The sequence below is a fragment of the Methylobacterium sp. GC_Met_2 genome, from assembly GCF_026540795.1.
Lineage (GTDB): Bacteria > Pseudomonadota > Alphaproteobacteria > Rhizobiales > Beijerinckiaceae > Methylobacterium.
The window spans coordinates 1-53755 of sequence record NZ_JALNUM010000032.1 but is presented as its reverse complement, the minus strand read 5'-3'; the positions used below and the strand labels follow the sequence as shown (position 1 = coordinate 53755).

Here is a 53755-nt window from a genome sequence, read left to right as displayed (position 1 = left end):
GTTCAGGCCCTGCGCACTGCTGGTGCGATCTTTCCATCGGCCGGACTGGACGACAGCGAGATGCAGTCGTGACTGACTTGTCCCGATTGAGAAGTGTGTCATTCTCGACGACATGACGCGACGCTACGTGCCCAGATACAGCGTCTCAATCCAGCGCTGCTCGCTTAGGCCACAACGCTTTCGGTGGCTGCTGATCTCGTTGGACAACGCTCATAAGATCCACGCGCCGATCTCCTACGACACCGAAGCCGAGGCCCAAGAATGCGGGATGGCTGAGGTGCTGGAGCTCACCGGGGGGAAGCGCACCTCGCCCTGATCGTGGCACAGATGCGGCGGGGGCGATGTTGCGACAGCTTGATCCCAATTCGAAATCCGCTCTCGAACCGATGTTGAGGCGCAGCTAACCACCTTCGACCATCCTGCATCTCGGGCTGCGTCGCGTACTTGGCCCCCGCGCCGTGAGGAACGGCACCGAGCCCGCCAGCCCGTGATCAGAGTGGGCGGCGGGGCAGTAGCGGATCTCAGGCAATCGCCTGCGGATGCGGGGAGGGCGTACCGGAGTACGTTCTGGGCATCAGCGAACAACCGGTATGCGACTTCCGGTGTGACATGGTCCGACGGACGGTGGGCGAGCCGTAGGCGCCAAGGATCATCACCTGACCGTGGCAGGCCGGGCAGCGCTTCGTCGCCATGACATGACGTGTTGCGGCCTCGTCTAGGCTCACGGCGCGCCAGACGTCTCCAATCTTCACTTCGCAGGTCTGCGGCTTGAGCTTCGTCATGACCGCGAGGTGCCATACCGGTGAGATCGACGCCAGCGTGCCAGGAGCGCTAGCGGATGGGCATGAACGGCGGCGCGAGAACTGCGTAGATCGACGCCGTCCGCCGTTCCTGAGATGCACCTCATGCCTCGTTTCTTCATCGACCTGCATGATGGGACTGAGGTTGCCCATGACAAAGATGGGTACGAATTGCCCGACCTGGATGCAGCGCGTGCGCAGGCGGTAAGGATCATGATCCGGATCGCGCAAGGCCTGAGCGATAGCCCCGGTCGACAGGACTACGTCGCAGCCGTTCGCGACGCCGAAGGCGCCGTGCGATGGCGCTTCAGGATGTCTCTCGATACCGACCCCGTTGAGTGGACGCGAAGCTAAATCTACTCATCCCTGGACGGCAAAGCCCATGATGACGTCGTTCATCACCATGGTCCGGCGCAGGCCCGGCGTAGTGGCCATCTAGCTTGACCGCTTAGCCCTCCAACTGCCGCTGCACTCGACCAAGCCACCCGATGTGCGCCATGTGCCGCTGCCGCTGCCCTTGGCGTCGAGGCTGCCGGAGATCGGCACCTTGTTCGAGCCTTGGGTGATTGTGGCCTGCACGGAGCCACTCGCCGCAACTCCGCCGTCAATGTCCACCTCTCCAGGGATCGAAGCATCGCTGTCTTTGATCTGCACCTGGTAGCTGGTGCTGGCCGCACACGGGCCCTCCGCCGTAGTGGCAATGATGGTCCAGGAACCGTCGAACTGGTTCGGCACCCGCACCTTCTTCGTCGTGGCATCCGCTGGGAGAAAAGCACTTGCCGTCAGGCAAGCCGCGAGGATCAGGGTGGGGGTACGTGCCACAGATAGCTCCGACGATCGCGCCGCCGGAGTTGACCACGCCCCCGAAGAACGGAGGCATCGGCTCAATAGTTTCAGAAGCCGCCCGGCTCGCGATCTCGCCGAAAGATGGCTTGTAAATAGGATCTGGAACGATACCAGGCATCCTGAGCAGCCGCACATAGAAGCTGAGTGCTGGGATTGGCCGACGACGATGCACTGCGGCGACTGCTCGCCGATGTCGGCCGCGGAGACGCCGCAGCCCTCGCCCGACTTTACGACCTGACCAGTCCGAAACTCTTCGGCCTCATCCTGCGTATCCAGAGGGATCGAGGCTTGGCCGAAGACGTCCTGCAGGACGCATACATGCGGGTCTGGCAGGCGGCAGGAAGCTACGACTCGACGACTGGGCGCCCGCTCCCGTGGCTGTGTGCCATCGCGCGCAACAGAGCGATTGACGGGCTGCGCCGGAGAGGCACGACCGAGATGCAGGGGCCTTCAGAGGGCGAAGGCGAGGATTGGGTGGCGCGGCTGATGAACCCGCACGACGGTGCGACGGCGTTCATGGATCGAGATGCGCTAAACACCTGTCTGGGTCGGCTGGAGCCGATGCATCGGGACTGCGTGGTGCTGGCCTACCGCGAGGGCTACTCGCGAGAGGAGCTGGCTCAGCGCTATGACCGCCCGGTCAACACCATCAAAACTTGGCTGCACCGGGCGCTCTCGGCGCTGAAGTCCTGCCTGGAGACGGCGTCGTGAGCAGCGGCAGCGGCGAGTCTCTTTCGGATCCCGACCTGCGCGCAGCAGAATACGTGCTCGGGACCCTCGACGCGCACGAACGCGCCGAGCTGGAGCGCGAGATCGCCTTCGATCCTGGCGCGACAAGCCGCTTAAGAGACTGGGAGAAGAGGCTGGCACCGTTGCTGGATGCAGTGCCCGCTGTGCCGCCACCGCCATGGGTCCGTGCCGCACTGCTCCGGGCTCTACCCGGCCCGCCCCTTCAGAGGCCGGACCAACTTGCCTCGTTGCGTCGGCAGGTACGGTGTTGGCAGGTCGCAGCTGCAGGGGGCGGGCTGCTGGCGACTGGGCTCGCGCTGTTCGTAGCGGTGCAGCCGCGACCGGAGCCGGAAGGTGGCCGCTACCTCGCGGTGGTTCAGGGTGGCGGAGCGCTGCCAGCACTGATCGTGCGCATTGATACCCGCACTGGCACGGCGCAGGTCAGACCAGTCGGTGCTGAAGCTCCTGCAGGTCGGAACCTGGAGCTGTGGTACGTCGGAGCCGAAGGAGCGAAGCCGCTTGGCCTCGTGGGCACAACCTCCAGCCGAGTGAAAGTTCCGAGCGGGGCTTCTTCTAATGGGGCCATCGCGGTCTCGGTCGAGCCACCCGGCGGTTCTCCAACCGGGCAGCCGACCGGACCAGTGATCTACACGGGCAAACTTATCCCCGAGTAGGGTCGAACGGCGCAGCGAAGGTCGGAACTGATACTCGCTGCGTCACCGTCCTCAGGGCATCAGCACGCCGTTGACGACGTGGATGACGCCGTTCGACTGCATGACGTTCGGGATGGTCACCGCCACGGTGTCGCCCTTCACGTCGGTGATGTAGACCTTCTTGCCCTGCGCGGAGACGCCGAGCGGCTCGCCCTCTACGGTGGTGAGCTGGTTCTGCCCGCTGCCCTTCTTGGCCAGCGCCATCAGTTCCTTGGCGGTGTAGACGCCCGGGACCACATGGTAGGTCAGGATCTTCGTCAGCGTCGCCTTGTTCTGCGGCTGCACGAGGTTCTCAACCGTGCCCGGCGGCAGCTTGGCGAAGGCAGCGTTGGTGGGCGCGAACACCGTGAACGGGCCCGGGCCGCTCAGGGTGTCGACCAAGCCGGCCGCCTTCACGGCGGCCACGAGGGTGGTGTGATCCTTCGAGTTGACCGCGTTCTCGACGATGGTCTTGCTGGCGTACATCGGTGCGCCGCCGACCATCGGGTTCTTAGCCTGCGCCGCCCCGGCAGCCGTGAGGACGAACGAGAGAGCGATGACCCGAGCAGCGCGGCCACGGGTAAATGCCTTAAACATGCAGCGTTTCCTTCCCATCGGCCCTTCGGAGCAGAGCCTCGTCGCCATCTACGAGGCGACCCCGCGGGAAGTTTCGCTCAAGTGACCTGCTCGGACTGCGCTCGGCCGAGATCGAAGCTAACTTGCGCTTCTTGCCAGTCGATTTCGCCCCGAAACTTCGATCAGGTTTGTCCCGTAAGGGCCAGTGACGCCCTCACGCGGGCGCAGCGCGAAATACATGTTTCGCGGCGAATAAGCTTGACCTTAAGTATAATCTAAGCATAAAATATCTATTCCTGGGAACTTGAAGAGAAATTATTCGCTTTAAAGACAGTTCGGACATCAAGTTCGCACTACTCGGGAGACATTATATGACAAAGACGAAACTCACCCTTATCGCCACGGTCCTGCTTGGCGGCTTCGCCTTCGTTGGTCCTGTCTCGGCTGCCCCGATGAGCCCGAGCGGGATACAGACCGATCACTCAGGCATCACCCAGGTCCGCATGATGCATAAGCGGATGATGCGTCGTCACATGATGAAGAAGCGCATGATGCACCGCATGTGAGGCAATCACTTCCAGCGTCGAGGGGGGCTCCTTGCGGAGCCCTCTCTCATCTACCGCTCAGCGTGATCAATGAGGCCGATGCCTTGTCTCGCACCTACAGGCTCGCAGTGGTGCCCTGCCCCTCGTACAGCGGATGTTTCCGTTGGGTCGTGTCGTCCGCGGACGGCCTCGTCTCTGAGCAATCGGCCTATCCCTACGCGACCAGGGCGGCGGCTTTGATTGTGGGCCGCATCCGGTTGGTCGACCTCAATGCCGGTCGACCAAGATCAGCAAGCACGGATCGCTGAAAACATACCCGAGGCGGTCTGGTGAGCGGGGCCCCGGGATTTCAGCTTAGAGACCGGCCAGGATCTAAGCCTGTGCGCCGCCGCATACGTGCCGGACACTCTCGATGCCTGAAAGTGAGCGGCGCTGGAGCATTAGCCGCCGCGCTTTGGTCTCATCAGCAAACCGTGATGCATCATACAGATGGTCGGCGAGTTTGAGTCGAGCGACAGGAGTTTCATCCCATGCCCTACAGCCGACCGACCGCACGCCTTTTCCTCTCTGCGACCCTGTCGTTGGCTGGGCTCGTGGCGGCGCAAGCCGCGACCGTCTCCGATGAGGACAAGGCTTTCGTCGCCAAGGTCTCACAGGGCGGGATGTACGAGGTTGAGTTAGGTAAGCTCGCTGAGGACAAGGGCGCGCGTCAGGACATTAAGGACCAAGGCAACACCGAAGCGCATGACCACGGTCTCGTTGGCGACAAGCTGAAGTCGATTGCTACCAGCGCTGGGCTCTCTTTCCCCGACACACTCAACGCCGAGTTTCAGGGGCGGCTCGACCGGATGAAAAGTCTATCTGGCGCCGCCTTCGACTCTGCCTACGTCAAGGACATGAAGGCGATCCACGACGCCGACGGTGCTGCCTTCGCCAAGGAGGTCAAGTCCGGCACCAATCCGGATCTGAAAGCCTTCGCCGCCGAGACTTACCGGATCGTGCAACGCCATCTCGGCGAACTCGGTGCAAAGACGAATTAAGATTGCCTTGGCCACGTCGATCCAGTGGCCGGACTTGAAAGCGAACGGCTTGGCGTTCTTGTCCTTAAGGTAGGCGTCCAACGCGGCCACGATCTGGTCGTCCGTGACCTCAGACTTGCGGCGCAGTTCGCCGACGCCGGGGATCTCTTTAGCCATAGCGCGGGGCTATCTTGGGCCGTCTCGCGAGTCGAGTGCTATGGCACCTCAGGCTGCGGCGGTAGCGAAGACCCCCGGCGCTGGCTGACCCCTCCCCGGTGAAGGGAGGGGCCCGGAGGCCCCCGCTTCAGATCGCCCGGGCCTTGTAGCGGACGATCCCGCAGGAGTTCAGGAGGTCGACCCGCTTGTGGGCTTCGTGCTCGCTGCACCGGAGGATCGCCTTGCCGGTCTTGGTGTCGATGATCTGAAAGGACTTCGTCATCTGCGTGGTTCCTCGCTGACGATAACTATGTAATACTTGCGGATACTTTCAACGTCAATAAGCGCTCGCAAGAAAAAAGGCGGAACAGACGAGGTTTTGCGCAAGCCGATGAAGATCAGACCAATGTATTTCCTTATGTTGTTAGAAAGCCAACACGGCGCGAAGTTGGAGTGGCGTCCCTGACGAACGATCCGCAGCCGCCAGCGGTAGCGCCGCTTGTGCAACTGCAAATCACCAAGGTTGAGAGAATCTCAGCATCCGATGCAGCAGAGTTAACGAGCCCAGGAATGGAAAATGGATCTCCGGAAGGACAGTTAAGAAAATGCCTGAATAAAGCTGGCCTTCGATCACACGCCACGCTCCAATCTCTTGACTTTCTGAGCGGTTCGGATCGTTCGTGTTGAGGGGCATGAAAGGATCATGAAATGTCCGAGAACACACCCACATCGCAGAATAACCACCTCGAACTGAGCGCGGATATCGTGTCGGCATACGTGTCGAACAATAGCGTTCCGGTGGCTGAACTGCCGGCCCTGCTTTCCGGGGTCTACTCGGCTCTCTCCGGGCTCGGTCAGGGTAGCGCGCCGGAGGCGTCCGCGGTCGAGAAGCCTACGCCTGCTCAGATCCGCAAGTCCGTCAGGGACGACGCGCTGGTGAGCTTCATCGACGGCAAGCCGTACAAGACGCTGAAGCGTCACCTCAGCAAGAGCGGTATGACGATCGAGCAGTATCGTGAGCGCTTCGGCTTGCCGAGGGATTACCCCTCCACGGCTGCGAGCTACTCGGCGCAGCGCTCCGCGCTCGCCAAGAGCCTCGGGCTGGGTCAACAGCGCAAGGCAGCCGCGAAGACCGCCCATACTGACGCGACCGTCGCCGAGACGCCGAAGAAGGCTGTCCGATCGAAGAAGGCTGCGGAGCCGGCGGCGAAGCCCACCAGGGGCCAAAAGAAGGCTTCAGCGGCTACCGCAGCTTAGTGATGGAGCCCGAAGCCTCGGCTTATCAATCTAGGTTGTCGGCAGATGCCGGACGTGGGCGGCAAGCGAGCGCTGCCCACGCTCCGATCCAGTTAGGAATCAGGGATCGTTCACGGCGGATATCAGTCGACCGATCGTCGAAAGGCGACCTTCAGCTCGCGGTGTTCGGCGTTGCCAGCTGTCCCCAATGGTCATTCCCCCCGGCCGCTTCTCTGAATGACCGATGCCAGTCCCAGAGAGGAGTCGTGTCCGCGAGCCGTACCCGCGTCGTGAGAAGGCCCACGTCACGCCTTCAGCGCTCCGCCGGGGCTTGCACAGGCGGTCGCCGGCTCATCCCGTAATCGGGGCGGGCCTCGGCGCGCGAGACGGCCGGCCCATGGGCATCGAGTTGGGTAAGCCCGCCGATCAGTGCCAGCATCTCGAGCCCAGTAGCGACAACGACCAGGATCACGGTGGTCTGGCCCGCGTATTGACCCGCCCAGGTGATCGAGATGCCGCCCAGCGTGAACACGCCGGCGATGCTCGCCGCAGTAGCGAGGGCAGGAAGCATCGGACACCTCTTGCGCAGCCCCGGCCGCCGTGTCGGGCAGCGACCAGGGCTAACACGCGCCGTCGTCGGCCAGCGCGCCTCGTCAGACGTCCGCTGCGGGCGGCTCGCCTGTTCCGTGTATCCGTCCGACACCGCGGCTCGGATAATCCGCAGCTGACCGCACCCGGTCCGCCCAGGGCATGCTGGCTGATTGACGCCCTTGTGGCAGCGCTCCGAAGTCTTCCGGCCGAAGCCGGCGGTGCGATGGCGCTGGATGGGCCGCCAGGGTGTGCGGAATGGCAGCAGCCTGCAGAGCCGCGACACCCTCGACGACGGCCTTGCCGAGGTCCGCCAGCGCCATCAGTGCCTTGGCGGCGGGCTCATGATCCCGCAGCGCTGCGAGGAAGTCATTGCGGGCGCTCCGGCAGGCGGCCTGATAGGCGAGCCGGCAGATCAGCCGCTCGTCATCGTCGAGGCGCTGTCCCTTCTGCGCGGTGGCGTTGCGCCAGTCAGCATCCGCGCTGGCCACTGCGATGGCCCGATCGATCTCGGCCGCCGTGAGACCCCAAACGCCGGCATACATCTTCGGCACGAAGGTTTCGACGGCCGCCTCGATCGACCTCTGCACGAAGATGTCCAGCTCCGGTCGACCAGCCAACAGTTGGCGGAAGATGGCGTGCTCTGCCGCGTTGGCGAAGGCCAGGAGCACCTTTCGCTCAGCGAGCATGGGCTGGCACCTTCCTGGCCTGAGCCTTCGCAGCGCGGCGCTCCTGCCGGGACATGCCGGCGGCCGGCCGACCGTGTGTCGTCTCGAGCGCGGCCAGCTTCGCGTGGTCGACCTCGAACGTGTCGACGTTGATCGCCCCCGCCGCCACCGCGGCCATGAACTTCACGTAGGACCAGGCAATTCCGCACGGCACGGCCTTGGGCCACCGGCTGTCATCGAACGGGGCCGGCTGGATCGGCTCGCCGGCGATGTCGGGCCACTCGTGGATGGGCCCGAGGCGCGCGCCGTCGCGATCGATCACGGTCAGCCACAGCTCGCCGCCGATGACGTGCCGGCCGCCGAAGCCCGTCCAGGCCGCCGCACCCTTCCGGCGCTGTTCCTCGGCGAGGGGGATCCCATGCCGGAGGGGATCGAAGGTCTCGGGCGTCCAGTCCTCGTCCGGCTCTGCGCCTTGCCTGTGCAGGCGGCACAGCGCCATAAGATCGAAGTCGTCGTGCCACGCCCCCTCGATCTCGACCCAGGTGTAGGGCGGCGCATGATCGCCAGGCGCGCCGGGTGAGCGCAGCACGAAAGCGCGGGCCCGATCCTCCCGCTCCGACCAGCCGGCGACGTGCACCTCAATCAGGGTCTGGCCGGAGAGGTGACCGGCCGCGAGCGCTCCCAGGTGTTCCCGCTCGAACTCCGGACCGCTCTGCGCCACGAACTCGTCGAAGCTGCCGTAGCGCTCGGCCAGCTCGCGGCCTGCGCACATCCCCCAGGCGTTACCCCGGAAGGTGAGCGCGCCGTTCCAGGAGGCGACTCCAACGGTCTTCTGATCGAAGCCGATGATCCGACCTGTCGCATTATACAGGGACGTGTCGGTGAGGACGACGACCCTACGCGAGGTCGCGAAGACGTTGACGAGCGACATGTCGCCGATCCTTCTTGCTGGAGGGGATGCTGCCGATTGCGCCCGCGCCTGCACCCGCGATGGCGAGTACTGGGTTGCCGGTGGCGAGGCCGGCGAGACCGCCGCTCAGGGCGCCCATGATGGGACTCTGCGACGAGTAGCCGACCGACGCGCCAGCCCCGACCGCGGCGAGACCCTGGCCCAACGGTGAAGAGATGATGCCGCCACCGGCCTTCGACTCCTTGAGCCAACTGGTGACCGCCTTGCCGAGACCAGACTCGGCTCCCAGGCCCAACGAGTCCGCGATCTTGTCGGTGTCGAAAATCGAGCCGAGACCGCTCGCCTCCATCGTTGGCCCCTGCGCGCCAGCGAGCGGGGCACGGGCGGCCAAGTCGGTGCCGAGCACGCCATTCAGGCTGAGCTTGCCGCCAAGCAAACCGCCGATGTCGCCGCTCTCCTCGCCGGCGGTGCCAAACAGCGCCGCCAACCCACCCTTTCCGGTAAGCAGCGCCTTGAGGCTGCTGCTGGCAAACGTCTTCGAGAGGTCCGCGAATGCCTCACCAATTTTCTTGCCCCCGAGGACCACGTCGTCCGCGAAGGTCGAGAAGTCGTCGGACAGCTCCCGCTGCGCCTCCTTCGTCAGTTCGAGCCCACGCTTGGCTTTCGCGAGTGCATCCGTGCTGGCGGCGACCGATGTGCCGAGCCCGTCCCACTTCTGCCGCATGGCATCGGTCACATCGATGCCAGACTTTTCAGCGGCTCGCTGCAGATCATGAGCGAGCTTCATCTTAATTACGGCGTCCGTATTCATCCCAACACTGCGCGTTTCGAGATCCATCTCCTCGATGTGATCCTTCGTCCGCTGGATCAGGCTGTCATAGGACGATGTCGCGTCCTGCGCGGCCTGCTTCGCCTGCCGGGCCGGCGCTGGATCCGGCTTACGGTTATCTACCACCGTGGAAACGTAACCCAGATCGCGGCCGGTAATCGTAGGCAGGAATGGACCGTTCAGCTTGGAGGGATCCACGGCTTCCGTGATCTCCTGCTCCGACTGCTTGCTGATGATGCCGAGCTGCGAGAGAAGGCCGGAGACCTGCCCAGCGACCGCACTGAATGCGCCGCCGATCGCTGAGGTCACTGTCGCCCCGAACGCCACCACGCCATCGATCGCGCCGTTGATCGCCTGCACGATCGATAGAACGGTCTGCAGGATCCTCAGCCATATCCCATCGAGGAGCGTAGCTGCCGCGCTGAAATCCAGGTTCACCGCCCAGGCGTCGGAAATGGCCTGCTTCGTGTCGGCGATGTTCTTGTTGAGCTGCAGCGCGCGGTCCACCTGCTCCTGCTTGAGCACTTCCTTCTCGGCAGCTGCCTGCAACGCGGCGGACAACTGCTCCGCGCTTGTGCCGGTGACGCGCATCCGCTCGACGGTCTCAGGGCCAAGCACCTTCGTCCCGACATCAATGCTGGCGAGATGCAGACCGAGAGCGTCGAGCTCTTTCATCGCCGCGAGGCCGGCCTTCAGGCGCTCCTCGAAGGTCGTTGCGGTGTCTGCCAGGGCCGTCGACTGCAGGCCGTTGGCACCCGCTACGCCCGTGGCGGTGATGCTGTTCAGCAGCTTCGACAGGTTGTTATTGTCCTGCCCCCAGGTGTCTTTCAGGAAGCTCGCTGCATGCTGGAGCGCCTGATCCATCTGTTCACTGGTCGCCCCGATCGCCTTCCCGGCCGCCTCAAAGCTCTTCAAAAACGGTGCACCGACATCGAGGCTCTGCGCTCGCTGGCCGAGATCGATCAGCTTCTGCAGATCGTCATAGGCCTTGCCGATGACCGCGGAGGCCACCTGAAAGGCGGCGAAGGCGGCGGCGATCGGTAGGATAGAGGCTGGGATGAGCCGGAGCGCACCGAACAGAAGCCCCGTAACCGAACTCGCTCCCTCGACCTTGGCGGCATAGGTGAGCAGATAGCCCGCCACAGCGCCCAACGCCTCACCAGCCAATGCGAGGCCGCGGGCCGCAACCGTACCACCCGACGCCACCGCGCCGCCCATCGCGGTGCTGCCCTCCGCGAAAGTAGCCACAGAGGCTGATGCGGAGCCCAGGTAACCGGCGGCTGAGGTAGCGAGACCCGCAAGCGCACGCGCCGCGGCAACGCTGGCCGCCAGCACCAGAACGGGGTGGGCGGCGGCCGCCTTTCCCACCTCCGCATAGACGCTGGTCTGCTTGCCGATGGCTGCGGAATTGTCGTTGGCCGCCTTCTGCGCTGCTGCGTAGGAGGTAACCGCCTTCTCCTGTGCAGCCGTGAGTCCGTTGGTCGATGCAGCGGCGGCATCCTGTGCCTGCTGCACCTGCGCGAGAGCTCGTGCCTCCTGATCAAGTTGCCGCTGCGCTTTCGCTGCCACCGCCTCCCGCATGGCTGCAGCTCGGGTCGCGCGATCGCTCGCGGTGCTACCCTTGTCGTTGCTCGCTGCGGACTTGTCCTGCGAGGTCGTCAGCTTGTCGAGGGACGCACCCAGAGCGTCGACCTTCGCCTTCGTCTGATCCACGCCCTCCGTCGTGTAACGGAAGACGTATTCATCGACGCGCTGTTCAACGGCAGCCATCACCAGCCTCCGATCAGGATCATCGAGTTGCGATCGAAAGCCGGGCCCGGAGCTAATTCACCGCCAATTTTTTTTCGCGGCGTTTCTCGGAAAATGCTTTCCCATGCGGTTGCCGCTCCCTCAATCTGATTCCTTAATCGAGGCCCCCTACCCCTTCCGGCATTCGGGCGATTGGCGATGGCTTCACGCAGCATGGGCGTGCTCCGATGCGCCGATGGACCTATGACGATGGGTGGGGGGCACCATCACGGCGAGCGCCGCGTAGACCTCGCGGATGCGGGCCTCATGCCGATCCAGCTCAGTGGCCAGACCGACGAGGCGGGAGCGATGCTCTGACGGGAGCGCATGCCAGTGGCGATCCACGCTTGCACGCGAGAAACCGAACCGCTCGGCGACGCGACGCAGGCTGATGCCGCGAGCGCAGGCGAATTCGATCTCGACGCAAGCTGGGTGCGTGGCGATGCTCGACTTGCGACCGGGCCGCTGTTTGATTGAGGTCTCAGGCGACATGCAAGCGGGCTCCACCGGTTGAACCGGATCGAGGGGCCCGCGGCCAACCCTGTTGCGGGTGGCCCTATGGCATGTCGCGGCGTCGGCTTATGCCGAAGGTGACACGAGAACGTATCGTGAAACCGTGTCTCGGATCAAGCGGAGTCTTTCAAGCTCAAAGGCCACGAATCCAGCAGGTCTGAACCGGCTCGCAGTTCGACACGGTGGGCGTGGGCATCGTCGCGCGTCCGGCACAGATCGATTGCCGAAGCGAAACGGGTACGCGCGGCGATGTCGGTCTCCACATCCTCCGCCAGGACTTGCTGGCCGTCACGGTAGGTAAACACGCAGAACGGTGGGTTCTTCATATCGCTGACTTCCATGATCGGTCTCATGCTGCCTTGAAACATTGGCAACGCCGCTCAGGAGGATCCAGGGCCGCCCAGGCTGAAAGGACGCGGCCGCGCGGGCCGCAGGCCTGTCGTACTGTGTCTGGAGCCGCTCGTTCCCGATCGCGTATTCAGCTGGCCCACTGCATAGTGCTGCCGCCGGCGATCGAGACCGACATGGCATCGTAGCAGCTGGCATCTGACAGGAAGCTCGATGACCTCATCTGCTGACGCTGTCTCGACACCAGCTGTCGCTGAGCATCCCGTTCGTCCCGCATTGCTGCTGGGGGCGCTCGGCGTGGTGTTCGGTGACATCGGCACGAGCCCGATCTACGCCTTCCGGGAATCGCTCAAGGTCGCTGGGGAGACCACCACCGAGGCGACCGTGTTCGGTGTCCTCTCGATGGTGTTCTGGGCTGTTATCCTCATCGTGGCCCTCAAGTACGTCGTCTTCGTCATGAGGGCCGACAATCAGGGCGAGGGAGGCACCATGGCGCTCCTGTCACTGGCTCTACCAGTTGCTGGGAAGCTGCGGCCTGTCCTCGCCGTCATTGGACTGGCTGGCGCATCGCTGTTCTTCGGTGACGCGATGATCACCCCGGCGATCTCGGTTCTAAGCGCGATCGAGGGTCTTCAACTCGTGACCCCGGTCGTTACGCCCTACGTCGTGCCCATCGCCGCGCTCGTCCTGATTGGTCTGTTCGCAATTCAGAGCCGCGGCAGCGGCAGCGTCGGCTTTCTGTTCGGCCCGGTGATGGCCGCCTGGTTTCTCACCCTGGCACTGTTCGGGCTGTACCACCTGCTGCAGCAGCCTCGTGTGCTACTTGCCTTCGATCCCCGATACGCTCTGGCCTACGTCGGCCATGCGGGTGCGGGAGTAATGTTCGCGGTTCTAGGATCAGTCTTCCTAGCGCTCACCGGCGGTGAGGCGCTCTATGCCGACATGGGCCATTTCGGCCGCGGCGCCATTCGGATCAACTGGTTCGCATTCGTGCTGCCCGCGCTCCTACTCAACTACCTCGGACAGGGTGCCCTCGTGCTCACTGATCCCGCGGCTGCAGCCAATCCATTCTTCCTGCTGTTTCCAAGCTGGTTGCTGGCTCCCTTCGTCGGGCTCACGACGCTGGCTACCGTGATTGCCAGCCAAGCGGTGCTGTCTGGTGCCTTCGCCCTCGTGCAGCAGGCCATTCAACTTGGCGCCATCCCTCGTCTTGAGATCCGGCAGACGTCGGAGGAGTCGATTGGCCAGGTGTACGTGCCGCAGTTGAATTGGCTACTCGCTGCGGTGGTGCTTGGTCTCGTATTCGGCTTCCGGTCATCGGACGCGCTCGCCAACGCCTACGGCATCGCGGTCGCTGGCGACATGATGGTGACCACCCTCCTCGTCACCACCGTTGCCTACGGTCTATGGCGCTGGCCGCCCTACTTGGTCTTCCCGGTCGCCGGTCTGTTCCTGGCGCTCGATCTCACCTTCGTTGGAGCCAACATTCATAAGATTCCGGCAGGGGGCTGGTTTCCGCTATTGGTCGGAAGCGTTGCGCTGACGCTGATGCTCACGTGGCGAAAGGGCCGGGCTGTCGCCTTCGACCGCCGGGACAAGAATGCCGCCACGATGACGGATTTCATTGCTGGCCTTGATCGGCCGGGCGCGCCGATCCGAATGCGTGGCACCGCAATTTATCTCACCAAGCAGACCGACATCGTTCCCGCGGCGCTCGCGCTGAACGTTCGGCACAATGGGGTGGTGCACGAGCGTGTGGTGATGCTCAAGGTGACGACGGAACGAGCTCCCCGGGTCCATGAGTCAGAGCGCGTCAAGATCGAGCCGCTGCCGGCCGGCTTCAGCTTAGTCTGGCTGACCTTCGGGTTCGCCGAGAAACCCGATGTCATGGCGGCGCTGCGGCTGCATCGGAATGAGGTTGGGGTCGATCCGGACACCGCGTCGTTCTTCATCGGGCGTGAGAAGCCCGTCCCGTCGCTGCGCCCGGAGCTGAGCTCATGGGAGGAGCCGCTCTACGCCTTCATGGCCCGCAATGCTGTGCGTTCGCCGGACTACTACCGGATTCCGCCGCCTCGGGTCGTCGAACTCGGGACCCAGGTTGAGATGTAGGCGCTCATGATACCGGGCCCGCCTCTCCCGGGTGGCGACCAGATCTGAACCTAAATGCGACGGTGGGCTTATTGATCGATCGAGCCTGCCAATCGCTGAACTTCCTGCAGTGCCTCGATCACATCAGCGAGTCGAGCCAGCGGTATCCTGATACCCTTTGGCGTCTCGCGCATTGGCCCGTGGCCAGTGGTGACTGCCACGCGCAGATCGCAACCGAGAGTGCCTCCCTTTTCGCGCAGGCTCACCCTGATACTCTCGCGAGCGCTTTTTGGAATTTCGCCGACGATCCGGTCGGGCATGGCTGGGCTCCTCCGGTTACGGCCGTGTCACCGCGGCGTAGCTGGCCAGGATGTGCCGTCGATCTTTCGCAGCCAGGGTGTCGATCTCGACAAGCACCTCGCAAAACCGCCCCATCGTGCGATGGCGCTCGGCCGCTCGGATGGCATCTTGGAGAGCGAGTCCGCGGGGGCCGAGCAGCAGGTGCGAGACAGCTCGCAGGATGCGCAGACGTGCCACGCGCTCGTTGGGATCAAGATCCGGTGCGAATGGCCCCCACGCATCAGCCGGCCGAATGAATGGACGCCCTGACCCTATCCCTGACGGAAGAGGGGGTGGCGAGCGCGGTGTAGGGATCGGCGTCATGGGTCACCCCGATGCGCGACCTGCGCGACCGCCACTTCGGCCAGGGCCCGGCACATGGCAGGATCAGACAAGGCGGCGGCGAGTGCGCTCCGTTGCTCTGGCGACAGTTCGGCTTCCTCGATCCCGCCGATGCACGTGTCGAGGTAGGCATCGCCCGCGGCTTCACTCCGCCCGATCGATCGGACGAAGGCGGGGCCCTTGTTCTTGAACACCTGCTTTACGCCGGCGATCGTGAAGCCCTGCCGATGCAGCATGTGGCGGATGCCAGCGACGAGCTCGACGTCGTCCTGGCGATAGTACCGAGTCCGGCCACGCCGTATCGGTCTCAGGTGGCTGAACTGAGTTTCCCAATACCGGAGGACATACTGCTGGAGGTCGAGCTCCTCCGACACGCTGGCGATGCCGCGAAGGATCATGCCGCCACCTGCATGCGCCGGAGCAGGGCAGAAGTTGCGGCATCCATGTCGCCGAATGTGCCGATGGCGTTTCCGTCCGGGCTCCATGCGAAAACGCAATGGGGTCCACCACGCTCCACTGAGCCAATCAGGGTCCCACCGCTGAATAGGTCGAGCCGCATCGCCGCCTCCCCATTGATGCATGGTATCTATCATAGATTGCTGATTGATACATATAGCGCATCAATTGCGACACGAGGGTTCGGATCGGCGCGCCCGAGAACACCTCTCCCCTTGCGAGGGGAGGTCGACGATATTTGCTTGGAACGGCCCCCGGGATGACTCCGGCTGGGCGGATCAAGGCTGGCTAAACCCCCTGGTTTTTCCGGGCAGTTTGTCTCCAGCGAACTCTTTCCAAAACGGAATGAGTTGCTCCGCACAGATGAAGACGCGGCCAAAGTTCAAAATCCTGGCCGCCGGCGGACGTCAGCCTAAAGCCGCTGCCAAACCACAGCCCGAGCCGCGGCGCCGCTCCACGGGTCGGATATCGCAGGGATTGGGCCTTTGGCCGATCAAGGCACTGGTGATGACCCGCGCGCGTCGGACCACTCGCGATCCCACTGGGCCTGCGCCTTGCGGATCGACCCGACCGTGCTTGGTGAAAGGCCTAGCCGCCTGGCCACCTCGCGATCGGTGTGGCCCTCGGCGAGGAGGACACGGATCGCCGGCATTGGTGGTGCTGTCATGCAGCCGGCGAACCTTGGCGAAGAGGTCGAGATCGAGGGCGGTCGTCATGCTCGGCCTCGACGCGGTGAGCTGACCGGCAGAGGGATATCGTCTGAAGCCGAATCCAGTTCGGCTGTCTCGATGGCCGCACGAATGGCCGCCATCATCGCATCGGCGCCAGCTACTGTGAGTTCAATCCGATCAGTGGCCTTCGATGCTTCACCTGCGCCTGCTCGCAGGCGGAGGCGGACCTGAGGCCTGCCATTCACCAGCATACAGGTGACCGTCGCTCGGTGATCACGCTCACCTGCAATTCCAACCTTCCGGGCGATGCGAACGCCGCTCATCTATCCAACCTCCATGATGCGATATGGCGGCCGCCCACACCGAACCGGCATGGGCGATTTGATTCAGGATTCGCGAACAGCGCAGATCGCCCGGCTCAGCCGGCATTCCGCGCGCTCCAGATGGACGATCGCCGCATCCCTATCGCCACGAGCCTCCGCATGATCGGCAGCGCGCCGGTCCCACCGAGCGAGCGCCTCCATCCACCAGGGCCATAGGCGACGCCGGGCCCACAGCATGGGCAGCGAGACGATGAGCAGGATCGAGAGGCGCCACATCACAGGCCTCCATTCAGCAAGGTGATTTGCACCGGCCGAATTGGAGACCGAGCCTGATGATCGCGGATTACGTCCACCCGGGGAGGAGCGAGCAGCCGTCGTATTGAGGCACCACCGCCTGTCCCATCACCTTCCGAAAGCAGCAGCGGATCGGCCTCCGTGGCCCTAGCGATTTCCGTCCTGCCCCCGTGCGAATGCACGTCAGCACCAGCGTTTCGATTGGCACCGCCGCATCTCGCTGGACCCGGTTCGATTTGGTTTTTTGAGGGAGCCACATCCTGTCGCAAGTGTGTCCCATCACCCTGTGAGAAGAGAACGCGGGTGGACACACTTGCGTCACGTGCTCGGCGACGCTCCCAGGTACGTCGGCTGATGCCCTCGGCCACCCAGGGCTTCTGGCTCGAGAGGGACCGACTCTCGTAGACTGGCCGGGGAAGCCGACCACGCTGAACGCGCTTCCGCTCTCGATCGCGCTGCTGCTTTGCCTCCTTCTGCCGTGCGATCCGGTCGGTCCGCGGTTCGTCGACACCCTCGATCTGTCTGATCCCGAACTCCTCACGCTCGGCCGACGTCATCGCTAGAAGTTCGCCAGTCGCGGTCGCGCTCATGAGTTTCGGACCATGAGCAGCGTTATGCCGCTTCACACTCTCGATGATGGTCTGGAGCTCGGAGCTGGAGAATGCTCCAAGCTCTGCTCGATGGATCGAGGTGCTGAGAGCTTCCATGTCCAAGCCGAACCAGCGAAGGAAACGCTGTCGGCGTGGGATTCCGTACGGGCCGGCCGGGACCGACCCAAGGGTTGATGCCAGGGCGAATACGAAGTTGCCTGGATCGACCGATAGACCGCGATCACGTCGCTTCGTAGCCAACTTGATAATGTCGGCCAATCGGAAGGCGGCGCGGGCCCTCCGCGTTTTCCAATCGAGCGGGAAGGCTTCGACGATGCCTATTGGCTGTATCGAGCCGGCGCTGTATGTAGAAGGGGCTTTCCCAAGCAGTCCTGAACCGGATTTCGAAAGGCGGTCGTTCCCAGCGGCCGCTTTTCTCCGTTCAGGATGCCTTTCGCCCCGAAGCGGGGCGCAATTCATGATGTAGGCACTCCTCCCGCTTCGCTGCCGGCCGATAGAGCGCTGATCGCATTCATGGCTACTTTTCGGGACGGATAGCTGCCGAGGACAGAGCCATCGGCCCGGAATGCGGTCACGCCGCCAGCAGAGCTGCGCGTGTGGCCGATCAGGCGAGTCCCGCTGTAGATCGCCTGATCGCCTGAGAGGGTGCCTGGCCGCCTCATGCCGCCACCCGCGAGCCAGCTGTACCGATCGGCTGTAGCGAGGCTTCCCAGGCGTCGAGGTCGGATGCGCGCCAAGCGACAAGCTGCGCGCTGATCCTCACAGGAGCGGGAAAGGTCCCCTCGTTGACCCGTCGCCATACCGTGGTGCGGCTCAAGCCAATTCGCTCGCGCACCTGCGGCCAGCGAACCAATCCTTTTCTCTGTTCCATCGTGTCGCTCCATTCTTCGGGCGACACGAACAATGTGCAGGAGATTTCAGCCTGTCATAGGATTTCTGGGAGCCCCCCAGGTGTCCAACTATGGATTTCTGGGGGGCCCCTTCATGTCCAACCTGGCAGACTCAGAACTCGAGGCGCTCTTACCACAATGCTCTCGGAAGCAGCGTTCAAGATATGCAACTGCGCCATCAAAAGATGCGCTATCGATACAATGGGAACATGCCACTGCCGCACACGACAATCTAAGACTTTTTCCAAGGGATAAATGCTTAGATATTAAGTTTGCAAGCTGTCTCTCATTATATCGACTTAATTTTCTGCTTGGTCGGCGCACCCAGCCACCACTCTCTTCAATCAAACCTGAGTTTTTTATAACCTTAATCACCTCTTCGAAAATCTGATTTCCTGTAAGCTCTTGCAGCAAATCAAGTTCCTTAAACAGAGATTTGGCTCCAATCCCGTGTTTGAAAGCTATGGGACTCCTTCTTGCAGCTCTCCTAGCGCTGTCTTTTACCCAAGATGTTTCGTAACGTGAAAAAGTGCTCATTCAGGAATGCCGAGCTATAGAAACGACGTTGGACGGCAATGATTGACCAGCAATTATCTTGATCAATTCACTGTCTAGGGCTTCAAGCGCAATTTTCTTCTCCGGAACATAATCGTATTGATCATATACCGAACCTGTCACCGAGCTCTTCGTCGTGCTCACGTGATTGAGCACATACCCTTGGGTCAAGCGCCCGACGCTGAGCTTTCCAAGCAACGTTGCGGCTGTGCGCCTCAAGTCGTGCGGCGTCACATTCGTCTCGAACACGCCTTCCCGTAGGCCCTCGAAAGCCTTGGCGAGGTTCTGTGGGGTGATGAACTTGCCGCGAGGACTGACAATCAGCGCTCCGGCCGACCGGTCCGCACAGAGCCGGCACACGATCTCCAATGCCTTACCGACCAAAGGGACCTTGTGCTGGCGACCGTTTTTCGTCCGCGAGGGTGGTAGCGTCCAAACTCCGGTAGCGAGGTCGATCTCCTCTGCTCGGATGCCCGCACACTCGCCAGGCCTCTGCCCAGTAAGCAGGATCAGCCGGAATGCATCTCGATATGCTGGCGCCGCCGCTTCGGTCGCCTTCCAGAACGCCACGATCTCCGCGTCCGAGAGGTAGCGATCCTTCGGGGTTTCCTCATGCCGGCGCTTCAAACCGGTAACCGGATTCAGCGGAACGAGCCCCTCTGAGACGCCCCAAGAATAGGCCGCACTGAGGGTGTTCAGAACACGATTGCCCACGACCGGCGCACGGGCCGCGATCTTGTCGAGGAGGTTCGCCACCTCGGCACGGGTCAGCTCTTCAGCGCGGCGCTGGCCAAGCGCTGGAATGACGTCGCGTTTGAGCAGCCCCTCGTAGTCGCGCCAGGAGCGCAGCTTCTTCTTGGCGTAGCGCTCGATGTATCGCTCAAGGAAGCCAGCGACCGTGAGTGCGGCGACGCGCTCCTGAGCGGCAGCCACGGGATCCCCGCCCTCCTGGACGCTCCGGCGGAGGGCGAATGTCTTCTCGCGGGCCTGAGCCAGGCTCCAGCTAGGATAGTCGCCGATCGTGAACCGCCGCTGCTTGGCGCTGCCCTTTGGCCGGTAGATGAAACTCCACGACTTCGAAGAGGCCGAGACACGGAGGCACAGGCCTTGGGCCTTGGCGTCGTAGATCATCAGCCGAGACGCCCCTTCGGCTTTCAGCGATCGCACCTGCGCATCGGTCAACATCTGAGCCGGCAACTGCGCCTCACGAGCCCTTCCCCGGGTCACGTCCGGGTCACAGATCTACGGTACAGGACGGATGGCGGTGAAACAAGCTGAGACGTAAAGCAATGACAAAACAATTGTTTGGGCGTTTCAGCTGATGCCCTCGTTTTTCACGGAAATTGTACCAAGATCAAGTAAGCCGACGGGCACCAGCCCCGGTCGTTACGAAGCCGCTCCGGAGACGGGGCGGCTTTTTTCGTCGGCCCTGTCGTAACGATGCCCACGACGCGTCCAGCGATCAGGCGGATGACGCGTCCGATACCCCCGGATCAAGCGTGCGGGCGAGCGACCGGGCGATGGCAACAAGGGCGGTGACCATCGGGGTGGACGGCTCGCGGCGCGGGGCGACGAGGCCGATCGTGTGCACCAGATCCGGTGCGGTAATCGGGATGGCCCGTACGCCCTCGATAGGTCCGAGAGCATCCACCAGGATCTCCGGCATGATCGAGGCCCAGCGCAGCGTGCGCACATGGGTCAGCAAGACGATCATCGAGTTCGACTCCAGGGTCGCGGCCGGATCGGCCCCCGATTCCCGGATCTGCTGGTCGATGATCCGCCGGTTTTGCATGTTGGGGGTGAGCAAGCAGAGCGGCAGGCTGCCGGTCTCGGCCCAGGTGACGCTCGCCCGCTGGTCGAAGGGACCGCCGATCGCCGTCACGAGACGGTAGCGCTCCCGGTAGAGCGGGACGGAGATCACCCGCCCGAGGGGTTCGTTGTCGAGATAGGTCAGGCCGGCATCCGCCTCCAGATTCTCGATCAGCGAGAAGATGTCGGTCGAGGTCGCCGACTCGACCGTGAGCCGCACGTCCGGGTGCCGCTCCCGGTAGGGTGTGGTGAGATGCGCGATCATCGGCAGGGCTGTGGGGATCGACGCGATGCGCAGATGCCCGGTCAGGCCCCGGCGCAGGCCGGTGACCTCCTCGTGCATCGCGCGGGCATCGGCCACGATCCGCCGCGCCCATTCCAGCACCCGCTCCCCTTCGGGGGTGAAGCCCTGGAAGCGCGAGCCGCGCAGCACGAGTTGCACGCCGAAGCGGTTCTCCAGCTGTTTCACGCCGGCCGAGAGGGTCTGCTGGGTCACCCCGCAGGCCTCGGCGGCGTGTCCGAAATGCTGCTCGCGGGCGAGCGCGAGCAGGAAGTCCAGCTTGTCGATCACCACGCAGGGATCCCGGCACCGCAAGTCGCCGGGAGCCTAGCGACCCAGCACGACACCCACAACCACGTGCGGCGGTCGCTCACCGGAACAGGATGAAGGCCTTCGACAGGGTGATGCCGATGCCCCAGACAATCGGGATGCCGACAATCGCCCAGGCCACGGCCGCACCGGGGCTGAACCCGCCGCGGCCGATGCCGAAGGAGCCCGACGGTCCGGTGGCCGTGGCACCGGCCTTGACGTCAAGGGTGGCCCGCTCCGAATCGGACATGAACCAGCGTTGGGCCAGCGGCCGGACAAGCAGGTTGCACAGGAACCCGACCGCCAGGAAGCTCGCCAGCACGTACATGGTCCGGCCATAGAGATCGGCCCCCTGGACGCCGGCAGCCACCTGAGCTTCGCGGATCTTGGTGATGACGAATGGCCCGACGATGCCCGCCATCGACCACGCCGTGAGCAGGCGCCCATGAATGGCGCCCACGAACTGCGTGCCGAACACGTCGGCAAGGTAGGCCGGCACCGTCGCGAAGCCGCCGCCATACATGGACAGGATCACGCAGAAGATGGCGACAAACAGGGCCTGCGAGCCGATGCCGGCCGCCCAGGGCGCCGCCGCGTAGAGGACGCCGCCCAGCGCGAAGAAGATCGCGTAGGTGACCTTGCGGCCGATGCGGTCCGACATCGAGGCCCAGAAGAACCGGCCCAGGATGTTGAACAGCGAGAGCAAGCCGACGAAGCCGGCCGCGATCGCAGCGACCTGCGCCTTCTGGCCGGCGTCGAGAGCCGAGAAGCCGGTGCCCGGCTGCCCGATCAAGGCGCCGCCGAAGATTTCCTGCAGCATTGGCGAAGCCAGCGCCAACACGCCGATACCGGCCGACACGTTGAGGAAGAGGACGAGCCAGATCATCCAGAACTGGAAGGTCTTGTGGGCGTCCCGGAGATGGACATGGCCGGAGGCGATCATGGCGTTCTTGGATGCCGGCGCGGTCCACCCGTCCGGGCGCCAGCCGGCGGGCGGGACCCGGTAGCCGAAGGCGCCGCCCAGCATGAACAGGATGTAGCCGACCCCCATCACCGCCAGCGTCTGCCAGACGCCGGCCGAATCCACGGTCCGGAAGCTCTTGATCAGGGTGTCGGCCAGGGGCGACCCGATCATCGCACCGCCGCCGAAGCCCATGATCGCCATGCCGGTGGCCATGCCGCGCCGGTCGGGGAACCACTTGATGAGCGTCGAGACCGGCGAGATGTAGCCGAGGCCGAGCCCAATGCCGCCGATCAGGCCCATGCCGAGCCAGACCAGCCAGAGCTGGTGGATGTAGACGCCGAAGGCGCCGATCAAAAAGCCGCCGCCCCAGCATAAGGCCGCCACGATGCCGGCCTTGCGCGGGCCCGCGCGTTCCAGCCAGCCGCCGAACAGGGCGGCCGAGAGACCGAGCATCACGATGCCGATCGAGAAGACCGTGACGAGGTCGCTGATGCGCCAGTCGCAGGTGGTGGTGAACAGAGCCGTCATCACGCCCATATCGGCGCAGGCGGCGGGGCCCGGCTTGCCGACCGAGAGCGCACGGGTCAGCGGCAGCCAGAACACCGACAGGCCGTAGGCCATGCCGATACACAGGTGAATCGCCAGGGCCGCCGGCGGGACCAGCCACCGATTGAACCCTGCCTTGGCCACGATCCGCTCGCGGGACAACAGATTTGGCATACCGCCGGGCGCGACCGCGCCCGCCACTCCAGCACCCATGACCGACTCCTCCACGGCGGTCATTTTGGTGGACCGCTCGGTGCCGCAGGATGCGCGATCTGTGTACAGGGCGCTAGCGTAATGCTTGCTGAGTAGACAGATTTAACCCGTATCTGCGCAATCTGTAAGCGAACACTCGTCGGTGATGGTCATCGGGATCGCAGTCCTAGTGCCGCCCTTCGCGTTGAAGGCAACTGCAATCCGGCACTCTGACCCTGTGCGGGTATGAGCCCGGTGCGCCCGGCATGCATCAGGACATCAGAACGAGTCAGGGCCCGGAAGATCCGGGCCCTGACGATGCTGCGAATGAGAGAAGCGTATCGAGCGCGTTCGAACGGGTCAGCCGGCGTCGCTGGCACCCTCGCCGAGCTTCTGCGGATCGCGGGTCGCTGCGCGGATCGGACTCTCGGCCTGGGGCTCGGCGCCGCGCAGGGCCCGCTGCACCAGGGTGTCGGCCCGATCGCCCATCTCCGGCAGGGCCGCTTCGAGTTTCGAGACCATCTTGGGCGTCCAGAACGCCACGATGTGCTTGTGGATGCCAGCCACCGCCTCCTCTTCCGGGTAGGACCGGAAGAAGGTGGCGATCTGGTTGGCCATGCGGAGGAGCTTGTCTTCCTGGCGGACTGCGCTCATCGCCTCACTCCGCCGCGTCGAGAGCAGTGTCTTGAGAATTGGCGATGCGCGTCAACGAGAAATCCTCCTCGTAGAACTTAGCCTGCCAGTCGGAGGGCCGGTTGGTCCGCCGGACCTGCACTGCCGTCACCTTGTACTCGGGGCAGTTGGTCGCCCAATCCGAGTAATCGGTGGTGATGACGTTGGCGCCGGTCTTGGCGTGGTGGAACGTGGTGTAGACCACACCCGGCTGCATCCGCTCCGAGACCTTGGCCTTGAGAGCGATGTCGCCCGAGCGGCTCTCCAGAGAGACCAGATCGCCCTCCACGATGCCGCGCAGCTCCGCGTCGAACGGGTGGATCTCCAGCACGTCCTCCTCGTGCCAGCGCGAGTTCTCGGTGCGCCGGGTCTGCGCGCCGACATTGTACTGGGACAGGATCCGGCCCGTGGTCAGGATCAGCGGGAACTTCGCCCCCGTCCGCTCCTCGGTGGCCACGAACTCGGTGATCATGAACCGGCCCATGCCGCGGACGAACCGGTCCACGTGCATCATCGGCGTGCCGAGCGGTGCCTTCTCGTTGCAGGGCCACTGCACCGAGCCCAGCTCGTCGAGCTTGGCGTAGGACACGCCGGTGAAGCTCGGTGTCAGGCCGGCGATCTCGTCCATGATCTCGGACGGGTGGTTGTACTCCATCTTGTAGCCGAGCGCGTTGGAGAGCAGCACCGTGCCCTCCCAGTCGCCGTAGCCGCCCATCGGGGCCATGACCTTGCGCACGCGGGAGATGCGGCGCTCGGCATTGGTGAAGGTGCCGTCCTTCTCCAGGAACGAGGCGCCCGGCAGGAAGACGTGGGCGTATTTGGCGGTCTCGTTCAGGAACAGGTCCTGGATGACGATGCACTCCATCGCCATCAGGCCCGCTGTCACGTGGTGCGTGTCGGGATCGGACTGCGCGATGTCCTCGCCCTGGATGTACATCCCCTTGAACGCGCCATCGACGGCTTCGTCCAGCATGTTGGTGATGCGCAGGCCCGGCGCGCTGTCGAGTTTGGCGCCCCAGAGCGCCTCGAAGCTCTCGCGGGTGGCATCGTCCGAGACGTGACGGTAGCCGGTCAGCTCGTGCGGGAACGAGCCCATGTCGCAGGAGCCCTGCACGTTGTTCTGGCCGCGCAGCGGGTTCACGCCGGCGCCGAGCTTGCCGATGTTGCCGGTGGCCATGGCGATGTTGGCCATGCCCATCACCATGGTCGAGCCCTGGCTGTGCTCGGTGACGCCCAGCCCATAGTAGATGCCGGCCGCGCCGCCCTTGGCGTAGAGCCGGGCCGCGCCGCGGACTTCCGCCGGGTCGAGACCGGTGAACTGCTGCTGCGCCTCCGGGGAGTGCCGCTCCTCGGCGATGAACCGCGCCCAGGACTCGAACTCGGGCAGGTCGCAGCGCTCGCGGACATAGGCCTCGTCGATCAGCCCCTCGGTGACGATCACGTGCGCCAGCGAGTTGATGAAGGCGACGTTGGAGCCGGGCTTCAGCGGCAGGTGATAGTCGGCCTTGATGTGGGGCGACTTCACGAGGTCGATCTTGCGCGGATCGGCGACGATCAGTTTGGCGCCCTGGCGCAGGCGCTTCTTCATCCGCGAGCCGAACACCGGATGGCCGTCGGTCGGGTTGGCGCCGATCACCAGGATCACGTCGGAATTCTCGACCGACTTGAAGTCCTGCGTACCGGCCGAGGTGCCGAGCGTCGACATCAGGCCGTAGCCGGTCGGCGAGTGGCAGACGCGAGCGCAGGTATCGACGTTGTTGTTGCCGAAGGCGGCGCGCACCAGCTTCTGGACGAGGTAGGCCTCCTCGTTGGTACAGCGCGACGAGGTGATGCCGCCGACCGAGTCTTTTCCGTACTTGGCCTGGATCCGCTTGAACTCGCTCGCGGCCCGGTCGATGGCTTCTTCCCAGGAGACCTCGCGCCACGGATCCGTGATCTTCTCGCGGATCATCGGCTTGGTGATGCGGTCCTTATGGGTGGCGTACCCGTAGGCGAAGCGGCCCTTGACGCAGCTATGGCCCTCGTTGGCTTTGCCGCCCTTGAAGGGGACCATGCGGACGACGCGCTCGCCCTGCATCTCGGCCTTGAACGAGCAGCCGACGCCGCAATAGGCGCAGGTCGTCACCTCGGCGTGCTCGGGCTGGCCGAACGCGTGGATCGTCTTTTCCTGCAGGGTCGCGGTCGGGCAGGCCTGCACGCAGGCTCCGCAGGATACGCACTCGGATTCGAAAAAGTTGGTCGGGCCGGCCGCCACGCGGCTGTCGAAGCCGCGGCCCGCGATGGTCAGCGCGAAGGTGCCCTGCACCTCCTCGCAGGCCCGGACGCAGCGGTTGCAGACGATGCACTTCGACGGGTCGTAGGTGAAGTACGGGTTCGACTCGTCCTTCGGTAGGTACTTCTCGGCGGTCGGCGCGACGTGGTTGTCGCCCTCGTAGCCGTAGCGCACGTCGCGCAGGCCGACGACGCCGGCCATGTCCTGCAATTCGCAATCGCCGTTGGCCGCACAGGTCAGGCAGGTCAGCGGGTGATCGGAGATGTAGAGCTCCATCACGCCCTTGCGGAGCTTGGCGAGCTTCTCGTTCTGCGTATGCACCACCATGCCGTTCTCGGCCGGTGTCGTGCAGGAGGCGGGCGTGCCGCGCCGCCCCTCGATCTCCACGAGGCACAGGCGACAGGAGCCGAACGGCTCCAGCGAGTCGGTGGCGCACAGCTTCGGGATCTGCGTGCCGGCATGCATCGCCGCCGCCATCACCGAGGTGCCGGCCGGTACGGTCACCGACATGCCGTCGATGGTCAGCGTCACCGTCTGCGCACTGACGCGGATCGGCGTGCCGTAGTCGATCTCTTTGATGAGGGCCATGGAAGCCTCCTCACTCAGCCGCGACGGGCAGCGAGCCCGCACGGGTGAAATCCTCGGGGAAATGGGTGATCGCGCTCATGACGGGCATCGGCGTGAGCCCGCCCATGGCGCAGAGCGACCCATCGGTCATGACTTCGCAGAGATCCGCGATCAGGGTGAGGTTTGCCTCCGGCCGGATGCCGGCGATCACCTTGTCCATGGTCTCGACGCCGCGGGTCGCGCCGACGCGGCAGGGGGTGCACTTGCCGCAGGATTCGGTGGCGCAGAACTCGAAGGCGAAACGGGCCTGGGCGGCCATGTCGACGGTGTCGTCGAACACCACGATGCCGCCATGGCCGACGAGGCCCTTCTGGGCCGCCATCGCCTCGTAATCCAGCGGCGTGTCGAGGAGATGATCGGGGAAGTAGGCCCCGAGCGGCCCGCCGACCTGGACGGCCCGGACCGGCCGCCCCGAGCGGGTACCGCCGCCGAAATCCTCGATGACCTGCCGCAGGGTGATGCCGAAGGCCATCTCGATCAGGCCGCCATGCTTGATGTTGCCGGCGAGCTGGATCGGCAAGGTGCCGAGCGAGCGGCCCATGCCGTAATCAGCGTAGGCCTTGGCGCCGTTGTCCAGGATCCACGGCACCGCCGTGAAGGTCATGACGTTGTTGACCAGCGTCGGCTTGCCGAGGAAGCCCTTCAGCGCCGGGATCGGCGGCTTGGCCCGCACGATGCCGCGTTTGCCCTCCAGGCTCTCCAGCAGCGAGGTTTCCTCGCCGCAGATATAGGCGCCGGCCCCGAGCCGGACTTCCAAGTGGAAGCTCTTGCCCGAGCCGAGGACGTCGTCGCCGAGCACCCCGGCCTGGATGCCGTTGGCGATCGCCTCCTTGAGGGTGGCGAAGGCCTGCGGATACTCCGAGCGCAGGTAGATGTAGCCGCGGGTGGCCCCCGTCGCGACGCCCGCGATCGTCATGCCCTCGATGAGGTTGAAGGGATCGCCCTCCATCATCATCCTGTCGGCAAACGTGCCGGAATCACCCTCGTCGGCGTTGCAGACCACATACTTCTGGTCCGCCTGGGCGAGCATCACGGTGTTCCACTTGATGCCGGCCGGGAAGCCGGCACCGCCCCGGCCGCGCAGGCCGGAGTCGCGCACCGCCGCCACGACGCCCTCGGCATCGAGCTTCAGGGCCGCCTCGAGGCCGCGATAGCCGCCATGGGCCCGGTAATCGTCGACGGAAACCGGATCGATCACGCCGCAGCGGTGGAAGGTCAGGCGCTGCTGCCGGGCGAGGAACGGGATCTTTTCGGGGTCGCCGAGGCGCAGGGCATGGTCGCCGCCCGTGGTCAGGCCGGCATCCAACAGCGCCTCGACATCGGCGAGCTTGACCGGGCCGTAAGCGATACGCCCCTCGGACGTGCCGACTTCCACCATCGGCTCCAGCCATGCCAGACCGCGGGATCCGGTGCGGACGATGGTCACGTCGAGGCCCCGGCGCTCGGCGCCGGCAAACAGCGCGCGGGCAACCTTGTTGGCGCCGAGGCCCAGTGCAACGGCGTCGCGGGGAACGTAGAGCGTAACGCTCACTGGCGCACCTCCGTCAAAGCGGCTTCAAGGGCGTCGGCGGTCAGATGGGCGAGCGGCTCACCGTCGATGAGGGCGGCTGGGCCGTTGGCGCAGAGGCCGAGGCAATAGACCGGCTCGACCGTGGCGTTGCCGTCGGCGGTGGTCTCGTGCCAGCCGCAGCCGAGGCGGCCGAGGATCTCCCGATGGAGCGTGTCGGAGCCCATGGCCTGGCAGGCCTCGGCCCGGCACAGCTTCACCTCATGACGGCCGGCCGGATGAGCACGGAAGTCGTGATAGAAGGTGATGCAGCCATGCACCTCGGCACGCGACAGGTTCAGCGCGTCCGCGATCAGCGGCACGGCGCCGGTATCCACGTAGCCGAAAGTCTCCTGCAACGCGTGCAGGATCGGCAGCGTGGCCCCTTCGAGATAGGTGTGCTCAGCGATGATCCCGGTGGCGCGCTCGGCGCTCCAGGGCTCGTGACGCGCCATGGTTTCCAGCCCAGTCTGTTCCTGTTCTAATGCGAAGAGGAACAGAAATGCCGGTTCGCATCAATCGCGCAGTCCGGTCGCGCAACAAAGGATGTCTGTCGCGCTGTCACCCGCTTCGCGCGGAAAACGGGGTGACATGTTAAACAGCTGTCAAAAAACAGCTTTCTAAAACCGGCAGAGAGCAAATCGATCGCGTGTGTGCCGCACCATGAATTGGTGCTATGCAAAAAATTGCAACTCTGGCGTGGCGTAAGCGCGCGTGCAAGCGACCCTTGCGTCCTTGTGCGCGCGGTCAAGCAGCTCCGTGGCGGACCGTCGTCAATTGTGCCGCCGCGGAATCGCCACATGGCAACCCGGCCGGAACCGCCCCTTTCGCCGCCCCGGCGGATCAGAACTCCATTTCAAGTTCTTCGATCTCGTCCGGCTCGTCGGCGGCGGCCTCGGCCCATTCCGCCATCAGCGGCCAGTGCAGGATCGTATCGCGATACAGGGCGGCGCGGGGCGGTAGAGCGACATCGTAGGTTCGGAAGCGGGTGCAGATGGGCGCGTACAGGGCGTCGGCGAGGCAGGGCTTGGCCCCGAACAGGAAGGGCCCGTCATAGCGGTCCAAGCAATCGTCGAAAATCGTGACGATGCGCTCGATATCGGCCTTCGCGCCGTTGAACACGCGGAAGGCGGGGTGGAAGGCGCGGAGGTTCATCGGCAGCGCCGAGCGCAGATTCACGAAACCGGAATGCATCTCGCCGGCGATCGAGCGGCAATGGGCGCGCTCCGCGATGTTGCCCGGCAGGAAGCCGGCCTCCGGGAACGTCTCGGCGAGATATTCCGCGATGGCGAGCGTGTCCCAGACCACAACGTCGCCGTGGCGCAGACGCGGTACGAGGAACGAGGGCGACAGGTGGAGCAGTTCGGCCCGGCTGCCGGCATCGGCGCCGGACAGGACCTCCGTCTCGAAATCGAGACCCGACATCCGGCAGATCAGCCAGCCCCGCAGGGACCACGAGGAATAGTTGCGGCTTGAGATGGTGAGCGTAGCGGCCGTCATCGTCCTGCCCCCGGGCACGCCGCCGAACACGCGGCCCGCGATGCTCGATCCAAGACTCGTGCCGAGTCGGACGAGCGAATCGCGACAGTCCGGATCTTACTCCCGTCTCAGGAGCGCGGCGACCTCCGCCTCCTCGGCGGCGGACAAGCTTCGAGCGGTCGCCGGCACGCGGCGGCGCGCGAGGCGCCAGATGCCGAACCCGCCAAGCAGCACGGCAAGGACAGGCGTCAGCCACAACAGCAGGGTGTGCAGGGCGAAGACCGGGCGCAGCAGCACGAACTCGCCGTAGCGTGCCACGACGTAGTCGAGCACCGACTTGTCGCTGTCGCCCTTCTGCAGGCGCTCGCGCACGATCAGACGCAAATCCTTGGCGAGCGGCGCATCGGAATCGTCGATCGACTGGTTCTGGCAGACGAGGCAGCGCAGCTCGGCCGAGATCTCGCGCGCACGATGCTCCAGCACCGGATCTTTCAGGACTTCGTCAGGCTGGACCGCCAGTGCGGGGGCGGTGAGCATGGCGAGGAGCATGAGCGCGGCGCCGACACGGACGCGCGCTCCCCCTCCTACCTCTGCACGACGAAGTTCGCGCATCTCCTTTCGACGCTGGGGTCGATGAGGGAACGCGACGGGTTTCCTCTCCCGCGCGGGAGAGGGCTGGGGTGGGGGACGAGAACTCTCAGGATCGAGCACGGCACCGAAGTGTCGGTAGGTCGAGCCATTTTCTGAAGGTTCTCGCCCCTCACCCGGTCCCGCTCGGGAGAGGGGCCCCGCGCCCGATCCGGAAGCGAAATCGCCGGAGCCGAAATGGCAATCCGGCAGCTGAGAGGGGGGAGGGAGATCCGCGGGGGCCTTCATCTCCGTCCTCACTCGGCCGGCACCGCGTTGGGTATCGTCCGTGCCTTCGCCTTGGCGGGGGCACCCACGCGCATCCGGCGGTCCGTGAGCGAGAGCCCACCGCCCGCCGCCATCACCACGGCGCCGAGCCAGATCAGCAGCACCAGCGGCTTGTAGTACAGCCGCAGGCCGACGCTGCCGTCCTGGCCGATTTCGCCGAGGCTCGCGTAGACTTGGCTCACCCCGATCGTCAGCAGGCCGGATTCCGTGACCGCCATCTTGCGGCTCGGATAGAAGCGCTTGCCGGTCTCAACCTGCCCGACCTCGTCGCCGGCGCGGGTCCGGATCGTGAGATAGGCGGCGGCCTCCTCGTAGTTCGGCCCCTTGCGGGGCGCGACGCTCTCCAGGGTCGCCATGTAAGGCCCCGTCGTCAGACTTTGGCCGGGCTTGAGGGTGGCCAGCCCCTCCGCGGCCCATCCCTGCGCGGCGATGCCCAACACCACCACGCCGACGCCGGCATGGGCCAGCGCCGTGCCCCAGGCCGAGCGCGGCAGACCGATGGCGCGGCGCCCGATCTGGCCGAGCGAGCGGGCACGGCTCGATCCGTAACCCCGGGCGCGGGAGACGATCTCCAGCGCCGAGCCGATCAGCAGATAGACGCCAAGGCCGATCCCCACCGGGGCCATCACCGGGCCGCCCCAGGTCAGGGCGAGCACCCCGAAACCGACCACCAGGGCCAGGGCCAAAGCGGCGAACAGGCGCTGCGCAGCAGCGAGCACGTCGCCGCGCTTCCAGGCCAAAGCCTGCCCGGCGGGCACGATCAGCAGGAGCGGAATCGCAAGCGGCACGAAGGTCGCATTGAAGAAGGGCGGCCCGACCGTGATCTTCTCGCCGGTCAGCATCTCGAGGAGCAGCGGATACAGGGTGCCGACGAGCACCGTGGCGCAGCCCGCGACCAGGAACAGGTTGTTGAGGACGAGGGACCCCTCGCGCGAGATCGGCGCGAACAGCCCGCCCTGCCGGAGCAGCGGCGCCCGCCATGCGAACAGCGTCAACGAGCCGCCGATGAACAGAATCAGGATCGCCAGGATGAAGACGCCGCGGGTCGGGTCGGTGGCGAAGGAATGGACCGAGGTGATCACGCCCGAGCGAACGAGGAACGTGCCGATCAGCGAGAGCGAGAAGGTCAGGATCGCGAGCAACACCGTCCAGACCTTCAGGGCGTCGCGCTTCTCCATCACCACGGTGGAGTGCAGCAGCGCCGTGCCGGCGATCCACGGCATCAAGGAAGCGTTCTCGACGGGATCCCAGAACCACCAGCCGCCCCAGCCGAGTTCGTAATAGGCCCAGTAGGAGCCCATCGCGATGCCCAGCGTCAGGAAGCTCCAGGCGGTGAGCGTCCAGGGCCGCACGGCGCGGGCCCAGACGGCGTCGATCCGGCCGTCGATCAGCGCGGCGACCGCGAAGGCGAAGCTGATCGAGAAGCCGACATAGCCGATGTAGAGGAGCGGCGGGTGGATCGCCAAGCCGACATCCTGCAGCAGCGGGTTGAGATCGTTGCCCTCCAGCGGCGCCGGGATGACGCGGCTGAACGGGTTCGAGGTCGTGATGATGAACAACACGAACACGAAGGTGATCAATCCCTGCACGCCGAGCGTGTTGGCTCGCAGCCGCGGCGGCACGGAGTTCTTCGCCGCCGCCACGCAGGCGCCGAACAGGGTGAGGATCAGCACCCACAGGAGCATTGAGCCCTCGTGGTTCCCCCAGACGCCGGAGATCTTGTAGATCAGCGGCTTCTGCGTGTGCGAGTTCTCGACGACGTTCTGGACCGAGAAGTCCGAGGTGACGTGCGCGTAGGTGAGCGCCGCGAAGGCGAAGAGGATGCAGGCGAAGGCGCCGAGCGCCGCCTGCGAGGCGCTCTGGCGGAGTGCCGGGTCGCCCGAGCGGGCAGCCCAGATCGGCATCACCATCTGGACGAGGGAGATCGCCAGGGCGAGCGCGAGCGCGAAATGGCCGGTCTCGACGATCATGCAGGTTCTCTCACCGCTCGCTGCGGGGGCCGAGGGTCGAATCCGCCGCTGCGGCGGATGGCTTGACGGCGGGAGCCACCTTGTTCGGGCCGCCCTCCTGCCAACGCCCCTGCGCCTTCAGCGCGTCGGCCACCTCGCGGGGCATGTAGGATTCGTCGTGCTTGGCGAGTACGGTATCGGCGCGGAACTGGCCGCCCGGCTCGAGGACGCCCTCGGCGACCACGCCCTGCCCCTCGCGGAACAGGTCCGGCAGCAACCCCTTGTACTGGACGTCGACGGTGGCGTTCGTGTCGGTCACGGCGAAGTCGACCGTCTGATCCGGTCCGCGCTTGAGCGAACCGTCCTTCACGAGGCCGCCGAGGCGCAGTCGGGTGCCCGGTGCAATGCTCTGAAGTGCGATATCGGTAGGAGAACGGAAGAACACGATCGAGCCGCTCATGGCGAACAGGATCAGCCCCACGGCGAGCGCCAGCACGCTGCCGCAGGCGGCAATCAGGATCAGGCGGCGGCTCTTACGCGTCACGATACTTCCACCCCGCAGTCCGGTGGACGGTCGCCCGCCCAGACCCGAACCGTTCTCATTCTAGCTCCTCAGGGTGTCGGCCTCAGGAGAGCGCCGGTCAAGGGCGGGCATCGGGACCGATTGTCGTACGGCCGACGCCGCGCGACTGTCACGCTCAAGGGTTGGTCTTCGGAGGCAGGTCGAGTTCCCGGGCGAGTCCGTCGAGCCGCGTCACCGCATCGCCGTTGGCGGCGAGCGCCATCCGGGCGCGATCCAGGGCCCTGACCGCCTGCTCGCGCTCGCCGAGCGCGCTGTAGGAGCGCACGAGGCGCATCCACTCGTCCGGCGTACCGCCCCGGGCGGCGAGGCGCCGGTCGAGCCCCTCGACCATCCCGCGAATGGCAGCGTCGCGCTCCGCTTGCGGCATGGCGCGCACGGCCGCCATCGCGGCCTCGGTCTCGGCCCGGGCCGCCGGTCCGGCTGTGGCCGGCTCGGTCGGACGCGTCGACCCGCCCTCCGGCGCCAGACCGATGGCACGAGCGCCCTGCTCGACCTGCGCTAAACCCTGTGGATCGCCGGCGAGCGCTGTCCGGGCACGAGCCAGGGCCGCGGTCGCCTGATCGTGCTCGCCCAACACGGCCCGGGACCGAACCAGCCGCAGCCACTCGTCCGGTGTGCCGCTGCCAGCCTGCAGCCGAGCATCGAGCCCATCGACCATGCCGCGGATCGCGGCCTGCTGCTCGGCCGGGACCTTCGGGGCCGCCTGCGGCACCGCGGGCGGCGGCGCAGGCTCACCCTTGAGGCGCGCCAGGCTCTGCCGGACGATCCCGAGCCAGGGCGCATCCGGCGCGCTGGCGGCTTCGAGGGCGGCGAGCTGGCGGATCGCCCCATCGGTGTCGCCCGCCTGCTCGGCGGCACGGGCGAGAAAGAACCGGGGTTTCGGCGCGTTCGGATCCTTGGCCTGCGCCTTCTCGAACAGCACTTTGGCTTCGGGGGTGACGGTGCCGTCGCCGGCTGCCGTCAGGGCTTCGGCCTGATCGGCGAGGAGGTCGGCGGTCTCGCCCTTCAGCCGGGCGATGTTGCCGTAGGCGCGGGCGGCATCGTCGAAACGGCCGGTGCGCATGTAGACCGGAGCGAGCACGGCCCAACCACGGGCGTCATTCGGGTCACGGGCGAGCCGCGCCTCGATCTGCCCAACGGCCTTCATCAATTCATCCGTGCCGCCGCGGGTCGCCTGCCGGTCGGCTTCGGTCTGGGCCGGTAGTTCCGGCGAGCCGTAGAGGCCGTAGGCGATCAGCGCCACCAGCGGAATGGTGGAAACCGCGAAGGCCGAAGCGGCCCGACGCCGGCGCAGGCGTGGCTCGGCCGGGCGCGCGGCCTCGACGATGCCGGCGTCCTCGGCCTCCAGCCTGACCTCGCGGCTTGCCCGAAGCAGGCGCCGGCCCGCTTCCGCCCTGGCGGATTCGGCCTCCTCCGGGGCGATCAGGCCGCGCTCCTGATCACGCGCGATTTCGGCGATCTGGTCCTCGTAGAAGGCGGTCTCGGTGGCGATCGCGGTGCCGCCCGCCTCGCCGGTCGGCACGACGGCACGCCGCGACAGCGGCCAGAGCAGGCCGAGAACGGCAGCTGCAGTCATGGCCGCCAGGATGAACCAGATCGCCGTCATCGAACCTTCGCCAGCGGGCCGAACCGGCCCGTACGTCTCTCCACACCATGTGGAGCCGGCGGCGGAACGCCACGACGCCCCCCGGCGGCGGCACGGTGTCACGCAAGTGCCGCGCGAAGACAAGAGCGAAGAGAACTCGCACGCCAGCGCGAAGACTTGCACCGGACCGCGAAACACGATCCGGCGCCCCGGATCGCGTCAATGCGTCGCCGCACCCACGGGCGCATCGCCCGGCACCTCCAGCACCGCTCTCAGGCCGCCGAGCGCCGCCTCCTCCAGCGTGAAGCGACCCCGATAGAGCGTGGCGAGATCCGCCACGATGGACAGGCCGAGACCGGAGCCTGGCTTCGATTCGTCGAGCCGCCGCCCCCGGCCGAGCACGGCTTGGCGCGCCTCCGGCGGAAGGCCGGGGCCGTCATCCTCGATGGCGACGACGAGGTGGGGATAATCGGCCTTGGTCACCGCCTCGGCCCGGATCGCCACCCGGGCATGGGCCCATTTCGACGCGTTATCGACGAGGTTGCCGACCATCTCCTCGAAGTCCTGCCGCTCCCCTCGGAAGCGCAAACCCGGGGGGACGTGGACGTCGTAGGCGATGTCCTTGTCGCGGTAGATCTTGCCGAAGGTGCGCACGAGGCCGGCCAGCGCCGGCTCGACCTCCGTCGAGGTGCCGAGCGTGCCGGCGAGCGCGGCGGCCCGGGCCCGATCGAGATGATAGTTCACCTGATCGCGCATCACCGCCGCCTGCTCGCGGATCTTCTGGGCCAGTTCCTCCGGTGCGTCCGAGGCGCCGACCTCGTTGACGATGATCGAGAGCGGCGTCTTGAGGGCGTGGGCGAGGTTGCCGACCTGCGTGCGGGCGCGCTCCAGGATCTCGCGGTTGGTCTCGATCAGCAGGTTCACCTCGCCGGTGAGCGGGGCGATGTCGCGCGGATAGGTCCCGGTGATCCGGTCGGCCTCGCCCCGGCGGACCGCCCCCAGCGCCGCGCGCATCTTCTTCAAGGGCGCAAGGCCGAACCGGATCTGCAGCAGGGTGGTGAGCGCCAACGATAGGCCGAGCAGGCCGAACGTGATCGTAAGCGAGTTCCGAAACCGGTCGACGTCGTTGACGATCTCGTCCGCCGGCCCGGCGACCCGGACCGTGTAGCGGCCCTCCTCGCCGAGATCGACGTCACGCTCCATGATGCGCAGCAGGCGCCCGTCCTGCCCCCGGCCGTAGCCCTGGCGGATCTGCCCGACCCCGACCTTGCCCTCGGAATCGGTGGCGGGCGGCAGCGGCACACCGACCAGTGAGCGGGAGGTGCGCACGTCCCGAGGCTTCGCGTCGGGTTTGCCGACCTGCCAATACCAGCCCGACAGGGGCAGATCGAAGCGCGGATCGCCCAGCGAGAAGGTCCGGCTCTCGGGATCGTTCGGCGAGACGAGATCGGTGGCGAGGTTGTTGGTGAAGACGAGCAGACGGCTGTCGAAGGCGCGCTCGGTGTTCTCGCGGTAGAGCGTGGTCAGGATCCAGGCGGCGATCAGCAGGATCGCGGAACTCGACAGGAAGGCCGATACGGCGAGCCGCACAGCGATGGAGCGGCGGCGCAGGGAGAAGAGGCCGATCAGGTCAATCACGACGCGGTCACCACGCGACCCGGTCCCTCAGTACGGCCCCTGGCGGCCCGGCCTGCCGCCGCCCCGATCTGCAGCGCCGCTTCGTCCGGGTCAAGAATGCATGCTGGTCGCTCGGGGCGAACCGGCTCCTCCATTCTGAGAGAGCCGGCCCACGCGATGAGCCTTCGTCACGGAAGGCGGCGCGTCGAAACCTCCTTCAGAAAGTCCGACGCGCCATGGGCGGCGTGCAGAGTAACGGCGCCATCACCTCACACGATCGGAGACGTGAAAGACCGCGTTGGCTGCACGGGAGCAAAAATGACCGCATCGATGTACGGCCCGACATCGCCAGGGCTGAAAATCGTCACGGGCATGTCGTTCGTCTTCAGCGTGACCGGCAGGGTTTTCTGCCAGAAACTGATCCAGCTATACGTGTACCTCATGCGCGTCGATCCGACGAGATCACCGGCTTCCGAGATGGAAACCTTCAGATCCACCACCTGGGGGTTGTATTCATGCTTGCCGGCAACCTGAGCATTCGCATACACGGTCGTGACATCGTAATCTCCTGATCCGATCGCAGCGGGCCGGCTGATCTGGAGTGCATTGGCCGACCCGCCGCCGAGACCGGTCACGTAGCCGCTGCCGGATACATTCGAGCCCGCGGACGGATCGATGGCCGCGAACTTCGCGGAGCCCAGGACCTGTGCCGTTCCGGCGGAGACCCGATAGGCGTTCGCATCCGCTCCGGAGTTTCTCTTGGTCGTGAGCGTTTGAACGCGCACCTCGGCGGATGGTGTGAGAACGATCTCGTTGATCCCCTCCGCGAGATGAACGGTCAGCCCGCTCTGCCAGCGGCCGGCCTTGTCGACCGAGGGAATCGGCAGGTCACGCCCGTTCAGGGACAGCGTGATCGCCGCCGGGCCGGACGAGGACCATGCGAACCCGACATCGTAGGAGCCGCGCTCGATCGCCGTCACGTAGAGATGGGCCGCCCCTTGATCCGGCAGCACCGCGTAGCCTGCGTCATCGGTCCCCCAGTCCAGTTTCGATCCGCCACGCAACCTGAAGGTGGTCGACGGGTACTCGGTGATCTCACCATCACCGACATATTTTAGGAACAGCTTGTCCAAGGTTATGTCGGATCCGGGCAGCTTCGAGACCCCATCGGAACTCGCCCGGATGGACAGCGTATGCTCGCCGGATGTCAGCGTGACGGACCGCTCGGCACTGCCCCGGTAATTCCACCGATCCGTGCTCGTCAAAGCAAGATCCGCCGCGTATTGAATGATCCCCTGATCTTTTCCATCCACGAACAGGGCATGCCGCCCGGGCGCTCCGGGTGTCGATCCGATCACCTGAAGGCGATACGATCCATCCTTCGGAACAGTGACCTTCCAATCCAGCCGCGATCCGGGATCGTTGAATTGACCGACATCGCGGCCGCCGGACGCCAGGAACTGCCAGCCGTTGGACGCGGTTGGGCTATGTGTGAAGACCTTGGCGTTCGAGATCTGAAGATTCTCCGCTTCGGCCGAGATGAGCCACGTCTGTGAGGCAAACGACTGAACCACATCACGCAGTTGGGCCGGCGTGATCAGGATCTGGTAGCCGGAATACCGATCACAGCCCGGAACGGTGAGGTTGAAACCGCCGCTCGCGATGTCGATCTTCCGCGCGGCTTGGATGACCCGCGGGGTTTCCGAAAGTCCTTCCGTGCCACAATGCACGACCTGCCTGACCTCGATGTCCACGCTGGTTCCGAACAGGGCCGTATCCAGCCCCGTGACAGCCAGCGCGACGTCGCCATCCCGGCCGCCCCACAGGATCGTGGCCCGCCGGTTGTCCGTGTCGATGGCACCGATCGCCCGGAGCCTGTCGGCCGTCTTGGTCGACGGCGTCGTCATCTGAACGGTCTCGCTGCCGTCGAGATCGCCGTACCACTTGAACATCCACCAACCGCCGTTGGCTCCGGCTGGCCGCGCGGTGTTGTCGGACAGATTGCCGGCATAGTTCCAGTAGGCGGCCTGAGCATCGATCTTCGTCTGCTCGAACAGGAACATCCACTGGATCAACTGGCCCGGAACACTCATGTCCCGCAGCATGCCGTATTCGGTGATGTTGATCGCGATCGGCGAAATGCCGAGCGAAATCTCGACAGCGCGATATTCCTGATAGTGAATCGGATAGGTCCTCAGATTGTCGACGCCCAACTCGTGCCAGATGAAGACATCCGGAAGACACTTGTTGTCGCGCGCGAAGGTCAGCAAATCGGTCGACTGGTCCTTGCGCCACTGCGTGTGGGCAGGGCCGCCGATCCGCGCGTGGCCGAGTCCGTGGCGAGCCCAGACGGCCTGGATCTTGTCGTAGGCCGCCTTCCAGTCGTCCAGGAACTGCTGCTTCATCTTGGACCAGTTCGCGTACCAATTCCCGCCGTCCGGCTCGTTGAACGGAACGAAGACGTAGCGCTCGGGATGAGCCGACTGCGTGGCGACCGCCTCGGTCACGAACTCGATGACTTCGAGATAGTCCCAGACTCCGTTCGCCGTCTCCGTGAATGTCCCGTCCTTCAGATTGTAGGTCCGGGTATCGCCGGGGCGCACGCCCCCGTTGTAGGCCCAGTCCGGATAATAGTCCTGAATGTAGATGCACATATCCTTGCCGTAACCGGCGAAGAAGCTCGTCTCGACTTCCAGGACATCGCCCGACGGGTGTTGGGTCCCGTACGGGGCCTTCTGCGAGGCGTTGGTGATGTGCGCCCCGTTGATCAGGGCCTGCGTCGGAACGCCGTTGTCGCCGAGACCGTAGAGGAAGCCGCTGGCCCCGCCACGGAAGGCTCCCGTTCTTGCTTTGTTCCCAAAATCGGCCTTCACGGTATTGTCTGACGCGTCGCTCGTCTGCGCGTGCGTGGTGATATCCGACATGTGGACCTCCGGGTGATGGGGGGTCGCCCCTGCCATGCCGCTTCACGGGCATGGCTCTTCCGCCGACGACAAACGGCTTTGCCGGCCGCACCTTTCGGTGGGCCGGTTGTCAGGAACGGGTGTCGTCGATCAGATCTGGAAGCCGCCCATGGGACGCCCGCAGCACCGTCGCGTGCCGGGGGAAAAGCGCCCGGTCGCGGGCGCTCCATGAGAGGCTTTGATGATCAGATGCGCAGGGCTTCGCCGTTCGCGGTGAAGCGGTGCAGATGCGCCCGCTCGGGGACGACCACCACCGGGGCACCGCGGTCGATCCGGAACTCGCCGGTCACACGGGCATTCACGGTCGCGCCTTCGTTCAGCCGCACATGGACGAACGTGTCGGATCCGAGGTGCTCCGAGAGAGCGGCGATGCCGGGCAGCCCGTCGTCCGCGCCGTTGTCGGCCGCGGGCACGATCGCGAGATGTTCCGGCCGGATTCCGATGACCGGGGCGCCCAGCGCGTCCGCCGCCGGGCCGCGCAGGATGTTCATCGTCGGCGAGCCGATGAACTGCGCCACGAACAGGTTGGCCGGCGTGTTGTAGATCTCCAGGGGCGAGCCGATCTGCTCGATGCGGCCCTTGTTGAGCACCACGATCGTGTCGGCCATGGTCATCGCCTCGACCTGATCGTGCGTGACGTAGATCATCGTGGTGCCGAGCTGCCGGTGCAGCTCGGCGATCTCGAGCCGCATGCCGGCCCGCAGGGCGGCGTCGAGATTCGAGAGCGGCTCGTCGAACAGGAACGCCTTCGGCGCGCGGACGATGGCCCGACCGATGGCCACGCGCTGACGCTGGCCGCCCGACAGCTGGCTCGGACGGCGTTCGAGAAACTCGGTCAGGTTGAGCCGGTTCGCCGCCTCCGCGACCTTCCCGGCGATCGCCGCCTTCGGCACGCCGGCCATCTTCAGCGGGAAGCCGATATTCTCCGCAACGCTCATATGCGGGTAGAGGGCGTAGGACTGGAACACCATGGCAAGGCCGCGCTCGGCCGGCGGAGCCTGGCTCACATCCCGCCCGTCGATCTCGATCGTGCCGCCCGAGATCTCCTCCAGGCCGGCGATCAGGCGCAGCAGGGTCGATTTCCCACAGCCCGAGGGGCCGACGAAGACGACGAACTCACCGCCCGCGATCTCCAGATCGAGGGGCGGAATCACCGTCTTGTCGCCGAACGTCTTCGAGACCTGCCGCAAGCGGATGGACGTCATCGAACACCGAACCCTTTGACGTTGTTTTCTTGATTCACGCCGGATCAGCCCTTCACCGCGCCGGCGGTGAGACCGGTGATCAGGAACCGCTGCACGTAGACGAAGCCGAGCGCCACCGGCACCGCGGCCAGTACGGAGGCGGCCGTCAGCGAGCCCCAATCCGTCTGGTGCGATCCCTTGAAGAGCATGATGCCCGGCGTCAGCGTCCGGCGGGCATCGTCGTTGATCAGCACGTAGCCGAACATGAACTCGTTCCAGGCGGCGATGAAGGCGAAGACGGCGGTCGCCAGCAGGCCCGGGAGCGTCACCGGCAGGAGGATGCGCAGGATGAAGCCCAGGCGCGAGCACCCGTCCATCGCCGCCGCCTCCTCCAGCTCGCGCGGGACCGCGTCGAAGAAGCCCTTCAGCATGAAGCTGGCGAGCGGCACCATGAAGGTGCAGTAGACGATGACGAGCGCCGCGTAGGTGCTGAGCAGCCCCATGTTGCGGATCAGGACGTAGAGCGGGATCAGCAGCAGGACGCCGGGGATCATCTGCGAGACGATCAGCCCCCCGGTGACGATCTGCGTCACCGAGAGGTAGGACCAGCGGCTCATCGCGTAGCTGGCGAAGACCGAGAGGCTGACGGTCAGGATCGTCGAGACTCCGGCAACGATCAGGCTGTTGCCGAAATAGATGAGGAACGGGCTCTCTAGCACGACCGCGCGGAAGTTGCTGAAGGTCGGGCTCGCGATCCAGAGTGTCGGTGCCGTACTGAACACCTCGGCGGCCGGCTTGAACGCCGTGTCGAGCATCCAGAGGAACGGGAAGACGCAGAACGCCACGAAGAACACGAGCACGAAGCCGGTGGTGAGCGCGGACAGGGTCCGGTGACGCGCGGAGACCACCATGATCAGCGGGCCTCCCGCGCCCGAACGACGAGGGCCTGCACGAGGAAGAGCATCGCCATCGCGGCCATCGACAGGGTGGCCAGGGCGCAGGCGAGGCCGACGTCGAACTCCTGCATGGCGTAGCGGTAGATCAGGATCGGCAGCGTTTCCGTAGCGTCGAGCGGGCCGCCCTGGGTCATCACCCAGATGAAGTCGAAGTTGATCGCGGTCCAGATGATGTGGATGACGATCAGGGTCAGCGACACCGGCCGGAGGTGCGGCAGCGGGATGACGAAGAAGCGCCGGACGATTCCCGCGCCATCCAGCGCCGCCGCCTCGTACAGGTCGTCCGGGATCGAGGTCAGCGCCGCCAGCAGGCTGATCGTGTAGAACGGGAAGCTGCGCCAGACATTGACCAGGGTGACCGTGATCAGGGCCGTCTCGCTGCGCCCGAGCCAGTCAAAGGGCGCGGCCAGGACGCCCATACGGACCAGCCAGGCATTCAGAACCCCGTAATCGGGATTGAGCAGCCACGCCCAGTTCACGCCCGCGATGGCGATCGGAATCACCCAGGGCAGGATGATGAGGCCGCGCACCAGGGCACGCCCCCGGAACGGCTGGGCCAGCGCCAGGGCCGTGGCGAGCCCGCAGGCATATTCCCCAGCCACCGACAGGACGGTCCAGACCAGCGTATGCGTCAGCGCCGGGACAAAGTGCTCGTCGTCGAGCACCATCCAGAAATTGTCGAGGCCCGCGAAGCCGCCGACCGCGGCATCGATCAGGCTGGCATGGTGCAGGCTCTGCCACAGCACGCCGGCCAGCGGGACGGCGATGAGGGCCGCGACCAGCACCGCGACCGGGGCGAGGAAGGCGCAGGCGGCCCGGACTCGCGCCGACGGCCAGAAGACGCGTCGGGCAGCGCGTCCGATGCCGGCCTGCGGCCGGGACGCGATCGATCCGGTTGCCATATCCATGGTTGTCACGCCCGCGCCTCCCCGCGCCTGGATCCCGAAAGCCGAGTGCGGCGGTTATTCCGAGAGTTGTCCGGAGCGTTTCAGGCTCTTGTTGATGGCTTGCGCGAGCCAGGTCGCGACGGCGGCCGGCTTCTCGCCCTTGAGGAGCACGCGCCCGAGGGCGGTCTCCATGTCGCGGGGGATCGAGCCCAGAACGATCGGCGGGAAGGCGATGCCGACCGGCACCAGGTCCGTGAACGGCTTGCCCCAGACCGGGTCACCCGTCACGTCGGAGCGCGGCGAGCGATCCGGGAACACCTTCGCCTGCACGTCTCGGCTCAGCAGGAAGGTGGCGAGCTTCCAAGTGGCATCGACGTGCTTGCCGTTGAAAAGGTAGAGCGGCGCAATCTCGAAGAAGGTCGCGGCCGTCCGACCGGCCGGCGGCGGCGCCACGGCGACATCCCGCATCGTCACCGGATGCTGATCGATGCGGCCCTTCATCCAGGAGCCGTTCATCACCATCGCGTACTGGCCGAGTGCGAAGTTGGTGTCCTCGTCCTCCCAACCCCAATTGGCCGATTGCGGCGGGATCGCCTTCACGGAGAGCAGCCGCCCGTACAGCGCCAACACCCCGGTCGCCCGTTCGAGCTCCTCGGGCGCCTCGGCCCAGGTGTTGCGGTATTTGCCGTCCGGCATCCGCTTCGCGATCTCGACGCCGTTCTGGCCGAGGTAAGTGATGAATTCCTGCGGTGCGCGGGCCCCCTTGCCGACGATGCCGAAGCCCGGCTTGCCGGTCTTGGCCTGGATGGCGGCGGAGGTCTGAACCAGCTCGTCCCAGGATTTGGGTGGCGCCTCGATGCCCGCCGCCTTCAGCATGTCGGCATGATAGAGCAGCGCGCGCAGGCCGAGATAATTGGGCAGCGCCCGCAGCTTGCCGTCGATCGTCAGGTTCCGGACGACGTTGGGATACAGCGCGCCGAGGTCGGGCCAGGCCTTGGCGTGGGCGCTGAGATCGGCCAGCACGCCCATCTTGTTGAACTCGCCGAACCACTCGCTGAGGCCCCAGGCGATGTCGGGGGCATCGCCGCCCGCGAGCGCCGTCACCAGCTTATCGTGCAGGGCGTCGTAGGCGATGACCTGCGTCTTGACCTTGATGTCGGGATTGGCGGTCTCGAATTCCGCGATGGCCGCCTGCGCCGCCTTCGCCTCGGCCTGGAGCGGGTCCCACGCGACCCAATAGGTGAGCGTCGTCGGCTCCGCGCGTGCGGGTCCCGCAGCCAGCAGCGGAAACAGAGCTGCCATCGCCAGCAGCTGGCGCCTGAAGATCGCCATCGTATTCCTCCCCCTCGATGTGTCTTGTTTTTTGTCGTTGACGGCCGGGCGAACGCGTCGCCCGGCCGTTGTCTCAGGCGACGATCTGCTCGTCCGGCGCGACGGTCTCGTTGCCGGTGCGCTGCGCCGTCCGAATCTCTTCGACCGACCGCACCGGGAGCCGCGCGGCCCCGGCCCAGTCCCGGCGGGGCACCGTCGCGTTCGCCAGCCGCCTTTTCGCGCCCTCGATCGCCCCGGCGTATTGCGGCAGCCACGCGGCCTGGGCGACGACCATCTCGTCGACCATCTGCCAGACCTCGTCCGGCGTGCAGACCGCGCCCACCAGCGGATCGTTGAGGACCGCCTGCTTCAGCAGATCGAGATCCCCGGTCACCGCGGCCTTGACCGACATCCGCTGCACGTTGATCGACGCGATGCAGGGGGCCGCGCAGGCATCCGACAGGGTGAGGCCGGCGACCATGTTGAGGCCGAACCGATCGACGAAGCCGGTGCTCTCGACGATCGCGTCCGCGGGTAGATTCGTGATCAGGCCGTTGTTCTTGACGTTGAAGTGGCCGCGATAGACCCGGCCGGTCTCCAGCGCCTCGATGATGTAGCTGGCGTGCTCGACGGTCCTGCGGGCCGGGTCGATGAGCCAGCTGGAACTGGCGAGGTATTGCGGAAATTCCTGCTCGAACCAGTTCCGGCCCTCGGTGCAGACCCGCAGGTAGCCCCCGGTCTCGCCGTGGATCCAGTCCGACAGGTCGATCCAGCGCTCGATCTCGTCGGGGCGCTTGCGGTACCAGGGCAGGTACTCGGACAGGTGGCCGTTGGACTCGGTCGAGTAGACGCCGAAGCGGCGCAGGACGTCGATCCGGACCTTCTCCTGCTTGGAGATGACGGGGTGCCGCTCATAAGCGGCCAGCAGTTCCTCGGCCGACACGCGCCGGCCGTTCCAGCGGATGTCGACGTACCAGGTCTGATGATTGATCCCGGTGCAGACGTATTCGATCGCGTTCGGATCCTCGGCGCCGAGGACTTCGGCGATCTGCTTCCAGCCGTGCTGGATGCCGTGGCACAGGCCGATCGTGTCGACCCCGCCGTGGTCGATCGCCGCCCAGGTGTTCATCGCCATCGGGTTGGCGTAGTTCAGCAGGCGCGCACCCGGCTCGGCGACCGCGCGGATATCCTTGCAGAAATCGAGGAGTGCCGCGATCGAGCGCTGCCCGTACAGGATGCCGCCGGCGCAGATCGTATCGCCGACGCACTGGTCGATGCCGTAGCGGAGCGGGATCCCGATATCGTCCGCGAAGGCCTCCAGACCGCCGATCCGGGTACAGTTGATCACGTACCGGGCACCGGCCAGCGCCTCGCGCCGATCCATCGTGGCCGAGAGCTTGGTCGGCAGCCCGTTGGCGGAGATCATCCGGTTCAGGATCTCCGAGATCATCCCAAGATTACGCTCGTTGATATCAGTGAGCGCGACCTCGATATCGTGCAATTCAGGAACGCACAGAATATCCCGCACCAATGTTCGCGTAAAACCGACGCTCCCCGCGCCAATAATCGCAATCTTGAAGTTGGCCATCGTGCCCTCCCACGGCCCGAAACACATGGACCGTGCACAGAAATATTCTTGTTGCTGTGAGGTAACGCTACGCCCGGCGCCCGGGCCGTGAAAGAGGAAATTGGAACCTTCGCGGGTAATTTTATGCTCGATGCGCTGGACCAGGCGGGGCCCTTCCGCAGAACCATCTCGTTCCCGCGTCGGCATGGCGGCTTCCACGTCATGCCGACGAGCGCCGGGCACGAGCGGGCGCAGCCGGGCGCCTACGATTGGGACGGGCTGAAGCGCGGACAAACGCCGTTCTCCGTCCTGCAGCACACCGTGGCGGGCCGGGGGCGCCTGCAATACGAGCGGCGCCTGTGGCGACCCGAGGCCGGGCAGACCATGCTGGTCTCGATCCCGCATGCCCACCGCTACTGGCTCGAGCCGGGCGAGGAGTGGTCGTTCTTCTGGATCGCGATCACCGGCCGGGAAGCCCTGCGGCTCAACCGGGCGATCCAGCGCGTCGCCGGGCCGGTCTTCCGCCTACGGACCGAGACATTGGATGCCCTCGCGGCCGTCTGCTCGTCGCTGCGGGTGCCCCTGTCCGGTGCGGGACAAGCCTCCAGCCTCGCCTATCAAGCGATCATGCTGGTCTATGACGACGTGATGGCCCGCGAGGAGCGGACCGACGCCGCGACAGGGAACGAGGCCATCGATCGCACCATCGCGTTCATCCGCGCGCATCCGGGCGGCGCGCTGGATATCGAGACGCTGGCGGCAATTGCCGGCGTGAGCCGGTCGCATTTCAGCCGCCTGTTCATCCGCACCAAGGGTGTCGCACCGGCCGAGTTCGTGGTTCGGCAACGGATGGACCTGGCGGTCCGCCTGCTGGCCAACGGGCAGCTCAGCATCAAGGCCGTCTCCAGCGGGTGCGGGTATCCCGATCCCAACTATTTCGCCAAGGTCTTCCGGCGCACCTACGGGATCAGCCCGACCGAGTTCCGAAGCACCGGCATGTACGCCGCCCCCGGCCGCGACGATGGTCAGACGTTTCTGCCTTGAGCGAGCGCCGTTGCCGTGCCGCACGGTGCCGAGCAGCCAGATCTCCCGGCAGGTCCCGGCGACACAGCATCGGCGCCCGGATGGGGTGCCGCCCCGCTCAAACCCGCGCCGGCGGCTGGTTGGGATCCACGAGGTAGCCGAGGCCGCGCACCGTCTGGATCAGGTCCACCGCGAGCTTCTTGCGCAGGCGCCCGACGAACACCTCGATGGTGTTGGAATCCCGGTCGAAATCCTGGTCGTAGAGGTGCTCGGTGAGCTCGGCCCGGGACACGACCCGGCCGGTATGGTGCATCAGGTAGGAGAGCAGCCGGTATTCGTGGCTCGTCAGCTTCACCTGCGCGCCGTCGACGAAGACCTTGCCGGAGCGCGTATCGAGGGTGACCGGCCCGCAGGCGATCTGGCTGGAGGCGTGGCCGGCGGCGCGGCGCAGGAGCGCGCGGACCCGGGCCATCAGCTCTTCCATGTGGAAGGGCTTGGTGACGTAATCGTCCGCGCCGGCATCGAAGCCATCGACCTTGTCGGACCAGCGGTCCCGGGCGGTGAGGATGATCACCGGCGTCTTCACACCGGCCCGGCGCCACTTCTGCAGCACCGTGACGCCGTCCGCCTTCGGCAGGCCCATGTCGAGGATGATGGCGTCGTAGGGCTCGCTCTCGCCGAGATAGCCGCCCTCCTCGCCGTCATAGGCCTTGTCGGCGACGTAGCCGGCCTCCTCCAGGGCGGCGACCACCTGCCGGTTGATGTCCTTGTCATCCTCCACGACGAGCAGACGCACGGTTCACTCCCCTCCGAAACGATCGCGGCGCCCGCTCAATATTGCCCAGCCACACTGCCGGTGCGTGCGTCCACGATGACGTGCACGAAATGACCGTCCCGGCGCAAGGCGGTCAGCATGTAGACGAGGGTGTCCTCGTGTCGGCAGAGGCTCGCCCGCTGGATCTCGGCCCGCGGAATCACCGACCGGGCCGCGCGGATCGCCGCCACGGGGGGTATCACCCGGCGCTCGCCGACCTCCTCGCGCATGTCGGCCGGCGACAGGCAGGTCTCGATCCGAAGCGGCGCCTGGCCGGAAACCGCGCCCGTCTGCGGGGCCGGCCCGTCATCGGCCATGGAGCCGAGGCCGCCCGCGGCAAGGGCCGCGGCAGTCAGGCCGATAGCAACGAGGGCGATGGCGTAGCGCATTGGTAGGAGATGTGGGCCGGGGGCACTGAATGTGCCCTGAATACGGGGCTGTTGACGTCCCGCGGCGGGCGCGTCGTCGGGTAGGTGCAGGATGGGATATCGGTGGGCGGACGGCATCGTGCCGGCACTACGGCTGAGTCTGCGCCCGGTTCCCCCGCGGCGTGCTCCGCGAAGTCCCCCCGCTTCCGGGGGGAGGTCCGCGGCTCCGTGTCCGACGCAGGGCACAATTTGCTGCTGGACCGCGGATCCGCTTCCGGAGTAAGATCGTCGCGAGGTTGATGACCGGTTCATAATAACGCTTCAGGACCCGGGGGCGGTACCCGGCGCCTCCACCAGAAGCATCCTGCCCCCGAATACCGTACGGGGATCAGAGCGAGCGTCCGACGTTGCGGACGGTGCGCTGCCAGGGTGCTTCTCGTGGGGGTGAAACAGGTTCGACTGGGCGGTAAAGGGATCGCGAGTTCTGTCCTGCTTCGGCAGGGTAAGATGCGACTTTCGGTAAGGACTCGACCGGTTTGGCGCGGGCAACCCCCGTTCCAGGCACCTGACCAAAACTCTAAATGCCAACGACAACGTCGGCATGGAGATGCGCCTCGCGGCGTAATCTTCCGGGGCGTGGGCACGCCTAGCAACAGAACCCGGGGCTTCGGCCCCGGGGCCCGCTTTTTCCTCCCCGAAGAACCCTGAGAACACTGGGTTGACGCACCCGGCGGTGCTTGGCTGCCTGCGTCATGACGGATCCGGCGCGCATCGCGCCGTGTTGCCGACAGCATCGCGAACGGCACGCTGACGGACAGCGATTCGCGATCGATCGCCTCACACCCGCACGCGTCCCCTCCTCAAAGCTCTGTGCCGACAGGTCCCGAGGCAGCATTCCTCGTTCCGGACAGCTTCACAATGCCTCTGTTGGCTATTGAACTGAGCCAGGGCATTGAACCCAGCGCGATGTGAGCGATTGTATTGTCATGGAGGATGCCATGACAGCAATCCGAACCGTGATCGTCGCTTCCTTGGTCAGTACCCTGCCGATCGGCGCGGCATTGGCGCAGACGGATCAAACGAGTACTGGCGGCGGCGCATTGTCGGCAGAAAAAGTAGCCAACACGACCGCAGTTGGACAGACCAAGCCACCGAGCCGTGATGCCAGCCCGACATCGGTCACGCCGATCGAGCGCCCGACGCCGAGACAGGTTTCAGACGACGCGATCGCCACCAAGATCTGCGTCGGGTGCGCCACCGAGCCCGCGCCGCCAGATCCGCTGTCCCTGAGGATCCGTCCGTCCGTCACGTCGGAAGGACGCGATCGTCCGGTCGACGAGCGCGGCGGCCAGCGCGATGCGGGCCTGCCCGCAGCAGCGCCGCAGCAGCAATCGGATCTCGATACCGTCGCCCTGGCGTCTGCGCATCGCGAGCGTGCGAACTCTGTCCAGGAGAAGACCGCCGGCCTCTGGCAATCCTGGTTGGTTTCCGTCTGTGACGGCTGCGGCGACCAGAAGCCCACCAGGGCCCTCTCGGTGGGGGATTGGCCGAGCCGTAATGGGCCCGCCACCACCGGATCGATCGCCAACAAGACAGCGTCGGTTGCCGCGCGCCCCGATGCCAAAGCCGCAGCACCGCATCCGCACGCCAGTTTCGAAGCGGATCTCTCGCCGGAAAATATCGGCTCGATCAGGCGTATGCCGCAGCGGTGACGGGGGCGATCCGCGTCAGGGCACCAGTCCGAATGGCCCACGCGTTCCGTCGCCTCACGTTTCGACGCGACGGAGCGGGCCAAGCCGCGGGGGTCTAGCGTCCCGGAACAGAGGACGAAGCCGGGGGGTTGCTCGTTCAGTTCATGGAGTCGAACATGCTGACTGGTAGCCTGCTATGGCTTTTGGGAGTTCCGATTCCGGTCCTCCTTTTGATCTGGTTTTTCTTCCTGCGGGGCCGATAGCGTAATGCGCCGAGCCGTGACGTGATACGGCTCGGCGGCTTCCGCGTCAGGATTGCGTCTTGAGGTAGGCGATCACGTCATTGATCTTCTTGTCGTCCGTGTAACCCTGGAAGATCATCTTGTTGCCCGGCACCTTGGTCTTCGGGTTCTTCAACCACTCGTGCAGGTTGGTCTCATCCCAGGCGATGCCTGAGTTCTTCAGAGCCGCCGAGTAGTTGTAACCTTCGTAGGTGCCCGCCTTGCGGCCGACGACGCCCTTCAGATCGGGACCTACACCGTTCTTCTGGAAATTGTGGCACGCCTTGCAGGGGGCGAACGCCTTCTCGCCCGCGGCCGCATCACCGGCCTCCTGAGCCTGCGCCGCGATCGGAAGCAAGGCAGCGATGACGACGCCAAAAACAACTGAACGCACAGAACGCCTCCCGAAATTCAGCTTCCTATGCCGAGCGATTCCAAAGCTTGGCACAGTGGGGGGTTAGACGTTGGCGCATCCGACTTAATCCAACTCACGACGGCACGGGGGGGGCCGGTGCCGGAGCGCGAACAAAAACCCCCGCGCGGCGTCGGTCGGCGGGGCTGAGATGGTTGCGTTCACGGAGACTAGGCGCCCCGGCGACCGCCTTAAGCCGTAGCCGGACCCCTGATGGGCGGCACCGGAGGCCCGGAGCCTCCCGCGCGATACGCGCCCGCACCAAATCCGTTCAGTGCCCCGTCAGTCCGACCTTCGCCAGGACGACCCCCCCGAACGCCAGCAGCGCCGCCGAGGCCAGTCCCCAGCCGATCCGGTACAGCGTCCGCACCTGACCGTTCACCTCGGCCAGCCCCCGAGCGGCCTCAAGCTTCGCCCCGTCCACCGCCTTGTCGATCCGGCGCTCGATCTCGTCGCGCGCCACGAAGGCCTCGATGTCCCACCGGTAGGCCACACCCTCCAGCTTCTCGTCCATCCGGTCGAGCTTGCCCCCGAGCACGTCCATCTGACGACCGGTCGCCTCGACGCGCTCGATCAGGCGCCCGATCCATTCGGGCAGCGTGTCCACCATGGCCCCGCTCCTCCGCGCGCCGCCCCCCGACCGCGGAGCCCGCACCCGCGGCACAGTCTCGTCCGTCATCGGTGCGCTCCCGCGGCTTTCGAGATTCACCCCTTCGGCCCGACCATCTGCGGCACGATCTTGTCGACCGAGCGGGCCAGCATGTAGGCGCCGATCCCCACGGTCAGCAGCGACCACAGCTCCGCCGGCACGCCCTTGAGCGCGGTCACCACCTCGACCTGCAGCCCGAGCATCGGCGCGACCACGCCGACCCAGGTGATCATCGCCAGGGCCCACAGCACGGTGATCGGCCGGGCGTTGCGGGCGAGCGGGCTCTCGGAGCCGGCATCGGCCTTCATCACCTCGGCCATGGCGCGACTGAGGTCGCCCTGCTGGTCGATCAGCGCCTTCTGCAGGTCGAGCTGCACCTGCAGCCGCTGGCCCTCGTCGGGCAGCACCCTGGCCAGGATCGGGCCGACGGCCCCGAGCAAGGCCGGAAGGAGAGCGAGGAACCCCATGGTCAGGCGCCTTTCTGCATGTTGTGGCGGACAGCCTCGCGCAGGCGCAGCCACCAGGCGGTCGGATGCGGGCTCGGCGCGGCGGCCGGAAGCGCGGCTTCCAGGGCGGCGAGGAAGCTCCGGTGATAGCCGGCGATCCGCGCGCCATTCTTCGCCCCGTCGCCGTTGACGATGGCCCGCGCGCCCACCGGATCGTCGGTCTGCTCCCCGAAGTAGCGGGCGAGCGTGTGGCCGGGCCGGAACAGGCCGTCGCGGGCGCCCAGAACCAGGATCGCCGCGCTCGTCGCCGGCACGAGCGCCAGGTCCGGATCGCCCACGAGGTCGAGCCCGAGCAGCCGGCCGAAGGTCCGGTAGTTGGCAAGCCACGTGAGCTGGCTCGCGCCGCGGCCGTAATAGATCCGGCCGTCGACCGGCGCGCCGTAGGCGCGGCCGCGGCCGAGCCCCACCTCGCGGATCGACAGGTCGAGCCGGCACTCGTGCCACGCGGTCGCCAGCGTGTAGGCGAGGTGGCGCGGGTCCGCCGGCCAGCCCAGCCGCTCCCAGGCGTCGAAGAGCGCGCAGAGCCCGTCGACCTCGGCCTGCGCGAGGTGCGGCCCGCACGGGCCGGCGGCGCGGATTTGGGCGAAGAAGGTCGCCCGCACGAGCGGTGCAGTCATGGTGTCCTCCCGATGGAAAGAGCGGCCGCGCAAGGTCGTCGGGGATGGCCGTGCGCCGGCTGGGTGGGAGGCGCGGGGCCTCAGAAGGGCGCGTTGTCGCCGGCCGGTATCGCCGCGCCGGCCGACCGGCTCACAGCTCTGCGCTGGCGGTCCAGGCGACCGGGCAGTAGTCGCCGGCGGTTCCGGCCGCCCCGAACCAGAACCGCAGATCCTCCGGGCTGGTCGCACCGAACACGATCGACCCGGTGTAGCTGCCGCTGCCGTCGTTGGCGGCGACCACGGTCGGAACGGTCCGCATCCCGGCGATGCGCAGGGGCACGACGCCGCCGCCGAATGCCCCGGAGGCGTTCGCCCGGAAGAGGATGAGGGTTCCGGTCTGATAGTAGCGCTGACAGCGGCGCATCTCGTCGTCCCGGCGCTCGAACGCGGTGGCCGTCCTGCCCGGTTCGAGCTGGGCGAGGCTCACGGTGCCCGCCGTGAACTCGACCACGGCGTTGGATCCAGCCGTCAGGGTGGTGGACGTGCCGGCGCCGGCATAGGCGGGCAGGCTGGAGGCGCCGGAGGGATAGACGCGCCCGGCCGCCGTACCGCGCCAGGACAGGGCGTAGGGACCGCCGTCCGGCAGGGAGAGGCCGCCCTCGATCACCTGCACGAGCGATCCGGCGGTGATCGTCACGGTCACGTCGCCGTTGCCGGAAGCGGCGAACGACACGGTGACGCCGTTCGCCCCCGCCTTCCACCGGTCCACGATGTAGGCATCCGCCGCGTAGGCGAGCTGCGAGCCCGACGCGTTGCGCTGGTTGACCGCGAAACTGCCGTTGATGAGGCGGTTGCGGAAGGCGAGGCCCCGGGCGGCGACGAAGGCCGTGGTGGCAAGCTGGGTGGAGGCATCGCCGGTGGCGGGCGTCGGCGCCGTCGGGCTCGCCGGGAAGGCGACGACGCCCGTGGCCGCCGAGGCGGTGAGCGCCGTGGTGAAGGCCGCGCCGTCCGGGGAGGTCTTGAGGACGACGTCGTCGCCCCCGAGGGTGCCGAACAGCGCCCGCGCCGAGTAGCCGGTCTGGAAGACGAAGCCGGCATCACGCGCCGCCGCCTTCTTGTTGACGGTGACTCGCATGTCGCCGGAGCCCGGGGTGACGTCGTCCCAGCTCAGGAGCGCCGCGTCCGCCTTCACGGCGAGGCGGTTGGCGCTGTCCGCCTCCGTGTTGATCCCGAGGCGGCTCACGCTCTGGACTGCCGTGAGCGTGCGGCGGACGCTCGTCCAGGCGGTGCCGTCGAAGACGTAGAGGTCGGCCTCGTCCACTACGAAGGCGAGCCAGCCGGCCCGCGGGATTGCGCCGGCCCAGACGCCGTCGGCGTAGCGCACCACCTGGCCCGCAAGTCCGGCCCAGGCGCCCCCGGGGTTCGACGTCACCACGAGGTAGCGGTCGCCCTCGGCGGGGCCCGGCGGCGGTGCCGAGAGATCCTTGTCGAGGCAGGCCAGCTGGATCACGGCGTCGAGGAGGCCGAGCGCCTCGTTGTGGGTGACATGCTTCTGCGCTTGGCTCGCCGCGATCAGCGGCAGGCCGAGATGGGGCGTCACGTCGGACATGGGGGCTCCCGGAGGTCAGGCCGAACGGATGGGGATGCGGGCCCGGCAAGCGGGGCCGGGACCGGCGACGGCACCGATCTGCACGACGGCCATGTCGAGGTTCCGCTGCGGGCCGCCGAAATCGGCCGTCTCATCGGCGTAGAGGAGTTGCTGGGCGTCGGTCCGGAGCGTGCGCAGGGCCGCGCCGCTGTCCGCGAACAGCGTCACCGCGTAGGCCTCCGGATCGTCCAGGGGGATCTCGGCGGGCTCCCAGGCATCGCCGTCGCGGCGCCCCCGCCGGATCCACGAGAGCAGCACGCCCTGCGGCGTGCGGCGCGCCTGCGGATGGACCGGCCGCAGCGGATGCAGGGCGCCGAGCCCGGCGGTCGCGGTCAGCTCCGTGAAGGCCGGGTCGCCCGGATCGCGCCCCGCGGGCCCGATCCGGTAGCGGAACGCGCGGCCGACCGCGTCGAGCCGGTCGACCAGCGGCACCACCGCGCCGTCGTCGAGGCGCACGATCAGGCTGCCGGCGGGCGCGGTCCGGCCGGCGGCGTCCTCGCTGCCCGCGATCCCGCGCAGGAGCCCCGAGAGCCGGTAGGTGTCGGCCCCGGTCAGCACGGCCTGCGCCGCGCCGAGCAGTTCCACGGCGCCGTCCGGGCCGATCAGCGCGAACAGGTTGCCGCCGGCCAGCAGCGCGTGCTCGCCGATCGATGCGAGCGCCCCGCCCCGCCGCAGGGTGACGTCGAGGTGCCGGTGCCGGTCGATCCGCCAGAGCGGTCCGGCGGGCAGCGCCGACAGGGTC

Annotated in this window: 49 protein-coding genes, 1 other RNA gene and 1 pseudogene; 10 read left to right on the top strand and 41 right to left on the bottom strand. The window is 66.1% G+C overall.

Annotated features, from left to right (window positions below):
* Positions 1–521: 521 nt before the first annotated feature.
* A complete protein-coding gene (locus tag OXS49_RS13495) occupies positions 522–782 on the bottom strand; it encodes a hypothetical protein (protein WP_267424843.1) in 261 nt (86 codons plus the stop codon).
* Between the two features lie 123 nt (positions 783–905).
* On the opposite strand from OXS49_RS13495, the gene OXS49_RS13490 reads away from it, so the two are divergent.
* On the top strand, positions 906–1154 hold the full coding sequence (locus OXS49_RS13490) for a hypothetical protein (protein ID WP_267359377.1): 249 nt from the start codon (positions 906–908) through the stop codon (positions 1152–1154).
* An 81-nt stretch (positions 1155–1235) separates the two neighbouring features.
* Here OXS49_RS13490 and OXS49_RS13485 read toward each other — a convergent pair whose 3' ends face one another.
* Entirely contained in the window at positions 1236–1622 is a 387-nt protein-coding gene (locus tag OXS49_RS13485; RefSeq protein WP_267424841.1) for a heme utilization protein, read from the bottom strand.
* 177 nt (positions 1623–1799) lie between these two features.
* Here OXS49_RS13485 and OXS49_RS13480 point away from each other — a divergent pair, with 177 nt between their 5' ends.
* Complete coding sequence (locus tag OXS49_RS13480; RefSeq protein WP_267424838.1) at positions 1800–2357, top strand: sigma-70 family RNA polymerase sigma factor; 558 nt, start codon at positions 1800–1802, stop codon at positions 2355–2357.
* A complete protein-coding gene (locus OXS49_RS13475; RefSeq protein ID WP_267424835.1) occupies positions 2354–3049 on the top strand; it encodes an anti-sigma factor in 696 nt (231 codons plus the stop codon). The genes OXS49_RS13480 and OXS49_RS13475 overlap by 4 nt, the downstream gene beginning before the upstream one ends.
* A gap of 51 nt (positions 3050–3100) precedes the next feature.
* On the opposite strand, the gene OXS49_RS13470 is transcribed toward OXS49_RS13475, so the two are convergent.
* Complete coding sequence (locus OXS49_RS13470; RefSeq protein WP_267424833.1) at positions 3101–3682, bottom strand: fasciclin domain-containing protein; 582 nt, start codon at positions 3680–3682, stop codon at positions 3101–3103.
* Positions 3683–4014: 332 nt separating this feature from the next.
* On the opposite strand from OXS49_RS13470, the gene OXS49_RS13465 reads away from it, so the two are divergent.
* Together OXS49_RS13465 and OXS49_RS13460 are read left to right on the top strand one after the other, a co-directional pair.
* On the top strand, positions 4015–4209 hold the full coding sequence (locus OXS49_RS13465) for a hypothetical protein (RefSeq protein WP_267424830.1): 195 nt from the start codon (positions 4015–4017) through the stop codon (positions 4207–4209).
* Between the two features lie 509 nt (positions 4210–4718).
* Complete coding sequence (locus OXS49_RS13460) at positions 4719–5228, top strand: DUF4142 domain-containing protein (protein WP_267424827.1); 510 nt, start codon at positions 4719–4721, stop codon at positions 5226–5228.
* A gap of 283 nt (positions 5229–5511) precedes the next feature.
* On the opposite strand, the gene OXS49_RS13455 is transcribed toward OXS49_RS13460, so the two are convergent.
* Positions 5512–5646: a hypothetical protein gene (locus tag OXS49_RS13455; protein ID WP_267424824.1), complete on the bottom strand. Its 135-nt coding sequence runs from the start codon at positions 5644–5646 to the stop codon at positions 5512–5514.
* A 425-nt stretch (positions 5647–6071) separates the two neighbouring features.
* On the opposite strand from OXS49_RS13455, the gene OXS49_RS13450 reads away from it, so the two are divergent.
* Positions 6072–6620 carry a MucR family transcriptional regulator gene (locus tag OXS49_RS13450; protein ID WP_267424821.1) on the top strand — a complete coding sequence of 183 codons (549 nt, stop codon included), beginning with the start codon at positions 6072–6074 and terminating at the stop codon, positions 6618–6620.
* A 292-nt stretch (positions 6621–6912) separates the two neighbouring features.
* On the opposite strand, the gene OXS49_RS13445 is transcribed toward OXS49_RS13450, so the two are convergent.
* The 6 genes from OXS49_RS13445 to OXS49_RS13420 all read right to left on the bottom strand — a co-directional run bounded on the left by OXS49_RS13445 (position 6913) and on the right by OXS49_RS13420 (position 12236).
* Entirely contained in the window at positions 6913–7170 is a 258-nt protein-coding gene (locus tag OXS49_RS13445) for a hypothetical protein (protein ID WP_267424819.1), read from the bottom strand.
* An 82-nt stretch (positions 7171–7252) separates the two neighbouring features.
* Positions 7253–7876, bottom strand: a complete 624-nt coding sequence (locus tag OXS49_RS13440) for a hypothetical protein (RefSeq protein WP_267424817.1) — start codon at positions 7874–7876, stop codon at positions 7253–7255.
* Positions 7866–8786 (bottom strand): hypothetical protein, encoded by a 921-nt coding sequence (locus OXS49_RS13435; protein ID WP_267424815.1) that lies wholly within the window; start codon positions 8784–8786, stop codon positions 7866–7868. Before OXS49_RS13435 ends, OXS49_RS13440 begins: the two co-directional genes overlap by 11 nt.
* Positions 8752–11364, bottom strand: coding sequence for a hypothetical protein (locus OXS49_RS13430; protein ID WP_267424813.1), 2613 nt, complete (start codon positions 11362–11364; stop codon positions 8752–8754). Before OXS49_RS13430 ends, OXS49_RS13435 begins: the two co-directional genes overlap by 35 nt.
* A gap of 183 nt (positions 11365–11547) precedes the next feature.
* Complete coding sequence (locus OXS49_RS13425) at positions 11548–11874, bottom strand: hypothetical protein (protein ID WP_267424811.1); 327 nt, start codon at positions 11872–11874, stop codon at positions 11548–11550.
* Between the two features lie 134 nt (positions 11875–12008).
* Positions 12009–12236 (bottom strand): hypothetical protein, encoded by a 228-nt coding sequence (locus OXS49_RS13420; protein ID WP_267424809.1) that lies wholly within the window; start codon positions 12234–12236, stop codon positions 12009–12011.
* Between the two features lie 220 nt (positions 12237–12456).
* On the opposite strand from OXS49_RS13420, the gene OXS49_RS13415 reads away from it, so the two are divergent.
* Positions 12457–14352, top strand: a complete 1896-nt coding sequence (locus OXS49_RS13415; RefSeq protein WP_267424807.1) for a potassium transporter Kup — start codon at positions 12457–12459, stop codon at positions 14350–14352.
* Positions 14353–14420: 68 nt separating this feature from the next.
* On the opposite strand, the gene OXS49_RS13410 is transcribed toward OXS49_RS13415, so the two are convergent.
* The 23 genes from OXS49_RS13410 to OXS49_RS13300 form a co-directional block, all read right to left on the bottom strand.
* Positions 14421–14651, bottom strand: a complete 231-nt coding sequence (locus OXS49_RS13410) for a hypothetical protein (protein WP_267424804.1) — start codon at positions 14649–14651, stop codon at positions 14421–14423.
* A 339-nt stretch (positions 14652–14990) separates the two neighbouring features.
* Positions 14991–15410: a MerR family transcriptional regulator gene (locus tag OXS49_RS13405; RefSeq protein WP_267424802.1), complete on the bottom strand. Its 420-nt coding sequence runs from the start codon at positions 15408–15410 to the stop codon at positions 14991–14993.
* 1115 nt (positions 15411–16525) lie between these two features.
* Positions 16526–16738 carry a hypothetical protein gene (locus OXS49_RS13400; RefSeq protein WP_267424800.1) on the bottom strand — a complete coding sequence of 71 codons (213 nt, stop codon included), beginning with the start codon at positions 16736–16738 and terminating at the stop codon, positions 16526–16528.
* Positions 16739–18025: 1287 nt separating this feature from the next.
* On the bottom strand, positions 18026–18238 hold the full coding sequence (locus OXS49_RS13395; protein ID WP_267424798.1) for an AlpA family phage regulatory protein: 213 nt from the start codon (positions 18236–18238) through the stop codon (positions 18026–18028).
* 556 nt (positions 18239–18794) lie between these two features.
* Positions 18795–20009: a site-specific integrase gene (locus tag OXS49_RS13390; protein ID WP_267424796.1), complete on the bottom strand. Its 1215-nt coding sequence runs from the start codon at positions 20007–20009 to the stop codon at positions 18795–18797.
* Between the two features lie 265 nt (positions 20010–20274).
* Complete coding sequence (locus tag OXS49_RS13385) at positions 20275–21192, bottom strand: LysR family transcriptional regulator (protein ID WP_244007728.1); 918 nt, start codon at positions 21190–21192, stop codon at positions 20275–20277.
* Between the two features lie 79 nt (positions 21193–21271).
* Complete coding sequence (locus OXS49_RS13380; RefSeq protein WP_267424794.1) at positions 21272–22933, bottom strand: OFA family MFS transporter; 1662 nt, start codon at positions 22931–22933, stop codon at positions 21272–21274.
* A 339-nt stretch (positions 22934–23272) separates the two neighbouring features.
* Complete coding sequence (locus OXS49_RS13375) at positions 23273–23566, bottom strand: formate dehydrogenase subunit delta (protein ID WP_267424792.1); 294 nt, start codon at positions 23564–23566, stop codon at positions 23273–23275.
* Between the two features lie 4 nt (positions 23567–23570).
* Complete coding sequence (fdhF, locus tag OXS49_RS13370; RefSeq protein ID WP_267424790.1) at positions 23571–26444, bottom strand: formate dehydrogenase subunit alpha; 2874 nt, start codon at positions 26442–26444, stop codon at positions 23571–23573.
* A gap of 10 nt (positions 26445–26454) precedes the next feature.
* Complete coding sequence (locus OXS49_RS13365) at positions 26455–28014, bottom strand: formate dehydrogenase beta subunit (RefSeq protein ID WP_267424787.1); 1560 nt, start codon at positions 28012–28014, stop codon at positions 26455–26457.
* Positions 28011–28484 (bottom strand): formate dehydrogenase subunit gamma, encoded by a 474-nt coding sequence (locus tag OXS49_RS13360; RefSeq protein WP_267424784.1) that lies wholly within the window; start codon positions 28482–28484, stop codon positions 28011–28013. The genes OXS49_RS13365 and OXS49_RS13360 overlap by 4 nt, the downstream gene beginning before the upstream one ends.
* Positions 28485–28872: 388 nt before the next feature.
* Positions 28873–29529, bottom strand: a complete 657-nt coding sequence (locus tag OXS49_RS13355) for a glutathione S-transferase family protein (protein ID WP_267424782.1) — start codon at positions 29527–29529, stop codon at positions 28873–28875.
* A 96-nt stretch (positions 29530–29625) separates the two neighbouring features.
* Positions 29626–30057: a cytochrome c-type biogenesis protein gene (locus tag OXS49_RS13350; RefSeq protein ID WP_244007714.1), complete on the bottom strand. Its 432-nt coding sequence runs from the start codon at positions 30055–30057 to the stop codon at positions 29626–29628.
* Between the two features lie 335 nt (positions 30058–30392).
* Positions 30393–32393 (bottom strand): heme lyase CcmF/NrfE family subunit, encoded by a 2001-nt coding sequence (locus OXS49_RS13345; protein ID WP_267424781.1) that lies wholly within the window; start codon positions 32391–32393, stop codon positions 30393–30395.
* A 10-nt stretch (positions 32394–32403) separates the two neighbouring features.
* On the bottom strand, positions 32404–32916 hold the full coding sequence (gene ccmE, locus OXS49_RS13340; RefSeq protein ID WP_244007710.1) for a cytochrome c maturation protein CcmE: 513 nt from the start codon (positions 32914–32916) through the stop codon (positions 32404–32406).
* Between the two features lie 154 nt (positions 32917–33070).
* The gene (gene ccmI, locus OXS49_RS13335; protein WP_267424778.1) at positions 33071–34561 is read right to left on the bottom strand and encodes a c-type cytochrome biogenesis protein CcmI; all 1491 of its coding nucleotides are present in this window, start codon (positions 34559–34561) and stop codon (positions 33071–33073) included.
* 198 nt (positions 34562–34759) lie between these two features.
* Entirely contained in the window at positions 34760–36178 is a 1419-nt protein-coding gene (locus OXS49_RS13330; protein WP_267424777.1) for a sensor histidine kinase, read from the bottom strand.
* Between the two features lie 248 nt (positions 36179–36426).
* Positions 36427–39081, bottom strand: a complete 2655-nt coding sequence (locus OXS49_RS13325; protein WP_267424775.1) for a hypothetical protein — start codon at positions 39079–39081, stop codon at positions 36427–36429.
* Positions 39082–39305: 224 nt separating this feature from the next.
* Entirely contained in the window at positions 39306–40325 is a 1020-nt protein-coding gene (locus tag OXS49_RS13320) for an ABC transporter ATP-binding protein (RefSeq protein ID WP_267424773.1), read from the bottom strand.
* A gap of 44 nt (positions 40326–40369) precedes the next feature.
* Positions 40370–41215: a carbohydrate ABC transporter permease gene (locus OXS49_RS13315; protein WP_267424771.1), complete on the bottom strand. Its 846-nt coding sequence runs from the start codon at positions 41213–41215 to the stop codon at positions 40370–40372.
* Between the two features lie 2 nt (positions 41216–41217).
* Positions 41218–42168, bottom strand: coding sequence for a sugar ABC transporter permease (locus tag OXS49_RS13310; RefSeq protein WP_267424845.1), 951 nt, complete (start codon positions 42166–42168; stop codon positions 41218–41220).
* 54 nt (positions 42169–42222) lie between these two features.
* Complete coding sequence (locus OXS49_RS13305; protein ID WP_267424769.1) at positions 42223–43479, bottom strand: extracellular solute-binding protein; 1257 nt, start codon at positions 43477–43479, stop codon at positions 42223–42225.
* A gap of 73 nt (positions 43480–43552) precedes the next feature.
* Positions 43553–45046 carry an alpha-glucosidase/alpha-galactosidase gene (locus tag OXS49_RS13300; RefSeq protein ID WP_267424766.1) on the bottom strand — a complete coding sequence of 498 codons (1494 nt, stop codon included), beginning with the start codon at positions 45044–45046 and terminating at the stop codon, positions 43553–43555.
* Between the two features lie 123 nt (positions 45047–45169).
* Here OXS49_RS13300 and OXS49_RS13295 point away from each other — a divergent pair, with 123 nt between their 5' ends.
* Complete coding sequence (locus tag OXS49_RS13295; RefSeq protein WP_267424763.1) at positions 45170–46069, top strand: AraC family transcriptional regulator; 900 nt, start codon at positions 45170–45172, stop codon at positions 46067–46069.
* Positions 46070–46166: 97 nt separating this feature from the next.
* Here OXS49_RS13295 and OXS49_RS13290 read toward each other — a convergent pair whose 3' ends face one another.
* Positions 46167–46844: a response regulator transcription factor gene (locus tag OXS49_RS13290; protein WP_091717324.1), complete on the bottom strand. Its 678-nt coding sequence runs from the start codon at positions 46842–46844 to the stop codon at positions 46167–46169.
* A 35-nt stretch (positions 46845–46879) separates the two neighbouring features.
* The gene (locus OXS49_RS13285; RefSeq protein WP_243924159.1) at positions 46880–47251 is read right to left on the bottom strand and encodes a PepSY domain-containing protein; all 372 of its coding nucleotides are present in this window, start codon (positions 47249–47251) and stop codon (positions 46880–46882) included.
* A 263-nt stretch (positions 47252–47514) separates the two neighbouring features.
* Here OXS49_RS13285 and ssrA point away from each other — a divergent pair.
* Both ssrA and OXS49_RS13275 read left to right on the top strand, forming a co-directional pair.
* Positions 47515–47888: a transfer-messenger RNA gene (gene ssrA, locus OXS49_RS13280) on the top strand.
* Between the two features lie 340 nt (positions 47889–48228).
* The gene (locus tag OXS49_RS13275; protein WP_267424761.1) at positions 48229–48942 is read left to right on the top strand and encodes a hypothetical protein; all 714 of its coding nucleotides are present in this window, start codon (positions 48229–48231) and stop codon (positions 48940–48942) included.
* A gap of 288 nt (positions 48943–49230) precedes the next feature.
* Here OXS49_RS13275 and OXS49_RS13270 read toward each other — a convergent pair whose 3' ends face one another.
* The 6 genes and pseudogenes from OXS49_RS13270 to OXS49_RS13245 form a co-directional block, all read right to left on the bottom strand.
* Complete coding sequence (locus tag OXS49_RS13270) at positions 49231–49596, bottom strand: cytochrome c family protein (protein ID WP_244007689.1); 366 nt, start codon at positions 49594–49596, stop codon at positions 49231–49233.
* Between the two features lie 289 nt (positions 49597–49885).
* Complete coding sequence (locus tag OXS49_RS13265; RefSeq protein ID WP_267424758.1) at positions 49886–50293, bottom strand: hypothetical protein; 408 nt, start codon at positions 50291–50293, stop codon at positions 49886–49888.
* 26 nt (positions 50294–50319) lie between these two features.
* Positions 50320–50730: a 3TM-type holin gene (locus tag OXS49_RS13260; protein WP_267424755.1), complete on the bottom strand. Its 411-nt coding sequence runs from the start codon at positions 50728–50730 to the stop codon at positions 50320–50322.
* Between the two features lie 2 nt (positions 50731–50732).
* Positions 50733–51386 (bottom strand): glycoside hydrolase family 19 protein, encoded by a 654-nt coding sequence (locus OXS49_RS13255; RefSeq protein ID WP_267424754.1) that lies wholly within the window; start codon positions 51384–51386, stop codon positions 50733–50735.
* Between the two features lie 130 nt (positions 51387–51516).
* Complete coding sequence (locus OXS49_RS13250; protein ID WP_267424752.1) at positions 51517–52974, bottom strand: DUF2793 domain-containing protein; 1458 nt, start codon at positions 52972–52974, stop codon at positions 51517–51519.
* A gap of 15 nt (positions 52975–52989) precedes the next feature.
* Positions 52990–53755 (bottom strand): annotated as a pseudogene (locus tag OXS49_RS13245) (hypothetical protein); the annotation flags it as partial.

Coding starts and splice junctions, on each gene's coding strand:
- OXS49_RS13285 (WP_243924159.1), bottom strand. CDS start 47,251: ATGCGCTACGCCATCGCCCTCGTTGCTATCGGCCTGACTGCCGCGGCC.
- OXS49_RS13310 (WP_267424845.1), bottom strand. CDS start 42,168: ATGGATATGGCAACCGGATCGATCGCGTCCCGGCCGCAGGCCGGCATC.
- OXS49_RS13410 (WP_267424804.1), bottom strand. CDS start 14,651: ATGCCCGACCGGATCGTCGGCGAAATTCCAAAAAGCGCTCGCGAGAGT.
- OXS49_RS13425 (WP_267424811.1), bottom strand. CDS start 11,874: ATGTCGCCTGAGACCTCAATCAAACAGCGGCCCGGTCGCAAGTCGAGC.
- OXS49_RS13355 (WP_267424782.1), bottom strand. CDS start 29,529: ATGACGGCCGCTACGCTCACCATCTCAAGCCGCAACTATTCCTCGTGG.
- OXS49_RS13320 (WP_267424773.1), bottom strand. CDS start 40,325: ATGACGTCCATCCGCTTGCGGCAGGTCTCGAAGACGTTCGGCGACAAG.
- OXS49_RS13315 (WP_267424771.1), bottom strand. CDS start 41,215: ATGGTGGTCTCCGCGCGTCACCGGACCCTGTCCGCGCTCACCACCGGC.
- OXS49_RS13295 (WP_267424763.1), top strand. CDS start 45,170: ATGCTCGATGCGCTGGACCAGGCGGGGCCCTTCCGCAGAACCATCTCG.
- OXS49_RS13300 (WP_267424766.1), bottom strand. CDS start 45,046: ATGGCCAACTTCAAGATTGCGATTATTGGCGCGGGGAGCGTCGGTTTT.
- OXS49_RS13430 (WP_267424813.1), bottom strand. CDS start 11,364: ATGGCTGCCGTTGAACAGCGCGTCGATGAATACGTCTTCCGTTACACG.
- OXS49_RS13260 (WP_267424755.1), bottom strand. CDS start 50,730: ATGGGGTTCCTCGCTCTCCTTCCGGCCTTGCTCGGGGCCGTCGGCCCG.
- OXS49_RS13255 (WP_267424754.1), bottom strand. CDS start 51,386: ATGACTGCACCGCTCGTGCGGGCGACCTTCTTCGCCCAAATCCGCGCC.
- ccmI (WP_267424778.1), bottom strand. CDS start 34,561: ATGACGGCGATCTGGTTCATCCTGGCGGCCATGACTGCAGCTGCCGTT.
- OXS49_RS13375 (WP_267424792.1), bottom strand. CDS start 23,566: ATGAGCGCAGTCCGCCAGGAAGACAAGCTCCTCCGCATGGCCAACCAG.
- OXS49_RS13445 (WP_267424819.1), bottom strand. CDS start 7,170: ATGCTTCCTGCCCTCGCTACTGCGGCGAGCATCGCCGGCGTGTTCACG.
- OXS49_RS13465 (WP_267424830.1), top strand. CDS start 4,015: ATGACAAAGACGAAACTCACCCTTATCGCCACGGTCCTGCTTGGCGGC.
- OXS49_RS13450 (WP_267424821.1), top strand. CDS start 6,072: ATGTCCGAGAACACACCCACATCGCAGAATAACCACCTCGAACTGAGC.
- OXS49_RS13460 (WP_267424827.1), top strand. CDS start 4,719: ATGCCCTACAGCCGACCGACCGCACGCCTTTTCCTCTCTGCGACCCTG.
- OXS49_RS13440 (WP_267424817.1), bottom strand. CDS start 7,876: ATGCTCGCTGAGCGAAAGGTGCTCCTGGCCTTCGCCAACGCGGCAGAG.
- OXS49_RS13265 (WP_267424758.1), bottom strand. CDS start 50,293: ATGACGGACGAGACTGTGCCGCGGGTGCGGGCTCCGCGGTCGGGGGGC.
- OXS49_RS13325 (WP_267424775.1), bottom strand. CDS start 39,081: ATGTCGGATATCACCACGCACGCGCAGACGAGCGACGCGTCAGACAAT.
- OXS49_RS13405 (WP_267424802.1), bottom strand. CDS start 15,410: ATGATCCTTCGCGGCATCGCCAGCGTGTCGGAGGAGCTCGACCTCCAG.
- OXS49_RS13305 (WP_267424769.1), bottom strand. CDS start 43,479: ATGGCGATCTTCAGGCGCCAGCTGCTGGCGATGGCAGCTCTGTTTCCG.
- fdhF (WP_267424790.1), bottom strand. CDS start 26,444: ATGGCCCTCATCAAAGAGATCGACTACGGCACGCCGATCCGCGTCAGT.
- OXS49_RS13275 (WP_267424761.1), top strand. CDS start 48,229: ATGACAGCAATCCGAACCGTGATCGTCGCTTCCTTGGTCAGTACCCTG.
- OXS49_RS13350 (WP_244007714.1), bottom strand. CDS start 30,057: ATGCTCCTCGCCATGCTCACCGCCCCCGCACTGGCGGTCCAGCCTGAC.
- OXS49_RS13395 (WP_267424798.1), bottom strand. CDS start 18,238: ATGGAACAGAGAAAAGGATTGGTTCGCTGGCCGCAGGTGCGCGAGCGA.
- OXS49_RS13360 (WP_267424784.1), bottom strand. CDS start 28,484: ATGGCGCGTCACGAGCCCTGGAGCGCCGAGCGCGCCACCGGGATCATC.
- OXS49_RS13420 (WP_267424809.1), bottom strand. CDS start 12,236: ATGGAAGTCAGCGATATGAAGAACCCACCGTTCTGCGTGTTTACCTAC.
- OXS49_RS13400 (WP_267424800.1), bottom strand. CDS start 16,738: ATGTGGCGCCTCTCGATCCTGCTCATCGTCTCGCTGCCCATGCTGTGG.
- OXS49_RS13470 (WP_267424833.1), bottom strand. CDS start 3,682: ATGGGAAGGAAACGCTGCATGTTTAAGGCATTTACCCGTGGCCGCGCT.
- OXS49_RS13345 (WP_267424781.1), bottom strand. CDS start 32,393: ATGATCGTCGAGACCGGCCATTTCGCGCTCGCGCTCGCCCTGGCGATC.
- OXS49_RS13495 (WP_267424843.1), bottom strand. CDS start 782: ATGACGAAGCTCAAGCCGCAGACCTGCGAAGTGAAGATTGGAGACGTC.
- OXS49_RS13380 (WP_267424794.1), bottom strand. CDS start 22,933: ATGGGTGCTGGAGTGGCGGGCGCGGTCGCGCCCGGCGGTATGCCAAAT.
- OXS49_RS13455 (WP_267424824.1), bottom strand. CDS start 5,646: ATGACGAAGTCCTTTCAGATCATCGACACCAAGACCGGCAAGGCGATC.
- OXS49_RS13435 (WP_267424815.1), bottom strand. CDS start 8,786: ATGTCGCTCGTCAACGTCTTCGCGACCTCGCGTAGGGTCGTCGTCCTC.
- OXS49_RS13250 (WP_267424752.1), bottom strand. CDS start 52,974: ATGTCCGACGTGACGCCCCATCTCGGCCTGCCGCTGATCGCGGCGAGC.
- OXS49_RS13415 (WP_267424807.1), top strand. CDS start 12,457: ATGACCTCATCTGCTGACGCTGTCTCGACACCAGCTGTCGCTGAGCAT.
- OXS49_RS13490 (WP_267359377.1), top strand. CDS start 906: ATGCCTCGTTTCTTCATCGACCTGCATGATGGGACTGAGGTTGCCCAT.